This is a genomic window from Kocuria dechangensis (assembly GCF_014636775.1).
Lineage (GTDB): Bacteria > Actinomycetota > Actinomycetes > Actinomycetales > Micrococcaceae > Kocuria > Kocuria dechangensis.
Map to the genome: position 1 here is coordinate 112,823 of NZ_BMEQ01000007.1, position 57,211 is coordinate 170,033.

Sequence of the window (57,211 nt, forward strand, 5' to 3'; positions counted from 1 at the left end):
GTGATGCCCGTGGACAGGCCCACCGTGGCGAAGGCGGAGACGGCCTCGAACAGCACCCGGTCCAGGCCCAGGTCCTCGTGCATCAGCATCAGCGCCATGGTGCCGGTGACGACGGCCCCCACGGCCAGCACGACCACGGTGATGGCCTGGCGCTGGACGGAGCGGGGCAGGCGCTTGCCCAGCACGTTCACCGCGGACCCGCCGGTGATCTCGGTGAAGGCGATGTAGCCCAGCACCGCGAAGGTGGTGACCTTCAGCCCGCCGGCCGTGCCGGCCGGGCCGCCGCCGATGAGCATGAGGATGTCCAGCCCCAGCCAGGACACGGGGTGCATGGCCGAGACGTCGATGCTGTTGAACCCGGCGGTGCGGGCGACGGTGGACTGGAAGAACCCCGCCAGCAGCTTCTCGCCCGTGCCCATCGGCCCCAGGGTGGTGGGGCTGGACCACTCCACCGCGCAGAGGAAGACGGTGCCGCCCAGCAGCAGGATCGGGCTCGCGAACAGCACCAGGCGGGTGTTCAGGGTCCAGCGCCGGGGCAGGCGCCACTCCTTGCGCAGCTGGTAGAGCACCGGGAAGCCGAGCCCGCCCAGGACCACGGCGACGATGAGGGGGAGGTTGATCCACGGATCGGCGGCGAAGTCCATGATCGACAGGGAGTACAGGGCGAAGCCGGCGTTGTTGAACGCCGAGACGGCGTGGAAGACCCCGTGCCACACCGCCCGGCCCACGCCGTAGTCGTAGCCGGCGTGGAACCGCAGGGCCAGCGCCGCGGCCACGGCCACCTCGATCACGGCCGTCGTGGCAAGGATCCGCAGCAGCACGCGGCGCATGTCCCCGTAGCCGGGGTGCTTCGTCTCCGCCGAGCTCAGGATCCGCGCCTTGAGCCCCAGCCGGCGGGCCAGCAGGATCCCCAGGACGGTGGTGAAGGACATCACCCCGAACCCGCCGATCTGGATCAGGGCCAGGATGACGGCCTGACCGAAGGGCGTCCAGTAGGTGGGGGTGTCCACCACGACCAGTCCGGTGACGCAGATCGCCGAGGTGGCGGTGAACACCGCTTCCAGCACCGTCGCCCCGCCCTCGCCGGTCCTCGCGCCCGGCAGCAGGAGGAGGACGGTGCCGGCCACCAGCGCCACCCCGAACGCGGTGATGATCAGCTGCGCGGTCCGCGCCGGCGTGACCTCCCGGGGATCGGTGCTGCGCCGGAACTGCCGGGGCAGGCGGCGGTTCGAGGGCCGGAGCCGGGAGCGTCGCGTCAGCCGACGGATCCGGGCGCGCAGCAGAGCCTCTTCCAGGGGCATGTGCCACAACATACACCTGTGGGAACCGGGCGCCGGTGACCGTGGGGATCGTCCGTGCCGCGGGGCATCGGTGGGATACTGTCAGCGGTCGCGGCCCCCGCCGCACCCGTCCGGGCCGGTGCCGGGACGGCCTGCCGGCCCGCTGAGGAGGGACCTTGAGCATTCCGCGGCGCAGTCCCTGGGTCACCAGCGAGGAGCGGGGCCGCTTCTGGTTCCTCGCGTCCCTGCGCGACCTCGTGGACCGCATCGCGGCGGGCTCCCCCGCACGGCTGGCGGTGTTCTCCTTCGCCGCGGTGGTGAGCCTGTTCTCGTTCCTGCTGTGGCTGCCCGTCTCCTCGGCGCCGGGGGTGCGCACGGCGCTCGAGGACGCCGTGTTCACGGCGACCTCGGCCGTCACCGTCACCGGCCTGACGACCGTCTCCACCGCGACCAACTGGTCGTTCTTCGGCCAGTTCGTGATCCTGGTGGCGATGCAGATCGGCGGGCTGGGCACCCTGACCATGACCTCGATCCTGGCCCTGGCCATCGGCCGGAAGCTCGGCCTGAAGTCCCGGCTGATCACCCAGGAGGCCCTCAACATCGGGCGCCTCGGCGAGGTCGGCTCCCTGCTGCAGATCATCGTGATCATGTCCGTCTCGATCGAGGCGGTCCTGGCCACGGTGCTGACGATCGGCTTCCTGGTCGCCGGCGAGCCCCTGCTGACGGCCCTGTGGCACGGCGTCTTCTACGCGGTCTCCGCGTACAACAACGGGGGCTTCACCCCGCACTCCGACGGCCTGGTGCCCTACACGGACGCGACGCTGATCCTCCTGCCCATCGCCCTGGGCGTGCTCCTGGGCTCCCTGGGCTTCCCCGTGGTCCTGGTGCTGCGGCAGACGGGCCTGCGCTTCTCCCGGTGGAACCTCAACACCAAGCTGGTGCTGGTCACCACCACCGTCCTGCTGTTCGTGGGGTGGGCCCTGTTCCTGGCCTTCGAGTGGTCCAACCCGGAGACGCTGCAGGACCGGCCCGTGGGCGAGAAGATCTTCGAGGGCTTCTTCCACTCGGTGATGGTCCGCTCGGGCGGGTTCAACCTCGTGGACATGAACAGCCTCGAGCCGGTCACCCTGCTCCTGACGGACGCGCTGATGTTCGCCGGCGGCGGCCCGGCGTCCGTGGCCGGGGGCATCAAGGTGACCACCCTCGCCGTCGTCTTCCTCGCGATCCTCGCGGAGGCCCGCGGGGACCGGGCCGTCATCGCGTTCTATCGCACCATCCCCGAGGACGCCCTGCGCATCGCGATCTCCGTGATCATGATGGGCGCGACGGTCGTGCTCGTCGGCTGCGGGATCCTCGTGTCGCTCTCCGGGGAGCCGCTGGACCGGGTCCTGTTCGAGGTGATCTCCGGCTACGCCACGTGCGGGCTCAGCGTGGGGCTCTCGGGCGAGCTGCCGCCGGCGGGCAAGTACGTCCTGTCCGCGATCATGCTCGTCGGCCGCATCGGCACCACCACCGTGGCCGCGGCCCTGGCCCTGCGCTCCCGCCGCCGCCTGTACAAGTACCCCGAGGAAAGGCCCATCATTGGCTGACCGCTCGTCCCACAGCATCCCGGTCCTCGTGATCGGTCTCGGCCGCTTCGGCACGGCCACCGCCCTCCAGCTCGTGCGGCAGGGCCGCGAGGTGCTGGGCGTGGAGCGGGACCCGCAGCTCGTGCAGAAGCTCTCGGGCCAGCTCACCCACGTGGTCGAGGCGGAGGCCACGGACATCGACGCGCTGCGCCAGCTCGGCGCCGCCGAGTTCACCTCCGCCGTGGTGGGCGTGGGCACGTCCATCGAGTCCAGCGTCCTGATCACGGCCAACCTCGTGGACCTCGGGGTGAGCCGGATCTGGGCCAAGGCGATCACCCCGGCCCACGGCAAGATCCTCTCCAGGATCGGCGCGCACCACGTGATCTTCCCGGAGGCCGACGCCGGGCGGCGCACCGCGCACCTGGTCTCCGGGCGGCTGCTGGACTACATCGAGTTCGACGACGACTTCGCGATCGTCAAGATGTACCCCCCGCGGGAGGTGCAGGGCTTCACGCTGGGCGAGTCCAACGTCCGGTCCAAGTACGGCGTGACCGTGGTGGGCGTGAAGTCCCCGGGCGAGGACTTCACCTACGCCCGCCCGGAGACGAAGGTGACCTCCCGGGACCTGCTCATCGTCTCCGGCCACGTGGACCTGCTCGAGCGCTTCGCGGCACGCCCCTGAGGCCACGGCCCCGCCGGGGCCCCGGCGGGACCCCTGACGCGGTGCCGGGACCCCGTCCGGGCCGGGCACCGGCGCGGCGGCTCAGTCGCCGCTGAGCTCCCGGGTCAACTCGGCGGAGCGGTCCGCGGAGGCCTGCGCGGCGGCCGCCACGAGGTCCTCGAAGCCGTTCTCCTGGAACGTGCGGATCGCCCGGTCGGTGGTGCCCTTGGGGCTCGTGACGGCCCGGCGCAGCGCGGCGGGGTCCGCGTCCTCGGGCCGCAGCAGCTCCCCGGCACCGGAGACGGTCTCGCGGGCCAGGACGCGGGCCACGTCGGCCGGCAGGCCCATCCGCTCCCCCGCCTGCTGGAGGGCCTCCGCCAGGAGGAACACGTAGGCGGGCCCGGATCCGGAGACGCCGGTGACGGCGTCCACGTGTTCTTCCGGGACCTCGACGACGGTGCCCACGGCCTCGAGCACGCGGCGCACGGCCGCGGTCTGCTCGGGGGTCGTGGCGGAGCCGGGCGTCACGGAGACGACGCCGCGCCGCACGCTGGAGGGGGTGTTCGGCATGGTGCGCACCACGGGCTGGCCCTCGGGCAGGGCGCGCTCCAGGGCGGCGATCGAGATCCCGGCCGCGACGGAGGCCACCACGGTGCCGGGGCGCAGGGCGGGGGCGATCTCGCGGGCGAGTTCCAGGACGCCCACGGGCTTGACGCCCAGGAGCACCACGTCGGCCTCGCGCGCGGCGCGGCGGTTGGCCTCGGGGTCCTCGCCGGTGACGTACGGGCGCACACCGGTCTGCTCCTCGAGGGGGCGGGCGCTCTCGGCGGAGCGGACCGTGGCCCGGACCCGGTCGACGGGCACGCCCGAGGCCAGCACCCCCCGCAGGATCGATCCGTTCATGGAGCCGCAGCCGAGGAAGGCGAGCACGGGGGTCATGGGGTCCTCTCGTCACAGGGTCGTCACAACAGGGGCGTCGTGACAGGGGTCGTCGCGGCGGGGCTCCGGGACGGTCCGGAGCGCGCGGGTCAGGGGGCGGGGTCGGGCAGGGTGGTGTGCCGGCGGGCGAACTCGAGGGACTCGGCGAGCCACGCCGTGCGCTCCTCCGGGCTGCTCGAGCGGCGGGTCGAGACCTCCACGCCGATCACGCCCTGCCACCGGGTGGCGGCGAGGTGCTGGAGGCACTCGGCGACCGGCTGCACGCCGTGGCCGGGCAGCAGGTGCTCGTCCGAGGTGGTCTCCCCCGAGCCGTCCGTGAGGTGCACGTGGCCCAGCCGGGGACCGAGCTCCTTGACGGCGGCCAGCGAGTCCATCCGGGCGGTCGCGGCGTGGGAGAAGTCCCACGTCACCCAGTCGTAGTCCTGCCCCAGCGGGCTGTAGTGCGGGGCGTAGACCACGGCGTCGCGCCCGCCGACGCGCCAGGGGTACATGTTCTCCACGGAGATCTTCACGCCCGTGGCCTCCGAGACCACGCGCACGCCCTCCACGAAGTTCGACGCGTACTTGCGCTGCCACCGGAACGGCGGGTGCACGACGACGACCTCCGCGCCCACCTGCTCGGTGAGGGCCGCGGCCATCTGGATCTTGGTCCAGGACTTGCCCCACACCTGCTGGGTCAGCAGCAGCGTGGGGGCGTGGATCGTGGAGATGGGCAGCTGGTGGCGCTGCACGAGCTCCTGCAGCTCGTGGGTCAGCTGGCTCATCCGCTGGTGGGTGACCAGCACCTCGACGCTGTCGTAGCCCAGCTCCACGGCCGCCTCGAAGGTCTCGGGGACCCCCAGGGGGTAGAGGGAGCTCGTGGACAGGGCCACGTGCGGCCGGTACGGCCCGGCGGTGCGGTCCTCGCCGGCGGCGTTCTCGTGGGCAGTGTTCTCGGGTGAGGTGTTCCCGGGTGCGGTGTTCTCGGGCGTGCCCGGCTGCTCGCTCATGCGGTGCCCACCAGGTGCTTGGGGTTGACGGTGCGGACGTCGTTGTTGCTGTTGAGCTGGTCGAGGCGGCGCAGGATGAGCCCCTCGCGCAGCGCCCACGGGCAGATGTGCAGCGACTCGATGCCGTAGGCGTCCATGGCGGCCTCGGCCACCACCGCGCCGGCCAGGATCTGGGCGGCGCGGGTGGGCGAGACGCCGGGCAGCTCCGCGCGCTCGGCCACGGTCATCGCCTCCATCCGCCGGCCCCACAGCCGCAGGTCCTCGACGTGCAGGGTCCGCCGGACGTACGGGCCCATGTCGTAGGGGGCCGCCCCGCAGATCCGCGCCAGGGAGCGGAAGGTCTTGGACGTCCCCGCCACGAAGGTGGGCTCCCCCGCCGCCTGCACCTTCTCGACGGCCGGCCTGAGCGCGCCGCGCACGTGCTTGCGCAGCGCCTTCATCTCCCGGGGCGTGGCGACGTCCCCGGCGACGAACGCCCGGGTCAGCCGGCCCGCGCCCAGCGGCACGGACGTGGCCACCGTGGGCAGGGCGTTGGTGCCCAGGGCCATCTCGAAGGAGCCGCCGCCGATGTCGAGGTCCAGGATGGCGCCCGCTCCCCAGCCGAACCAGCGGCGCACCGCGAAGAACGTGATGGCGGCCTCTTGGTCCCCCGCGAGCTCCGTGAGGGTGACCCCGGAGCGGGACTGGACGTGGTCGAGCACGTCCTCGCCGTTGCCGGCCTCCCGGATCGCGGAGGTCGCGAACGCGAGGAGGTCCTCGGCGCCGGCGTCCGCCGCGAAGTCCCGGGCCTCGATCACGAAGTCGGTCAGGGCGTCCCGGCCGGCGTCGGTGATGTCGCCCGCCGCGTCCTGGTGCTGGACCAGCTGCAGGGGCATCTTGTGGGACGCGTACGGTTCCGGGCGCGAGCCCGGGTAGACGTCCAGGAGGAGGAGGTGGACGGTGTTCGATCCGACGTCGAGGACTCCGAGCCGCATGCTGTGTGCTCCTTCGATACCGTGGCCCTGCCGCGCGGGTGCGGGAGGCTCAGCCCTTGGTCCCGGCCCCGGCCGGCTTCTTGGCCGTCGGCTTCTTCGCCGGCGCCTTCTTCGCCGGTGCCTTCTTCGCGGAGGACCTGGCCCCGGCCGGCCTGGCCGCCGCGCGCGTCGTCTTCTGGGGCGCGGGGCCCTTGGCGCGCTTCTCGGCGAGCAGCTGGCTGGCCCGCTCCGGGGTGATCTGCTCGATGCTCTCCGAGCGCGGGACCGTCACGTTGGTCTCCCCGTCGGTCACGTACGGGCCGAAGCGGCCGTCCTTGATCACCATGGGCCGCTCCGTGATGGGGTCCGTGCCGAGGTCCGCGAGCGGCGGCTTGGCCGTGCCGCGGCCGCGCTGCTTGGGCTGGGCGTAGATCTTCAGCGCCTCGTCCAGGGTGATCGTGAACAGCTGCTCCTCGGACTGCAGGGAGCGGGAGTCGGAGCCCTTCTTGAGGTAGGGGCCGAAGCGCCCGTTCTGCACGGTGATCTCCTCCCCCTCGGCGTCGGTGCCCAGGACCCGCGGCAGGGACAGGATCTTGAGGGCGTCCTCGAGCGTCACGTCCTGCAGGGTCATGGAGGACAGCAGGGAGCCCGTGCGGGGCTTCTCCTTCACCGGCTTCTTCGGGGGCTTGGGCTTGCCGTTCTTGTAGTACTCGACCGGCAGGGCGGCCAGCTCCTCGGCCGTGGGCTCGGGGATCACCTCGGTGACGTAGGGGCCGTAGCGGCCGTCCTTCGCGATGATCGTCCGCCCGGTCGCGGGGTCGCGGCCGAGCTCGCGGCCGTCGGCCCGGCCCGTCTCGATGAGCTCCCGCGCCTTCTCGGGCGTCAGCTCGTCCGGGGCCAGGTCCTCCGGCACGTTGGCGCGCACCGGCTCGGTGATCTCCCCCGTCGCCGGGTCCACGGTCCCGGCGACCTCGAGGTACGGGCCGAACTTGCCCACCCGCAGGGTGATGTCCGGCGTCACGGGGATGGAGTTGATCGCGCGGGCGTCGATCTCGCCGAGGTCGTCGACGATGGGCTTGAGCCCGTTCTCGTGCCCCTTGGAGCCGAAGTAGAAGTCCTGGAGCCAGTCGGTGCTGTCCTCCTCGCCGCGGGCGATCCGGTCGAGCCCCTCCTCCATCTCCGCGGTGAAGTCGTAGTCCACGTAGTCGGAGAAGTGCTCCTCGAGCAGGCGCACCACGGAGAACGCCGTCCAGGACGGGATCAGCGCGGAGCCGCGGACCCGGACGTAGCCGCGGTCCATGATCGTGGAGATCACGGCGGCGTAGGTGGAGGGACGGCCGATGCCCAGCTCGTCGAGCGCCTTGACGAGGGACGCCTCGGTGTAGCGCGGGGGCGGGGACGTGCGGTGGCCGTCGGCCTGCACCTCGGCGGCGGTTAGGGCGTCGCCCTCGCCCATCCGCGGCAGGCGCTTGTCCCCGTCCTTGCCGTCCTTGCCCTCGGCGGGCTCCTCGTCCCGACCCTCTTCGTACGCGGCCAGGAAGCCGCGGAAGGTGATGACCGTGCCGGACGCGGAGAACTCGGCGTCCCGCCCGGAGGACGAGGTCGCGCCCAGCCGCACCGTGGCCGTCGAGCCCTTGGCGTCGGCCATCTGCGAGGCGACGGTCCGCTTCCAGATCAGCTCGTAGAGCTTGAACGCGTCCGCGGAGAGCTCGTTGCGGACCTGCGCCGGGGTGCGGAAGGAGTCCCCCGCGGGGCGCACGGCCTCGTGGGCCTCCTGCGCGTTCTTCGACTTGGAGCTGTAGACGCGCGGGGCGCCGGGGACGAACTCCGTGCCGTAGAGCTCCGAGGCCTGCCGCCGGGCGGCCTTGACCGCCTGGTCGGACAGCGCCACGGAGTCGGTCCGCATATAGGTGATGTAGCCGTTCTCGTACAGCTTCTGCGCCACCTGCATGGTGGTGCGGGAGGTGAAGCGCAGCTTGCGCGCGGCCTCCTGCTGCAGCGTGGAGGTCGTGAACGGTGCCGCGGGGCGGCGGGTGTAGGGCTTGGTCTCGAGCGAGCGGACGGCGAACGCGGCCTGCTCCAGCCCGGCGGCCAGCTCCCGGGCGGCCTGCTCGTCGAGGTGGGCGAGCTTGGCGGGGTCGCTCTTGAGCACGCCGTCGTCGCCGAAGTCGCGGCCGCCGGCCACCCGCTTGCCGTCCACGGAGGAGAGCCGGGCGCTGAAGGACACCCCGGCGTCCTCGCCCTCGGTGCGGGCGAACTCGCCGCTGAGGTCCCAGTAGTCGGCGGGCACGAACGCCATGCGCTGGCGCTCCCGCTCGACGACGAGGCGGGTGGCGACGGACTGCACGCGGCCCGCGGACAGGCCGGAGGCGATCTTGCGCCACAGCACCGGGGAGATCTCGTAGCCGTAGAGCCGGTCGAGGATGCGGCGGGTCTCCTGCGCGTCGACGAGGTCCTGGTCGAGCTCGCGCAGCTCGCCGAACGCGCGCTCGATGGCCTCGCGGGTGATCTCGGGGAAGGTCAGCCGGTAGACGGGGACCTTCGGCTTGAGCACCTCCAGCAGGTGCCACGCGATGGCCTCGCCCTCGCGGTCGCCGTCGGTGGCGAGGTAGAGGGCGTCGGCGTCCTTGAGCTTGCGCTTGAGCTCGGTGACCTTCTTCTTCTTGTCCGGGTTGACCACGTAGTACGGCTCGAAGCCGTGCTCGACGTCCACCGCGAACTTGCCGTAGGGGCCCTTCTTGAGCTCTGCGGGCAGCTCGGAGGGCTGGGGGAGGTCGCGGATGTGCCCCATCGAGGACTCGACCTCGTAGGCGTCGCCGAGGTACCCCGCGATGGTCTTGACCTTGGAGGGGGACTCCACGATGAGCAGGCTCTTGCCCGTTCCCGGGCTCCTGGTGGCCTTCGTTGGCACGGTACTCCTTGCTGCGGTCCGCGGGCCGCGGCGCTGCTGGGCGTCGGTCGGACGGTCGGGCGTCGTCGCACCCGCCGTTGCGCTCCACCATAACGCGTCACCGCCGTGGTCCACCGCGCCGGAACGGACACGGTGGACCACGGCGGTCGCGGACCCGGGCTCTGCGCCGGCGCCGGGGACCGGGCCGGCGGGCTCACGGCTCGGGCGCGCTGCTCAGACCGGGAAGCGCTCGGGCTCCTCGCCGATCGTGAACTCGCGGCCGGTGGCGTTCTCCACGTCGATCACCACGTAGTTGTACTTGAGCGTGGGCGCCCACGGCTTGAGCGGCAGCTCCTCGGCGGCGTCGATCTCCGCGCGGGTCTCGAGCCGGCGGGCCTTGCCGTGGACCACCACGGAGCGCACGACGTGGTCCTCGGAGACCTCGTCGATCTCGAAGGCGACCTGGTCGTTGACGATGAGGCTCGAGAGCTTGGTCCCCTGGGCGGTGCGGAAGTACAGCTTGTGCTGGTGCACCACGTAGTTCACCGGGAAGATGTCCACGAGGCCGGCGGCCTCCACCGCCAGGCGGCCGTACGGGTGCTTCTCCAGGAGCTGCCAGACGGTCTCCCGGTCGAGGTTCTTGATGGGGTTGAGGTTCTCACCGATGCTCATGCCCCCAGTCTTCCACTCCGGCCCCGGCGACACCCGCCTCCTACGTCCGCGTAACCTCTGTTACGCCGCGGGTCCGGGCTCGGGGACCAGGAAGCCGTCGACGACGAGCCGGCGCACCTCGGCCTCCAGGCGCGGGGCCTCGTCGCCCTCCCACCCGAGGAGGGCGGCGAGGGCGCCGAGGATCTGGCGGGCGCTCAGCTCGCCGTCGCACGCGCCCGCGAACCCGGCCGCCTCGCTGCTCAGGACCACGGTGCGGCGCAGGCCGGCGCCCTGGCGGAGCAGGATCACCCCGGGGTGCTCGGCGCCCGGGCGCTGGTGGCGCTCCTCGGTGACGTCCTCGGCCGCCACGAGGTGGGCGTCCAGCCAGTCCCCGGGGTGCTCCGCCAGCCAGTCGGCGCGCGCCCACGCGGCGGCGAGCGCGGGAGCCAGCGGCTGCTGGACCGGGTGCGGGACGTGCTCGAACCGGCGCAGCGCGCCGTCGCCGGAGCGCTGCGCCGCGGGCCGGCGCAGCCGGATCATCCCGAAGCCGACGGCCTCGACCCGCCGGGCGGCGAAGTCGTCGAGGTAGGCGCGGTAGGCCTGCTCGTAGTGCTCCCGGTCCCGCTGCTCGGCGGCGTCCCGCAGCCAGGTCTCGGCGTACTCCTCCGGGGAGACGAGCTCGCGCTGGATCCACCACGTGTCGATCCCCTCCGGCACCCACTCGCCGGGGCGGCGCATCCACCGGCCGGCCGCGGGCACGGGCTCGCCGTCGGCGTGCTCCGGGCCGAGCACCTCCCAGTTGCCGAGCAGGTGGGCGGTCGCCCCGGGGGCCATGACCCCGGGCAGCCCGCGGACCAGCGTGGACACGATCCGGTCCCCCGGCAGGCCGCCGTCCCGGTAGGTGAAGCGGTCCTCCGGGCTCTCCCCCGCCGGGCGCGGGGTGATGACGAACGGCGGGTTGGAGACCACCAGGTCGAACTCCTCGCCGCGCACCGGCTCGAGCAGGGAGCCCAGCCGCAGGTCCACCCGGTCCTCCGGCCGCTCCGGGTCGATGCCGAGGGCCGCCGCGTTGAGCAGGAGGTTGAACCGCGTGAAGCCGAGCGCCCGGTCCGAGACGTCGGTGGCGGTGACGCGGCGCGCGTGGGCGAGCAGGTGGAAGGTCTGGATCCCGCAGCCCGTGCCGAGGTCCAGGGCGCGGCCGACGGGTCGGCGGTCGGTGGTCTGGGCGAGGGTCAGGGAGGCCTGGCCGATGCCCAGCACGTGGTCCCGGCGCAGCACGCCCGGCCGCTGGGCCGCGCCGGGGTCGCTGGCCACGTACAGCTCCGTGCCGTCGTCGGCGGCGTACGGGCGCAGGTCCACGACGGCGCTCAGGCCCCCGGCCGTCTCCTCGACGAGCCCCAGCCGGACCAGCTGCCCGGGCGTCACGGGGGCGAGGGCGTCCGCGAGGACCTCCCCGTGGACGGGGCGGCCCAGCAGGAACAGGACGACGACGCCGGCCAGGCCTCGGCCCTCCCCCGGCGTCTCCAGCAGGGGCTCGAGCACGCGCAGGGCCGGCACGGCCTGGTCCCGCTCGAGCGCCGCCGTCGCGGCGGGCCCGAGCAGCTGCGCCACGCCGTCGTGGGTGAAGCCCGTGCGGCGCAGGCCCGCGTGCAGGGCGGCCAGCAGGGCAGGGTCGTCGGAGACCGGGGTCCCGGGGACCCGGGAGAACCCGGGGGCGTCCGTGGTCATCTGCTGCTCCTCGTCCGCCGCGCGTCGTGCTGCGGGTCGTGCTGGGGGTCGTGGTGGAGGTCGTGCTGGACCTCGTCGTCGGGGGCGGTGCCGCACCCGGTGGGGCAGGTGAGGTCCGGGTGCTCGTCGAGGCACCCCGGGCACGCGAGGACCAGCGCGCGGCAGGTCCGGTCCGCGCAGTTGACGAAGCTGTTGGCGGGGGCCCCGCAGCGCTCGCAGCTCCCGATCGTGACGGCCTCGGGGGAGAACTCCACGTGCATGCGGCGGTCGAAGACGTAGAGGGAGCCCTCCCACAGGCCCCGGTCCCCGCGCTCGCGGCCGTACTCGGCGATGCCGCCGTCGAGCTGGTAGACCTCCTCGAAGCCTCGGCGGCGCATCAGGGCGGAGAGCACCTCGCAGCGGATCCCGCCGGTGCAGTAGGTGACGACCGGCCGGGACTTGAGGTGGTCGTACTTGCCGGAGTCCAGCTCGGCCACGAAGTCCCGGGTGTGGGCGACGTCCGGGACCACGGCGCCGCGGAAGCGGCCGATCCGCGCCTCGTGGGCGTTGCGGCCGTCGAAGAACACCACCTCCTCGCCGCGGCGGGCCACCAGCTCGTCGACCTCCGCCGGGCGCAGCCGGGTGCCGCCCCCGACCACGCCGTGCTCGTCGACCTCCAGCTCGCCGGGCGCGCCGAAGGAGACGAGCTCGTCGCGGACCTTGACCGACAGCCGCGGGAAGTCCTCCGCGGAGCCGTCCGACCACTTGAACACCATGTCGCGCAGGCCGGGGTGGGAGCGGGTCGTGCGCACGTACTGCTTGACCGCGCCGACCTCACCGCCCACGGTGCCGTTGAGGCCGTGCGGGGAGACGATGATCCGTCCCCGCAGCCCCAGCCCCTCGCACAGGGCGCGCTGCCAGAGCACGACCGCTTCGGGGTCGGGGAGGGGTGTGAAGACGTAGTGCAGGACGATCCGGTGCTGGGCCACCGACCCAGGCTACAAGCCGCGGGCCGGCCCCGGTCACCGCGCGGGGTCAGTGGCCGAGGTGGAACAGCCGGCCGGTGACCTTGACGGGGGTGACCTCGACGTACTCGAGCTTGGTGGTCTCGAGCCAGGGCCGCAGGGGCAGCTCGTCCACGCGGCGGGTCTCCTCGGGGTCGGTGAGCAGGCGGGCGGTGCCGCGCACGATCACGGACCACGCCTCCCCGCCCTGGGCGTGGTCGACCTGGACGGCCACGTGCTCGTTGAGGATCAGGTGCAGCAGCTTGGTGCCCTGGGCGGTGCGGAAGTAGATCTTCTCGTCGTCGGCCACGAGGTTGATCGGGGTGATCTCGATCTCGTCCCCGTCCATGGTGGCGATCCGGCCGAAGCGGGCGCTGTAGAGGTGCTCCCAGCACTGCTCGGCGGTGAGCTCCGTGACCGGAGGCCGGTGCATCTGCGCCTCCTTCTCGGGGTTGTGCCCGGAGATGTTCATGGGGTTGCTCATGGCGCCATTCTGGCACGCGGTCCCTCCGGAGGTGACGCGTGTCTCCTCCGTGACCACCGCGAGGACCCGCCCCCTCCGGGAACAGGCTCGACCGCTGCACGACCGCGTGCCACGGGGCTCGCTGGAGGAGACCGTCGGAACCATGGGCCGGGCGGGCCCCTCCTGAGCTCCTCCCGCATAGGCTGGGGCTCCGGCATCACCCGAGGAGCAGTCAGATGAGCACCAGCCCCCAGCAGCACGACCTCTCCGGCCGGCCGGCCGGGCACCGGGCCGGCGGCGGAGCCGGACGGGCCCCGGCGTGGTGGTCCGACGCCGTCGTCTACCAGATCTACCCCCGGTCCTTCGCCGACTCCGACGGTGACGGGATCGGCGACCTCGGCGGGATCATCGCCCACCTCGACCACCTGCAGGCCCTGGGCGTGGACGTCGTGTGGCTCTCGCCCGTCTACCGGTCCCCGCAGGACGACAACGGCTACGACATCAGCGACTACCAGGACATCGACCCCGTCTTCGGGACCCTCCAGCAGTTCGACGAGCTGCTGGCGGCGGTGCACGACCGGGGCATGAAGCTGGTGATGGACCTGGTGGTCAACCACACCTCCGACGAGCACCCCTGGTTCGTCGAGTCCCGCTCGTCCCCGGACTCGCCCAAGCGCGACTGGTACTGGTGGCGGAAGCCCCGGCCGGGCATGGCGGCCGGCGCCCCCGGTGCGGAGCCGACGAACTGGCACAGCTTCTTCTCCGGCTCCGCGTGGGAACTCGACGAGGACAGCGGCGAGTACTACCTGCACCTGTTCTCCCGCAAGCAGCCGGACCTCAACTGGGAGAACCCCGAGGTCCGCCGGGCGGTCTACGCCATGATGGGCTGGTGGCTGGACCGCGGGGTCGACGGCTTCCGGATGGACGTGATCAACATGATCAGCAAGGACGTCACCGCCGACGGGCACCTGCACGACGGCCGTCCCGTGCCCGGCTCGCCATACGGCGACGGGTCGGACTCCTACATCTGCGGGCCCCGCATCCACGAGTTCCTCCAGGAGATGCACCGGGAGGTCTTCGCGCACCGGAGCGCCGAGCTCATCACCGTGGGCGAGATGCCCGGTGTCACCGTGGAGGAGGCTCGGCTGTTCACCGACCCGGCCCGCGCGGAGGTCGACATGGTCTTCCAGTTCGAGCACGTCGGCCTCGACCACGGCCCCGGCGGCAAGTTCGATCCCCGCCCGCTGCGCCTGACGGATCTGAAGGCCTCGCTGGGGCGCTGGCAGGAGGGCCTGGAGGAGGTGGGCTGGAACAGCCTGTACTGGAACAACCACGACCAGCCCCGCGTGGTCTCCCGCTTCGGCGACGACGGTCCCGCCCACCGGGTCGCCTCGGCGACCTGCCTGGCGACGCTGCTGCACCTGCACCGGGGCACCCCCTACGTGTACCAGGGCGAGGAGCTGGGCATGACCAACGCCCCGTTCACCGCCATCGAGGACTTCCGCGACATCGAGTCGATCAACCACTACCGCCACGCCGTGGCCGCCGGGACCGATCCGGCGGCGGTGCTGGCGGGCCTGCGCTGGACGGGACGGGACAACGCCCGCACCCCCGTGCAGTGGACCGCCGGGGAGAACGCAGGGTTCACCACCGGGACCCCGTGGATCCCGGTCCACCCGAACCACGACGTCGTCAACGCCGAGACGGAGCACGCGGACCCGGACTCGGTCTTCCACCACTACCGGCGCCTGATCGGGCTGCGGCACACCGAGCCCGTGGTCGTCCACGGCGACTTCACGATGCTGGTCCCGGACCACGAGCAGGTCTACGCCTTCACCCGGCGCCTGGGAGAGGTGGAGCTGCTGGTGGTCGCCAACGTCTCGGGGCGGGAGGTCCGCCCGGACCTCCCGGACGCCGACGCGTGGGCCGGGACCGAGGTGCTGCTGACCAATCTCCCCGCCGACGGCTCCGCGCGGGACCCGTTCCTCCTGCGCCCCTGGGAGGCCCGCGTGCACCGCCGGACCAGCGGCGCAGCGCTGACGGGGCCCACCCGGGCGCGGAGCTCCTGACCGCCCTCCAGGGCCTCCGCCCCGGAGCCCGCCGCCCCGGACCCCGCGGGCGGGGCCTCCCGGGCGGCGGTGGCACAATGAACCGGTGCTGTCCTCCGACCACGCCTCCCTGATCCCCCTGCTCGGCCGCGGCGACGCGCCGGAGCAGGTGCGGCACGTCCGGGAGATCCCGGACCGGGACGCGGTCACCGCGCCGTGGCCGGAGCACCTGCACCCGGACGTCGTGGGCGCGTACGAGCGGCTCGGGGTGCACCGGCCCTACCTCCACCAGGTCCAGGCGATGCTCGCGCCCCGCCACGTGGTGGTCGCGACCGGGACCGCGTCCGGGAAGTCCCTCGCGTACCAGGCGCCCGTGGCCGACGCCGTGCACCGCGGCCGGCTCGCGGCGCTGGCGAACCCCGGCATGATCCACCACCCCGACGAGGCGACCGCTCTCTACCTCTCCCCCACCAAGGCCCTGGCCGTGGACCAGCTCGGGGGGCTGGAGGCCCTCGGCCTGCCCACCCTGCGCGCCGCGACCTACGACGGGGACACGGACCCGGCCGAGCGCCGGTGGGTGCGCGACCACGCGGACGTGGTGCTGTGCAACCCGGACATGCTGCACTACGGGGTGCTGCCCAACCACGCGCGGTGGTCCCGGTTCTTCCGCCGGCTGAAGTACGTGGTGGTCGACGAGGCGCACTCCTACCGTGGGGTCTTCGGCTCCCACGTGGCCAACCTCATGCGGCGGCTGCGCCGGATCTGCCGGAGGTACGGGGCCGACCCGGTGTTCGTCGGGGCGTCCGCGACGTCCTCCGCACCGCACGCCTCCTTCGCCCGGCTCATCGGCGCCCCGGAGGCCGAGGTGACGCCGGTGACGACGGACTTCTCCCCGCACGGGCCCGTGACCGTGGTGCTGTGGGAGCCCGAGCCGACGGGCGGGGTCGGCGAGAACGACGCCCCCGTGCGCCGCACCGCCGTGGCCGAGGCGGCCGACATGCTCACGGACCTCGTGCTGCACCAGGTCCGCACCATCGCGTTCATCAAGTCCAGGCGCGGGGCGGAGACCATCGCCCAGATCGCCCACCGCCAGCTCGAGGAGGTCGACGCCTCGCTCGCCCACCGGGTGGCCGCGTACCGCTCCGGCTTCCTGCCCGAGGAGCGGCGGGCCCTCGAGGAGGCGCTGCGGGACGGCCGCCTGCTCGGCATCGCCAGCACGTCCGCGCTCGAGCTGGGGATCGACGTGGCGGGCCTGGACGCGGTGGTCGTGGCCGGGTGGCCCGGCACGAGGGCGTCGTTCTTCCAGCAGATCGGCCGCGCCGGCAGGGCGGGGCAGGAGGCGCTGGCCGCGTTCGTGGCCGGCGACGACCCCCTCGACACCTACCTCGTGAACCACCCGGAGGCGATCTTCGACGTGGACGTCGAGGCGACCGTGTTCGACCCCTCCAACCCGTACGTCCTGGCCCCGCACCTGTGCGCGGCGGCGGCCGAGCAGCCGTTGCGGGCGGAGGAGGTCGCCGCCTTCGGGCCCACGGCGGCCGAGGTCCTCGAGTCCCTGGCGCGCGCCGGGCACCTGCGCCGCCGACCGACCGGATGGTTCTGGACCCGTGCGGAGTCCGCGGCGGGCATGGTCTCCCTCCGGTCCGACGGCGGAGGGCCGATCCGCATCATCGAGACGGGCACCGGCCTGGTGCTCGGCACGATGGACTCCCCACAGTCCCACTACCAGGCCCATCCCGGGGCGGTGTACGTGCACCAGGGCCGCACCTACATCGTGGACGAGCTCAACGAGGCCGACCACTACGCCGCCGTGACCCGCGCGCACCCCGACTTCTACACCACCGCCCGGGACGTCACCCAGGTCAGCGTCGTGGCCGAGGAGCGCGCGGAATGCTGGGGGCCCGTCACGGTGCACTTCGGGCAGGTCCAGGTGACGACGAAGGTCGTGTCCTTCCAGCGCAAGGCCGTGATCTCCAACGAGGTGCTGGGCGAGGAGCCGCTGGAGCTGGAGGCCCGGGACCTGTTCACGAAGTCCGTGTGGTTCACCGTGCCGCAGCCGGTGATGGCCGGCGCGGGGATCGAGGAGCCCGACGTGCCCGGCTCGCTGCACGCCGCGGAGCACGCGGCGATCGGCCTGCTGCCCCTCGTGGCGTCGTGCGACCGGTGGGACGTGGGCGGGCTGTCCACGGCGCTGCACGCCGACACGGAGCTGCCCACCGTGTTCGTCTACGACGGGCACCCCGGCGGCGCGGGCTTCGCGGAGCGCGGCTACGGCACCGCCGTGGGCTGGCTGCGCGCCACCCGGGACGCGATCACCTCCTGCGAGTGCGAGCACGGGTGCCCCTCGTGCGTGCAGTCCCCCAAGTGCGGCAACCGCAACAACCCCCTGGACAAGCAGGGCGCCGTGAAGCTGATCGACGCGCTGCTGCGGGACGCGCCGGGAGGCTGAGCGCTCACGGGGCATCGGCGGCCTCCGGCGGGCCGGCCCGGGAGACCCCGGTGGCCGGGCCGAGCCGGGCCAGGGGGCCGGCGAGGTCGACGGCGGTGCGCACGTCCACCACCACGCGCTCCGGCTCCACCAGGCGGCACACGACCAGCTCGGCTCCATTGTCCCGGGCCACGCGCGCGGCCGTCCCGCACGGATCGCCCGCCACGAGACCGCGGGCCGTGTCCGCGGCGGCCAGCGCGGCGAGGTCGGCGGCCTTGCCCGCCCGGTGCGCCGCGACCCCCGCCTGGGCCAGCATCAGCACGGCGAGCAGCAGTGCGCCCAGGACCATGGCGAGGGTCAGCGCGTGCACGCTGCCGCTGCCCGTGTCCCCGTCCCTGTCCCCACCCCTCTCCCTGCCTCGCCCCCGCGGCCCCGGTTCCGCCGAGGGCCGGCCGGGACCGGCGGGCTCAGCCACCGGCCCCGGCCGAGGAGTCGGCCCCCTCGGTCGAGGCGGAGGCCTCGGCGCGGAGCTCCCAGCCGCCCCACGTGCCGAGGATCCCCGGCGCCGGGCCGGAGACGGTCACCGTGACCGTCCCGCGGTCCTGCCCCAGGCGCACGGCGGCGCTGTCCCCGGCGACACGGGCGGCGGTGGCACGGACGACCGCGGAGGCCTCGCCGCGCGCCGCGGCCCGGGCGGAGGCCCGCGCCGCCTCCTCGTAGCGGATCAGGGTCATGCCGGAGGCCCCGGCCGCGAGCAGGGCGGCCAGCAGCAGGACGAGCGCGGGCAGCAGGACAGCGGTCTCGGCGGTGACGACGCCGTCGTCGGCCGGGAGCGGACACGGGGAAGGGACGCTCCGGTGCCGGCCGGGCGGGACGCCGCCGGGCACGGGGCGGAAGGGGACGGCTGTCATGACGGGCTCCTCAGGATCGGGGGCGGACCCGGACGGATCGGGACGGGATCAGGACGGATCGGAACGGATCGCGGCCGGGCGGGCCGGAACAGGGCAGCAGCGGGCAGGGCGGGGCCGGGACGGCGCCGAGCCGGCGGGGCCCGCGACGACGGTTCGCGCCACGGGCTCCGCCCGCTCAGGCGCTCAGCCGCTCAGGCGCTCAGCCGCTCAGACGGAGAGCGCCTTGGTGATGAGCCCCATGAGGAGCTCCTGGACCTGGCCGGACGCGAGCACGGCGGCCATGACGCCGCCGAAGGCCGCGGCGGCGAGGACGACGATCGCGTACTCGACGGTGGTCGCGCCGAGATCGGCCGATCCTCCGGAGAGCGGCCGGGCGGCCGCCGCGGGGCTCACGGCATCGACAGCGGGGGCGGCGGCTCTGGCGGCGTCGGCGGCGGGCGCCGGCGCCACGGGCTGGACGGGATTCTGGTGCGGGGACATGACGGGTCCTTTCGGTGCGAGTCCCGGCGCAGGAGCGCTGCGGGACGACGGTGCGGAACGTGCGGTGCAGAACCGCTGTGCGGAACTGCTGTACGAAACGTGCGGAGTGGCAGAGCGGGACGAGGCGTGTCCCGGTGGGCACGGGCGGACGAGGCGGGGAGGACGAGAACGGGAGCGGGAGCGGCTCGGAGGAGCGCGGCTCCGGCAGCCGGCGGCGCGGCGGGCGGCGGCGCGGCGGGCGGCGGCGCGGCCGGTCATGCGAAGACCTCCGGCACGAGGCCCATGACGACCGGCAGCACGCCCCAGCAGACGAAGGCCGGCAGGGAGCACAGCCCGAGCGGCAGGACCAGCTGCACGGACAGGGCCTCGGCGGCGCGCTCGGCGCGGCGGTAGGCGGCCCGGCGCACCTGGGCCGCCTGACTGCGCAGGCTGCGGGCGGACGGCGCCCCGGAGGTCGCGGTGAACGCCAGCGCCCGGCGGTAGTCCTCCAGGTGCGGGGGAAGGTCTCCGGCGGAGGCCCAGGCCGTCTCCCACGGCAGGCCGAGGCGCAGGCCGGCGCCCACACCGCCCAGGACGGTCCCGGCGGCGTCCCTGTGGTGGCTGCCCAGGACGGCGACGGCCTCCGCGAGCGGCAGGCCGGCGTCGAGCATCGACGCGGTCAGCTCCACGAGCACCCCGGCGGACACCGCGGGCTCCGTCGGGTGGGGGCGGTCCCCGCACCGGGACCCGCGACGGCGTCCTGCCCCGGTCCCCGTCCTCGTCCCGATCCCCGTCCCCGGCCCCGGCCGGCGGACGGGCCCCAGGAGGCGGGACCTCGGCGGGAGGAGTGCCGCGGCGGCCGCGGCGAGCAGGAGCGCCGTCAGGACCGGCGCCACCAGGACCGGTGCGGTGACGACTGGTGCCGCCAAGGCCGGTGCTACCAGGACCGGTGCGGTGAAGGCCGGTGCCGCGACGACGTGCGCCGGAGCGACCAGCAGGACGAGCCCGCTCACCGTGCCCCCGCCGCCTCGGCGCGGGCGATGAGCGCCCGGGTCCAGACCCGGCCCGCAGCCGTCAGCACGGCCCCGGCGGCGAGCGCCGCCAGGCCCCACGGCGTGGTCAGCAGCGTGCCGAGGGGGTCGACGCCCATGAGCATCCCCAACCCGATGCCGAGCACCGGCAGCCAGGACAGGACCCGGACGGTGGACCGGGGACCGGCCAGGGCGCTGCTGCGCGCGGCGTCGGCGTCCAGCTCCGCCTCCAGGGCGTCGGCGAGGCCCTCGAGCAGACCGGCGAGAGGCGCGCCGGTGCGCTCCGAGACCTCCCAGCACAGCGCGAGCTCGGCGGTCGTCGCCACGGCCCGCCGCTCCAGCCCGCGGTGGCCCAGCGCCGGTGCCGGGACGGCCGTGAGCGCGGCGGAGGTGCCCAGGCCCAGGCGGGAGGCCGCGGCCACGGAGGCGCACAGCAGGCGGAGGTGCCGTCCGGTGGCGGTGCCGGGGCCGCGCCGGTCGGGCGGGGCGGCGCCCTCGAAGGCGGCGGCCGGGGACCGCCCGGCCTGCAGCAGCGCCGCGATCCGGCGCAGCAGGACCACCCACTCGGCGGCCTCGGCGGCCGCGTCGCGGGAGAACCGCCGCCGCAGCCGGGCGAAGGGACCCGGCGCGGGGCCGGGCGCGGGGCGCGCCAGGGCGCGGACCCTGGGGGCCGGGCCGCCGGCGAGCGCGGTGGCGCAGCCTGCCAGGCACAGGCCGAGGACGAGGACGGCGGTCACGACGCCCCCTCCGGGCGGCCCGGGGAGGTCCTGCCCCGGGCCGGGGTGAGAGGGCGGTCCAGCAGGGCGCACAGTGCGTCCCAGCCGGGACCGGGCTGCACCCCGCTCCCCGAGCGGACGGCCGCGGGCCGCGCGACGAGTGCGCCGTCCCGCTCCTCCAGCAGGGACAGGGTCCGCACCTCCCGCGGGCCGGCGTCGCGCGCGACGTGGACGAGGAGGTCCAGGGCGCTCGCGGCCTGCAGCACCACGGCCTCCCGGCTCATCCCGGCCAGGGCGCCCAGCGCCGCGAGCCGGGCGGGCACGGCGGCCGCGGAGTTGGCGTGGACGGTCCCGGCCCCGGCGTGGCCGGTGTTGAGGGCGGTGAGCAGCTCCCGGACCTCCGCGCCGCGGCACTCCCCCACCACGATCCGGTCGGGGCGCATGCGCAGGGCCTGGCGGACGAGCTCGGCGAGGTCGATCCGCCCCGCGCCCTCGGCGTTGGCGTGCCGCGCCTGGAGGCCGACCACGTGGGGGTGCGCCGGGCGCAGCTCCGCGGCGTCCTCGATCAGCACGAGCCGCTCGTGGGCCGGGGCGCAGGAGAGCAGGGCGTTGAGCAGAGTGGTCTTCCCGGCGCCGGTGGCCCCGCTGACCAGGAAGTTCGTGCCGGACCGCACGGCCGCGGCGAGCAGCCGCGCCAGCTCGGGGTGGACGGCCCCCGCGGCCACCAGGTCGTCGAGCGACAGCGCGGCGGGGGCGCGGAACCGGACGGACAGCAGCGTCCCGCCCGTGGAGACCGGCGGGAGCACGGCGTGCACGCGGTAGCCGGCCGCGGTCTGGACGTCCGCGCAGGGGTGGGCCGCGTCGAGCCGGCGCCCGGCGGCGGTGACCAGGCGGACGGCCAGGGCACGGACCTCGGCGTCGGAGCCGAAGGGGGACTCGACGCGACGCACTCCGTCCTGGGTCTCGACCCACACCTGGTCGGGGCCGTTGACGTAGACGTCGGTGAGGCCCTGGCGGGGCAGGAGCGGCTCGAGCGGGCCGAGCCCGGTGAGCTCGGCGCGGACCGCCTGGACGGCGTGGAGGGTCCCCGCGGCGCCCAGCACCCGGCCGCTCGCGCGCACGGCCTCGGCGATGTCCGCGTCCGTGACGGGGCCGGGGGCCAAGAGCAGCCGGTCCCGGACGTCGTCGAGCAGGGCGGCGTCCGCCGGGCGGGACCCCTGCCGCGGGACCGTGCCGTTCACCGCGCCGGCCCCACGGCGTCGAGGAGCCGGGCCACGTCCCTGGCGGCGCGCCGGGAGCGCCCGGCCTCCAGCAGCCGGCCGGTCTCGGCGGCCTCGGGCACGGAGCCGTCGAAGCGCACCTGCCCCGCGACGGGGAGCCCGGTGGTGGTCTCGGCGAGGGCGTCGTCGAGGTCGGCGACGTTGAGCCCCGCCGGCACGAGCCGGGCGGGGACGCCGGCCAGGAGCTCGGCGGCCCGGCGGGCGGCCAGCACCCCGTGCACGGTGCGCGGGGCGACGACGAGCACCTCGTCGCACAGGGCCGCGGTCTCCGGCGTCGCCGGTCCGGCGCGGCCCAGGTCCACGACGACGACGGCCGCGGCCCGGCGCAGGGCGTCGAGCACGGGAGCGTAGGGGGCGGGGGCCTCGTCCGGCCGGGACCGGCCCCAGGAGAGCCAGCGCAGCTGCCCCGTGCGGGCGAGGGCGGGCCACAGCTGCTCGGCGTGCACGGTCCCTGCGATCCGCAGCAGGTCCGGCCAGCGCAGGGCGTCCCGGTCCTCGAGGCCGAGCAGGACGTCGATCCCGCAGCCCTCGCGGTCGCCGTCCACGAGCACCGCGGGACGGCCGTCGCCCGCGGCGCGGTCGGCGAGCCAGCACGCGAGCGTGGACGTGCCCGTTCCGCCGACGGCGCCGAGGACGCCGAGGACCCGTCCGCGCCGCCCGGTGCCGGGCGGGCCGCCGGGCACCGCGGCGAGGCGGTCGGCCAGCCACCCGGCGGCGTCCGGGAGCACGGCCACGGGGCAGCCGCCGAGCTCGGCGGCGCGGTCCCAGAGCCCGGTGTCCTCGGGGCGGCCCAGGAGGACGGTGCCCGGGGCCACGCGGCCGGTCCCCGCGCGGCGGACGTCCAGCAGCTCGGCGTCCGCGGCGGGGCCGGGCGCCGCGCCGGAGAACGGGACGGGGAACGGGACGGGGACCAGCTCCGCGCCCGCGGAGGCGCAGACGCGCTCCACCGTGGCGCGCAGGGCGTCGTCGTCGGTGACGAGCCGCACCGTGCGGGCCCGCGCCGCCGGAAGGACGGCGGGGAGGTCCGCGGGGGCCGGGAAGGGGGTCGCGGGGCGCGGGGCGGCGGTGCTCATGGCCCCACTCTCGGCGCACGGTCCCGGACGACGGGCGGCAGCTCCCGGCGCTGTGGACGGGCCGGCGCGGCCACGGGATCCGGCCGTCGCGTGTGCAGTCCGGGCCCCGGCCGTAGGATGACGGATCCGTGCAGGACAATGAGCGGGTGCACATCGTGGTGGGAACGTCGACGGAGGGCCCGGGCGGGCACCGGGTCCAGCCCCTCACGGGCTCCGGCGACCCGGACGGGGCCGAGATCGTCGTGCCCCCGGGCGAGCTCGCGGCGTTCGTGGCCGAGCGGGAGGAGGCCGCCCGGCGCGCCGGTGCCACGCCGCCGCGCTGGACCTGGGAGCGCACCGCGGCCGTCTACCCCGAGCTGCTGGCGGCGGGGGTGCGCGTCGACCGGTGCCACGACCTGCGGCTGTGCCAGGCGATCCTCGCCACCGCCGCGACCGCCCACGGCTCGGGGGCCGACGGCCCCCTCCCCTACCGGCCCGTCCTCGAGCCCCTGCGCCCGGACGAGGCCCCCGGTCTGCTCCCGCCCCCGCGGCCCGCCCAGGACCAGACGAGCCTGTTCGACCTGCCGCGCGCCGGCGGACCGGCCGTCACGGCGCTCGCCGGCGAGCTGCGCGCCCAGCTGGCCGCCGTGGCCGGCGCCGCGGACCCGCGGCGGCTGAGCCTGCTGCTGGCCGCCGAGTCGCAGGGCGCGCTCGTCGCGGCGGAGATGCAGCACGCCGGGGTGCCCTGGCGGGAGGACGTCCACCGCGCCCTGCTGGAGGACGCGCTGGGCCCCGAACCCCCGCCCGGCGAGCGCCCGGAGAAGATGGAGGCCACCGTCCGGCGGCTGCGGCAGGTGCTGCGGGCGCCCGGGCTGAACCCGGACTCCCCGCAGGAGCTGCTCAAGGCCCTGCGCGCGGCGGGGATCGACGTCGCGAGCACCCGGCAGTGGGAGCTCGTCGAGTGGGCGCGGGCCGTGCCGGGCCTGGCCGCGCAGCGGCAGGAGCTGATCGCGCCGGTCCTGGAGCACAAGAAGCAGGCCCGGCTGCTCAGCGCCAACGGCTGGCACTGGCTGGACACCTGGGTGCGGGCCGGCCGGTTCCACCCGGAGTACGTGGTGGGCGGCGTGGTCACGGGCCGGTGGGCGGCCCGCGGCGGCGGGGCCCTCCAGATCCCCCACGTGGTGCGGGACGCGGTGCGCGCGGACCCGGGCCGCGTCCTCGTCGTCGCCGACGCCGCCCAGCTCGAGCCGCGCGTCCTGGCCGCCCTGGCCCACGACGACGCCCTGGCCGCGGCCTCCCGCGGGCGCGACCTCTACCAGTCGATCGCGGACCTCGGCGAGGAGCGCGGCTCGGAGCTCACCGAGCGCCCGCAGGCCAAGGTGGCGATGCTGGGTGCCATGTACGGGGCCACCACCGGCCAGTCCGGCCGGCTGATGCCCCACCTCGCCCGGATGTTCCCGCGAGCCGTGGACTACGTGGAGCGCGCGGCCCGGGTGGGCGAGTCCGGCGGGCAGGTCCGCACGCACCTGGGCCGGTGGTCACCGCCGCCCGGGCCCGCCTGGGACGCCGCCCAGCGGGATCTCTCGACCGCGGAGGCGGAACGGCGCGCCGGGGCCATGGCCCGCGCCCAGGGCCGGTTCACCCGCAACTTCGTGGTGCAGGGCACCGCGGCGGAGTGGGCGATGTGCTGGATGGGGAGCATCCGCTCCGCCCTGGCGCGGGAGGCCCTGGACGCGGAGCTCGTGTTCTTCCTGCACGACGAGATCGTGCTGCACTGCGCGCGGGCCGACGCCGCGCGGGCCGGCGAGCTGGTCCGGGAGTGCGCAGCGCAGGCGGCCCGGATCGTGTTCGGGCGGATCCCGGTGGAGTTCCCGGTGACCGTGGCCGTGGTCGAGTCCTACGCGGACGCCAAGTGAGCACCCCGCGGGGCGGGCCTCAGCACAGCCCGCGGTAGTCCGCGCCGGGCACGTGCCGGTCCCACTCCTCCTGCGTGACCGGGTCCCCGCGCTGCGCGCACACGTGCGCGGCGGCGGCGTCGACGTCGACCAGCCAGCTGCGCACGACCCCGTCGTCGCCCGTCGCGATCAGGCGGTCACCGACGAAGTCGACGTCGTTCATCCGGTCGCCGGAGGCGGACAGGGCCCCGACGACCTCGATCCGGCCGTCCTCCACCCGCCACATCCACACGAACTTGTCCCCCGAGGCCCCCGCCAGGGTGTCCCCCTCCGGGGAGAACTGCAGCCCCTTCACCGAGGACAGCGCGTCGGAGGTCCCGGCGACGCGCCGGGGCTCGGCCGGGTCGGAGACGTCCCACAGGAGGACCTGCCCGCTCTCCGTGCCCACGGCCATGAGGTCCGCGGCCGGGGAGAAGGTCAGCGAGGTGGCCACGGCCTCGAGGTCGAGGGTGGCCTCCCGCCGCGGCGCCTCCGGGTCGGTGACGTCCCACAGCACGACGTGCGTCGCGTCGTCGGCGGTGGCCAGCAGGCCGCCCGAGGGGTGGAACCCCGCGGCCTCCGTGCCGGTCACCGGCAGCGCGGCGGACCGGCGGACCGAGCCGTCCCCCGCGCGGCGCAGGAGGGCGACCTCCGTGCCCACCTCGGACCACGCCGCCAGCGACGTGCCGTCCGCGCTGACGTCGACGCCGGTGATCCCGGCGTCGATGGCCCGGGTCTTCGTGGGCTCGCCGGGGCGGCCCTCCTCGAGCGGCCACACCAGCAGGTCGCCGTCCCGGGTGCCGCCCCCCACGAACGAGGCGTCGGGGGCGACCGTGCCGGCGAACCACAGCTCCTCGCCCCGCGGCGCCCGCGGGGCGGGGAGCTCACCGGGGTGCTCGGCGGTGAGGTCCAGGAGCGAGACGACGTCCTCGCCGATGCCCACGACGCTCATGACGGTGTTCTCCCGGTCGGTCGAGAGCTGGTAGACGGGCTCGTCGCGGCGCTCGACGACCGGTCCGTGGCGGTCCCACGCGCGAGTGGTCCCGTCCTGCGAGGCGGTCAGCACCCGTCCGCCCACGCTCAGCGCGCTGGTGACCCGCGCCGGGGTCGGGTAGACCTGGACCCGGGAGCCGTCGGAGACCCGGTGGACGTAGGCGTTCTGGTCGTAGCTGGCGGAGACGAGCCGCTCGCCGTCGGGCGAGAGGTCGACGTCGCTGACCCAGCTGTCGAAGCCCGCGATGCTCCCCGCCTCCTTGAGCTCCCGCCCGGCGACGTCGAACAGGCGGAGCTCGCGGGCCGCCAGGCCCGCGGCCAGCCGCGCGCCCTCCAGGTCCAGGGACAGGACCCGGCGACCGGTGGGGACGGGCTCGATCCGCTCCGCCGCGGGGCCCGGCGCCGAGAACCGGTCGATGCCGGTGGCGGACCCGCCCACGTAGACGGTGCCGTCGGAGGCGGCCGCGAGCGCGGTCACGTCGTCGTCCCCGGCGAGCTCCAGCGGCGGGAGCCGGCCGGGCGCGCCCGGGTCCGCGAGCGACCAGCGCAGCACCTCGCCCGTCCCGCCGGCCAGCAGCTGCCGCCCGTCCGGGGAGAACGCCACCGCGTTGACGGGCGTCTCCGTGCCGGCCGCGCCCTCGAGCTCTGCCAGCAGCTGTGCCGGCCGCTGCGTGACGTCCCAGAGGCTGACGTGCCCGAGCCCGCCCGTCGCCGCGAGGACGCGGCCGTCCCGGGTGACCAGGTCCACGTCCCGCAGGCCCGGGGCGCCGTCGACCACGGCGACGTCCTCCCGTCCCGTGGCGAGGCGCTCGGAGTCCCGCCACACGGAGAGCGTGCCGTCCCCGGCGGCGCGGGCCACGACCGAGCCGTCGTCCAGGGCCGCGAGCCGGGACGCGACCTGCGGGCCGAGCAGGCGCTCCGAGTTCGTGACCGCGGTGGCGTCGATCAGGGCGGAGACCCCCTCCCGGGTGGGCGCGAGCCGGTAGGCGGCCAGGCTCAGCTGCGCGGCGAGGTCGGGCGACTCCCCCCGGATCCGGGAGGCCTCCAGCGCCGTCTGGCGGGAGAGGGCATCGTCGCGGGCCGACTCGGCCTGCGCCTGGTAGTGCTCGGCGCGGTGCCCGAGGCCCGCCGCGACCACGGCGGCGACCACCGCGAGGGCGAGCAGCACGGAGGCCACCCTCCCGCGGCGCTTGATCTGGCGGGTGCGCCGGCGCTCGAGGGCCAGGACGTCGTCGTAGTGGCGCTCGCTCTCCTCGAGGTAGGCGCGCTCCGCGGGGCTCAGCAGCGCCTGCTGCCGGGGGTCCCCGGTCCAGTCGCGGAAGGACGCGAGCTGGCCCAGGGGGATGAGCGCGAGGGGGTCGCGGTCGTTGGCCAGCCACATCTGGGTGGCGCGCTGCAGCTGCTGGCGGACGAAGAGGTCGCGGCGGGCGTCCTCGATCCAGCGGCAGAGCCGGTCCCAGTGGTCGAGCAGGGACTCGTGGCTGAGCTGGATCTCGTCGCGGTCGATGGTCAGCAGCCGCGCCCGGGCGTAGTGCTCGACGACGGCGGCGGCGCCCTCCGGCAGCTCGTCCCGGGAGACCGGGGTGCGCACGACCGTCCCCGCGGAGCCGGTGCCGGCCACCCGGACCAGGCGCAGGAAGACGACCCGCGCCAGCTCCTGCTCGTGCGGCTCCAGCTCGGCCAGGACCTCCTCGGCGCGCCGGTCCACGGCCTCCGTGATGCCGCCGGCGGCGTGGTAGTCGGCCACGGTGAGCTCGCGCGTGCGGGCGTGCTCCCAGGTGCCCAGGAGGGCCTGGGAGAGCATGGGCAGCAGGCCCACGCCGACCTCCGTGCCGCGCGGCGCGACGTCGCGCAGGATCACGTCCACCAGGTCCGGGGAGACGCGGGCGCCCACGGCCTCGGCGGGGCCCACGACGATCTGCCGCAGCTGCTCGCGGGTCAGGGCGCCGAGGAGCACGGGCCGCTCCAGGGCGCGCCGCAGCTCCGGGTGCCGGCTGGCGGTGCCGAAGAAGTCGGCGCGCAGGCCCACCACGACCACGTGCTCCCGGCTCGCCTCCGCCAGCCGGTCGAGGAACCGTCCGGGCTGGTCGGGGTCGCGGGAGCCGGTCCACAGCTCCTCGAGCTGGTCCATCACGAGCAGGTCGGGGCCGGGGGCGAGGGCCCGGACCAGACGCTCCTCCGGCTCCCGGCCGGGGGTGGTGGCGACGGCGGACCACCCGTGCAGGGGCTGGCCCTCGGCGCGCAGCCGGCCGAGCAGGCCGGCGCCCAGCAGGGAGGACTTGCCGGCGCCCGAGGCCCCCACCACGGCGAGGATCCGGGGGCCGTCCGCGGCCGCGAGCGCCGCGACGCGGGCGCCGAGCTCGGCGACCTCCGCGGCCCGGCCGAAGAAGTGGCTCTCGTCCTCCGGCCGGTAGGAGCGCAGCCCCACGTAGGGGACGGCGGCGGGCTGGCCGGTCCCGCGGGCGCGGTTGACGTCCTCCCACCACTGCCGGGCGGGTTTCTCGCCGGTCAGCTCGAGGGCCTCCAGCAGGGTCGTGAACTCCCCGCGCAGGGCCGGGCCGGGCAGGTGCGCGCCGCTGAGCCAGCCCTGGATGGTGCTGGCGGGGAGGTTGCAGGCAGCGGCCAGCGCGCGCACGGAGAGGCCGCGGCGGCGGCGGGCGGCGCTGAGCTGCTCGGCGAGCCCGGGCCGGTGCGGGCGGGGGGTTGGCACCGGGGCCTCCTGGGGGCGTGTCGTGGAAGCGGGGGACCCAGGAATCGTATCGGTGGGTCCCTGCCGGGACCCCGAATGTTGCGGAGGACCGCAATGTTGCGGCGGGCCCGCGGCCCGCCGGCCGGATGTGCTAGAGGGGAGCCGGCAGCACCCTGGTGGTGTCCCACGGCACGGACCAGCCCAGCGCGGTGAGCACCCGGTCCAGCAGCACGCCGGTGAACCCCCACACCGTCACGGCGGGCGGTCCCGGGGCCGTCGAGGAGGCGCCGGCGGCGGGCGTCCCCCCGGGGACCGGCACGGTGAAGGCGGGCGAGCGGTAGGTCTGCCGGCCGCGGGTCACGCTCGCGTAGTGCCGGTTCGCCGGGTCGATCAGGTCCAGCACTGGGACGCGGAACACGAGCGAGGACTCGGCGTGGTCCACGACGTCGACCGGGGAGCTCTCCCGCCACCAGCTCAGGACGGGGGTGACGAGGTGGTTGGAGACCGGCAGGGGCACGGGGGCGAGGGCGCCGAGCACCTCCACGCCCGCGGGCTCGAGCCCGGTCTCCTCCTCGGCCTCGCGCAGGGCCGCGCGCACGTGGGCGGCGCTCACCGCCCCGCCGGGCACGCTCAGCAGCTCGTGCGGGTTCCCGTCCTCGGGGTCCAGGCGGCCGCCCGGGAAGGCGACCTGGCCCGGGTGGGAGCGCAGCGTCGCGGCCCGCTGCACGAGCAGGACGTCGAGGTCGCGGCCCACCCCGTGCGCGTGCTCGGCCGTGACCTCGGCGGAGTGGGACGGGAGGTCGTCGAGGGCCCCGAAGAGGATGAGCACGGCGGAGCGCCGGTAGTTGTCGTCGATCCGCCCGATCCGCCACGGCTCGCGGTCCTCCATCTGCAGCAGGTGGCCGTGGCGGGCCACCCGGAGCAGGTCGTCGTAGGCCTGGCCGCGCGCGCTCACGGGCTCAGCGCCCATCCGTCGTCCTGCAGCTGCGCGCGGGTGCGGCCGGCCATGAACGCGTCGAGGAGCTCCTCGCGGCCCGGGGCGAACTCGTACTTCAGCAGCTGCGCGGCCTCCGCGGCGTCCGTGGGCCCGCTGCCGTAGGAGGGGCACAGGTCCGCGACGGGGCACACCCCGCAGGCGGGGCGCTGGGAGTGGCAGATCCTCCGCCCGTGGTAGACGAGGCGCTGGGACAGGTCCGTCCAGTCCTTGGGCTCGAACAGCTCCGCGACGTCGCGCTCGACCTTGACCGGGTCCTCCTCCTCGCTCCAGCCGAACCGGCGGGCGAGCCGGCCGAAGTGCGTGTCCACCGTGAGGCCGGGGACGCCGAAGGCGTTGCCCAGGACCACGTTCGCGGTCTTGCGGCCCACGCCGGGCAGGGTGACGAGGTCCTCGAGCCGGCCGGGCACCTCGCCGTCGAAGTCGTCGACGATCTTCTGGGCCAGCATCTGGACGGCCCGGGTCTTGGCCCGGTAGAAGCCGAGCGGGCGGACGATCTCCTGGACCTCCGCCTCGTCCGCCTCGGCCAGGGAGCGCGGGTCCGGGTACGCCGCGAACAGGCGCGGGGTCACCGAGTTCACGCGCACGTCCGTGGTCTGGGCGGAGAGCACGGTGGCCACCAGCAGCTGGTAGGGGGACGCGAAGTCGAGCTCGGCCACCGCGTAGGGGTACGCCTCGGCGAGGACCGCGTTGATCCGGCGGGCCCGCCGCTTGCGCGCGAGCGGGGACTCCGCCCTGCCGGTCCGGCGGCGCCGCGCGGCGCCGGCCCGGGCCTTCGCGGGGTCCACGACGCGCAGGTGGGCGGGTGGGCGGGGCACGGCGGGTGGGAGCATGCCCCGATTCTAGGCCGCGCCCCGGCGGCGGTTCCGTGACCCCGCACGGCGTGGGCATTGTGGATCGGGATGTGCCGATCGTCTAGGGTGAAAACGACACTATGTGAGCTGCGACACGGACGTCCGGTGCCATCGGGGGTCCGTGTCCGGCGCGCCACGAGAAGGGAAGACCACATGGCTTCGGACACCACTCCTGTCGAGACCAAGACCTTTGCCCCCAGCCCCGAGTTCGCCGCCCAGGCCAACGCCACCGCGGAGCTGTACCGGCAGGCCGAGGAGGAGGGCACCGACTTCTGGGCCCGCCAGGCGCGCGAGCTGCTGACCTGGAAGAAGGAGTTCACCGAGGTCCTCGACTGGTCGAACCCGCCGTTCGCCAAGTGGTTCCAGGACGGCACCCTCAACGCCTGCTACAACGCCGTGGACCGCCACGTCGAGGCCGGCAACGGCGAGCGCGTCGCCATCCACTTCGAGGGCGAGCCCGGCGACAGCCGCACCTACACCTACGCGCAACTCAAGGACGAGGTCTCCAAGGCCGCCAACGCGATGGAGTCCCTGGGGGTCACCAAGGGCGACCGCGTGGCCCTGTACCTGCCGATGATCGCCGAGGCCGTCATCGCGATGCTGGCCTGCGCCCGCATCGGCGCGATCCACTCCGTGGTCTTCGGCGGCTTCTCCGCCGACGCCCTGCTCTCCCGCGTGGAGGACGGCCAGGCCAAGCTCGTGGTCACCGCCGACGGCTCCTTCCGCCGCGGCAAGCCGTCCATGCTCAAGCCGGCCGTGGACGACGCCCTGTCCCGCGGCGGGCAGAGCGTCCAGCACGTGCTGGTGGTCCGGCGCAACGAGGCCGAGGTCGAGATGGCCGAGGGCCGCGACGTGTGGTGGCACGAGGCCCTCGGCTCCGCCTCCACGGAGCACACCCCGTCCGAGCAGAACGCGGAGGACCCGCTGTTCGTCCTCTACACCTCCGGCACCACGGGCAAGCCCAAGGGCATCGTCCACACCACCGGCGGCTACCTGACGCAGGGAGCGTTCACCCACAAGAACGTGTTCGACCTCAAGCCCGAGACCGACGTCTACTGGTGCACCGCCGACGTCGGGTGGGTCACCGGCCACTCCTACGTCACCTACGCGCCCCTGGTCAACGGCTCCACCCAGGTGATCTACGAGGGCACCCCGGACTCCCCGCACCGCGGCCGGTTCTGGGAGATCGTCCAGAAGTACGGCGTGACGATCATGTACACCTCCCCCACCGCGATCCGCACCATGATGAAGTGGGGCGAGGAGATCCCCGCCGAGTACGACCTCTCCTCCCTGCGCGTGCTGGGCACCGTGGGCGAGGCCATCAACCCGGAGGCCTGGACCTGGTTCCACCGCGTCATCGGCGGCGGCCGCTGCCCGATCGTGGACACCTGGTGGCAGACCGAGACCGGCGCGATCATGATCTCCCAGCTGCCCGGCGTCACCGTGGCCAAGCCCGGCTCGGCACAGGTCCCGCTCCCCGGCATCAAGGTGGACGTCGTGGACGACACCGGCCAGACCCTGGAGAACGAGGTCGCCGGCTTCCTGGTGGTCCGCGAGCCGTGGCCGGCCATGCTGCGCACCATCTGGGGCGACGACGACCGCTACGTGGACACCTACTGGTCCCGCTTCGGCGACATGTACTTCGCCGGGGACGGCGCCAAGCGCGACGCCGACGGCGACGTCTGGATCCTGGGCCGCGTGGACGACGTCATGAACGTCTCCGGCCACCGCCTCTCCACCCCGGAGATCGAGTCCGCGCTCGTGTCCCACCCGTCGGTCGCCGAGGCCGCCGTCGTGGGCGCCGCCGACGAGACCACCGGCCAGGCCGTCATCGCGTTCGTGATCCTCTCCGACCAGGCCGAGGCCCAGGGCCGGGACAAGGCCGAGCTCGCCGAGGAGATGCGCGCCCACGTGGGCAAGGAGATCTCCCCGATCGCCAAGCCCAAGAAGGTCCTCATCGTCCCGGAGCTGCCCAAGACCCGCTCCGGGAAGATCATGCGCCGCCTGCTCAAGGACGTCGCCGAGGACCGCCCGGTCGGCGACGTCACCACCCTCGCGGACCAGACCGTGATGCAGCAGATCGTGGAGTCGCTCGCCAAGTAGGCGGGCGCCCGCAGCGCCCCCCTCGCGCCGTGCGCGAGGGGGGCGTTCGCCCTCCTGGGCCCACCCGCGACCGCGGCAGGGGACAGGACGGGGGACAATGTGTGCCATGCGCAAACCGATCTACGTCCTCAACGGCCCCAACCTGAACCTGCTCGGGACCCGCAAGCCCGAGGTGTACGGCACCACGACGCTCGCCGACATCGAGGCCGCCGTCCGCACCCGCGCCGCCGCCGGCGGCTGGGAGGTCTCCTTCCACCAGTCCAACCACGAGGGGGACGTGGTGGACCGGATCCAGGAGGCGCGCGCCGAGGGCGCGGCGATCGTGATCAACCCGGCGGCGTTCACCCACTACTCCATCGCGATCCACGACGCCCTCGAGGCCGCCGACGTGCCGATCGTCGAGGTGCACATCTCCAACGTGCACCGGCGGGAGGAGTTCCGGCACACGTCCTTCGTCTCGCTCCAGGCCGACGCCGTCATCGCCGGCGCGGGCGCGTTCGGCTACGAGATGGCGGTCGACTGGCTGCTGCGCACGCTGGAGGGCTGAGCCTCAGGCGGCGCAGGCGCCCGGGACCACGGCCCCGGGACTGACCGCCGCGGCGCCGAGCGCCGCGCGCAGCTCCTCGAGGGTGAGGGCGTAGCCGACCTCGCCCTCGAGGGCCTTCGCGAACACGACGCCCACCACGGACCCGTCCTCGGCGACCAGCGGCCCCCCGGAGTTGCCCTGCTGGACGTTCCCGGCCAGCTGGATGATCTCCGTGGTCGCGGCCGCGCCGCCGTCCACGCCCTGCATGGGCGCGCGCGCCGAGCCCTGGACGGTGGCGGGCTCGGCGGTGAACGGACCGCCCAGCGGATAGCCCATGAACGCCACGAGGTCCCCGGCGCCGGGGTCCTGCCCCAGCGGCAGGGCGGGCAGCGGCAGGGTGGGCGAGGAGAGCACGGCGAGGTCCGCGGCCGGGTCGTAGTGCACCACCGCGGCGGTGTGCACCCGGCCGTCCCGGGTCTGCACCACGGGCTGGTCCACGCCGGCGACCACGTGGGCGTTCGTGACCACCTGGCCGGGCGCGGTGACGAAGCCGGAACCGGTCTGCTGCTGGCTGCACTGGACCGCCGTGCCGTAGACCTTCACCACGGACTCGCCGGCCCGGGCGAACGCGGGCGTGTCCACGCTCTCGGCGGGCGCCTCCTGGGCCGGGAACAGCAGCGCGTCCAGCTCGCGGATGCCGGTGGCGCCGTCGACGGCCTCCCTGGCCTGGGTCACGGCGGAGCGCACGGACTCGGGGGTGCGCTCGTCGATGGTGCGCAGCACCGCCGAGGACGCGACCTGCTGGGAGATCACGGGGATGCCGAGCTGGCCCACGAGCGAGGCGAGCAGCGAGAGGACGAACGCCGCCACGGCCACCTCGAGGACCGCTCCCCCGACCCTGTTGAGGGGACCGAGCCGCATCCGGTCGGTGACCGCGGACAGGGCCCGGCCGACGGCCCCGCCGAGCAGCTGGCCCACGACGAGCAGGAGCAGGACGGTCACCAGGACCGCGCCCAGCCGGTGCTCGGGCTGCACCTGGGCGCTGACGGCGGGAGCGGCCCACAGGGCGGCGGCCGCCCCGGCCACGAAGCCGGCCAGGGAGAACAGGGAGTTGAAGAAGCCTCGGCGGAACCCGTGGAGCAGGTAGCCCAGCAGCAGGACCCCCAGCAGGAGGTCGAGCACGTTGAAGGACAGGGGCATCGGCTTCCTCTGGGGGCGGGGCGGGGCGGGCGGCGAGCCACCAGCATAGGAAGCGCTGCTGGGAGAACTGTGGACCGCGCCCGCCGCCGCGCCGGAAGGGGCGGGGCCCGGCGGGCCCTTCCTTGGGAAACGCGCGTCCGAGACACTACAGTGAACGTCAGGTACGTTAGGCCGCTCACACACGGGTGCGAGCGGCTCCCGCTGACATCGCCCGCCACCGTCGTCGCTCGCAGCGCCGGTGGCGCGACCCCGAGGAGAACCATGGATATCGACGTCCTCCGCCGCGCCCCCCTGTTCGCGTCCCTGGACGACCAGGCGTTCGCCGCCCTGACCGAGGAGCTCACCGAGGTGGAGCTCTCCCGCGGCTCGTCCCTCTTCCACGAGGGCGACCCGGGCGACCAGCTCTACTTCATCGTCTCCGGCAAGATCAAGCTCGGCCGCACCGCTCCCGACGGCCGCGAGAGCCTCGTGGCGATCATGGGCCCGGGCGAGCTGTTCGGCGAGATGGCGCTGTTCGACCCCAGCCCCCGGTCCACCTCCGCGACCGCCGTGTCCGAGACCCGCCTGGCCGGGCTCAAGCACGAGAACCTCAAGAAGGTCATCGAGCGCTCCCCGGACGTCTCCGCGCAGCTGCTGCAGGCGCTGGCCCGGCGCCTGCGCCGGACCAACGAGAGCCTGGCGGACCTCGTGTTCTCCGACGTCCCCGGCCGCGTGGCCAAGGCCCTCCTGGACCTGGCGGACCGCTTCGGCCGTCCTGCGACCGACGGCATCCTGGTGGCGCACGAGCTGACCCAGGAGGAGCTGGCCCAGCTCGTCGGCGCCTCCCGCGAGACCGTGAACAAGGCGCTGGCCGAGTTCGTCCAGCGCGGCTGGATCCGGCTCGAGGCCCGCGCCGTGGTGATCCTCGACCTGCAGCGGCTCAAGCAGCGCAGCCGCTGACCCCAGCACGCACGACGGCCCGGCACCCGTGGAGGGTGCCGGGCCGTCGTGCGTGCTGGCGCGGGGCGGGGCCCGCCGGTCAGGTCCAGTCCAGCCGCAGCACGGGCCGGCCGTCCCGCACCTCGAGCACCGGGTTGCGGGTGACGACGCTGCGTTTGCGGGCGAGGAAGGCGATGGCGGAGGAGCACTCGGCCACCGACTCCAGGACGCACTGCACGCCGGGGGACGAGAGGTCCGCGAGGGTGCGGCCCACGGTGTCCTCCTGCCCCACGAGGTCCCCGAGCCAGGTGCCCTCCGGGTCGGCGATCGCCTGCGAGGCGTCCACCCAGCGGCCCCACACGCCCTTGGACTCGAGCAGGGACTCGACCTGCCCGTCCGGGACCACCGCGGTGAAGTAGTGGATGTCGAAGCGGCGGTGGACGAAGTCCGAGGTGACCCAGTGCGCGAGCGGCCGGAGCAGGTCGGAGCGCAGCACGAGCCGGCGCCGCCGGAGCACCTCGGCGAGGGACACGTCGCCCAGCGCCAGGGCCTCCCGGGAGCGCATCCACTCGGCGCCCTCCACGGACTCCACCGTGCTCATGGGGTCGACGCCTGCCAGCAGCACGCCCACCTCCTCGAAGGCCTGGCGCGCGGCCGCGACGACGGCGCGGCGGGCGCGGCCGACGTCGTCGGTGCCGAGCCTGCGCGCCCACTCCGCGGGCGCGGGCCCGGCCCAGTCCATGGGCTCGTCGTCGTGGGCCTCCACGGGCCCGCCCGGGAAGCCGACCACCCCCAGCGGGGAGTTGCCGGGCCGGTACGTGAGGAACGTCTCGACCCCGCGCTCCCCGTCCCGCACGAAGACGACCGCGGACGCCGGCGTGGGCGTGCTGCCGGGCATCCCGGCCCCGCGCTCGAGCCACGTCCGGGCGGCCTCGCGGTGGCGCTCGGGGATGTCGAACCAGCGGACGACGGGCAGCCGGCCCGTCAGGGGCGCGCGGGAGTGGTGCTCAGCTGAACTCTGCAACCAGCTCCACCTCGACCGGCGAGTCGAGCGGGAGGACGGCGACGCCCACCGCGGAGCGCGCGTGCACGCCGGCGTCCCCGAAGATCCGGCCCAGCAGCTCGGACGCCCCGTTGATGACGCCGGGCTGGCCGGTGAAGGACGGGTCGGAGGACACGAAGCCCACCACCTTGACGATGCGGGTCACCCGGTCGAGGTCGCCGATCCGGTCCTTGACGGCGGCCACGGCGTTGAGCGCCGCCCGGGCGGCGAGCTCCTTCGCGGCCTCCGGGGAGACGGTGCCGTCCGCGCCGGAGGAGGAGACCTTGCCGGTGGCGGGCAGCGCGCCGTCCACGAAGGGGAGCTGGCCCGAGGTGTGCACCCAGGAGCCGCTGACCACGGCGGGGACGTAGGCGGCCACGGGGGCCGCCACGGGCGGGAGCTCGAGGCCGAGCTCGGCGAGACGGGATTCGACGGTGGAGCTGGTGCTCATGGAGTCCTCCGGACGCGCGCTGCGGCGGTCAGTTCTTGGGGCGCTTGAAGTAGGCGATGGGGTTGGTCTGCACGGGCGCGTTCACGTTCCCGGCGGGGACGTCGGCCTGCACGGAGCCGGGCAGGACGGTGACGAGCTCCCAGCCGTCCTCCCCCCAGTTGTCGAGGATCTGCTTGGTGGCATGGATCATGAGCGGCACGGTGGCGTATTCCCAGGTTGTCATGGGCCCAGCGTAGCCACGAACGGCGGGACGCGCGGCACCCGTGACCAGCCCCACACCAGGGGACACCATGGTTGCGCTTGTAGACTGGCGCAATGCCTTCCCGCAAGAACTCTGCCACCCAGGCACCGTCGGCCCTCGGCAACGTCGTGGCGTTCATCGCCACGAGCATCGTCGCCGGCGTCGTCGCCGCCGGTCTCCTGGTGCCCCCCGCAGCTGCGACAGGCCTCGCCGCCAACGCCTCGATCGGGTGGTTCAAGGACCTCCCCGCCACGATGGAGACCGGGCCGATGTCCCGCGCCTCCACCGTCGTGGCGCGCGACGGCACCGAGATCGCCACCTTCTACGCGCAGAACCGCACCCCCGTCTCGCTGGACCAGATCTCCCCGCACATGGTCGACGCCCTGCTCTCGATCGAGGACCGGGAGTTCTACGAGCACGGCGGGGTGAACCTCAAGGGCATCGTCCGCGCGATGGGCAACAACATCATCCGGCCCGACGCCCGCCAGGGCGCCTCGACGATCACCCAGCAGTACGTGAACAACCTCATCATCGACGCCCAGGACCGGGCGGGCGAGGAGGCGTCCACGCTGGGTGCGAACAAGGGCTACATGGACAAGATCAAGGAGATCAAGCTCGCCCTGTCCATGGAGGAGGAGCTGTCCAAGGAGCAGATCCTCGAGGGGTACCTGAACATGGTGCTCTTCGGCGGCCAGAACTACGGCGTGGAGGCCGCGGCCCAGTACTACTGGGGCATCCCCGCCTCCGAGCTGAGCATCTCCCAGTCGGCGATCCTGGCCGGCATGGTGCAGTCCCCCAACTACTACGACCCCGCGGCCAACCCCGAGGCCTCCACGGAGCGGCGCAACCTGGTGCTGGACACCATGCTCCTCACCGGGTCGATCACCCAGGCGGAGCACGACGCCGCGGTGGCCGAGCCGGTCGTGGTGGACCTGCACCCCACCAACTCCGGGTGCTCGGCCGCTGAGACGGCGCCGTATTTCTGCGACTACGTCGAGAACGCCATCCTCCAGGACTCCGCCTTCGGCGAGACCCCCGAGGAGCGGCTCACCACGCTGCAGCGCGGCGGGCTCACCATCACGACCACCCTCGACGCCGACGCCCAGCGCAAGGCCGAGGAGGAGGTCAACCGGACCCAGCCGCGGGACGACAACCCGGACAAGGTCTCGACCGCCCTCGTGTCCCTCGAGCCCTCCAACGGCAACATCGTGGCGATGGCGCAGAACACGTACTACTCCACGGCGGAGGGCAACTCCAACACCACCTACAACTTCAACGTGGACTCGTGGATGGGCGGCGCCGGCGGCTTCCAGGTCGGCTCGACCTACAAGCCGCTGACCCTGGCCGCGTGGATCGACAGCGGCAAGGGCGTCAAGGACGTCGTCGACGCCTCCCAGACCAAGTGGCCGGCGGACCACCGGTGGAAGGCCTCCTGCCTGGAGGGCGGGTACAAGATCGAGCCCGGCGAGAACTCCCAGGGCTTCGAGATCCAGAACGCCGAGTCCGGGTACGCCCGCTCCATGCCGGTGGAGTACGGCCTCTACAACTCCATCAACACCGCGATCTACGCGATGGCGGAGGAGATGGACCTGTGCGAGATCGGCGAGATCTCCGAGGCCCTCGGCATCATCGACGGCAAGACGGGCGACCCCGTGGACACCACCGTGCTCTCGGCGCTGCTGGGCGGCTCCGTGGACATCTCCCCCATGACGATGGCGCAGGCGTACGCCGCGTTCGCCAACCGCGGCCAGCTGTGCGAGCCCCGCGCCCTGTCCAAGGTGGTCGACTACACCGGCAAGGAGTACAAGATCCCGGAGACCTCCTGCGAGCAGGTCATCAGCAAGGACGTGGCGGACGGCGTGAACTACGTCCTCGAGCAGGTGCTCGTGCGCGGCTCCGGCTACAAGCGCGGCATCGACCTGCCCGAGGCGTCCGCCGCGAAGACCGGCACCACCGACAACTCCACCCAGACGTGGATGGTCGGCTACACCCGGGGCCTGGCCACCGCCTCCTGGGTGGGCAACTACGAGTTCGGCTCCCGCTCCCTGAACGATCTGTCCATCGGCGGCCAGCGGGGCGGCTCGGACACCGACTGGGTGGACGGGTCGACCTACGCCGGCGCCCAGTGGCAGCGCTTCATGCAGGACGTCGCGGAGGACTACAGCACGGGCAAGTTCACCAAGCCCTCCAAGAAGGTCCTCGAGGGCAAAAACGGCTCCACCCGGATCGGCTGACCGGGCTCCCGTGAAGCACCACGAGCACGACGACGCGGCCGCCCGCCTCCTGCGGGCGGCCGCCGCCGTGACCGGGACCGGCGCCGCGGCGGCGGCGGGCCTCGGGGCGTGGGGCGTCGTCGTCGAGCGCCGCCGCTACCGGCTGCGGACGGAGCGCCTGCGCCTGCTGCCCCCGGGCAGCCGCCCCCTGCGGATCCTGCACATCTCGGACCTGCACGTGTGGCCGGGCCAGCGGAAGGTCCAGGAGTTCGTGCGCTCCCTCGCCGAGCTCGAGCCGGACCTGGTGGTGGACACCGGGGACAACCTCTCCCACCCGGACGCGCTGCCCTGGCTGCTGGAGACCCTCCGGCCGCTGTTCCGCTTCCCCGGCGCCTACGTGCCCGGTTCCAACTGCTACTTCGCGCCGCGGCCGAAGAACCCCTTCCGCTACCTGTGGCGGGACACCTCCCGCGAGGGGCGGGACGAGGCGCCCCTCCTGCCCACCCAGGACATGCACGACGCCTTCGACGCCGCGGGCTGGACGCCCCTGATCAACCGCGCGGCCCGCGTGCGGGTCGCCGGGCTGGAGCTCGCCCTGTCCGGCGTGGACGACCCGCACCTGGGCTACGACCGGCACCCCGGCTTCCTCGACCCGGCGAGCGCGGACCTGCGGCTCGGGGTGGCGCACGCCCCCTACCTGCGGACGCTGGACCGGTTCGCCGAGGACGGCGCGCAGCTGGTGCTCGCGGGCCACACCCACGGCGGTCAGGTGTGCCTGCCGGGCGGCCGGGCCCTGGTGAGCAACTGCGACCTCGAGCCCGAGCGGTGCAAGGGGCTGATCTCCCAGCAGGGCGTCCCGGTGAACATCTCGGCGGGACTGGGCACCTCCCGCTTCGCGCCGATCCGGCTGTTCTGCCCGCCCGAGGCCGTGCTGCTGACGCTCACCGACTGAGCGCCCCTCCGCGGCCCTCCCCCGCGCCAGCGCCGGACCTCCCCGCGCGAGCGGACCGTGCTGCCGGGCCCGGAGGGCCTCAGGCGCCGCCGCGCGGAACGAGGGCCTCCAGCACCGCGGGCAGGCGGGTCACCCCGTCCGCGGCGCAGAAGTGCCCGGCGCCGGGGACGACCCGCAGCGGCGCACCGAGGCGCCGCGCGAGCTCCTCGGTGGCCGCGGCGGGCACGGTGGGGTCGTCGTCGGAGCGCAGCACCAGGCGGCGGAGCGCGCCGGCCCGCACCGCGGTGAGGTCCACGTCCTCGGCGAGGAACTCGTCGAGGACCGGCTCCGACTCCAGCCGGCCGGTGAACCCCGCCACGAGCACGATCCCGCCGAGGGTCCAGGGCTGCGGCAGGCCGGCCAGGTGGCGCAGCAGGGTGATGCAGCCCAGGCTGTGGCCCACCAGGTGGGTGTGCTCGTCCACCTCGCCGACGGCCCGCGCCACCGCCTCCGACCACGCCCCCGCCTCCGGCCGTGACGGCTCGGGCAGCTCCGCGAGCACCGTCCGGACGCCCTCGGCGGCGAGGCGCTCGCGCAGCCAGGGGAACCAGTGGCTGTCCGGCGCGGCGTCGTAGCCGTGCACGACGACGACCCGGCGCACCGCGGGCGCCGCGGGCAGGCCGGGTCCGGTCATCCGCTGATCTCGGGGACCGCCACGATGACCCGGTGGTTGGTCTTGTCGCACAGGTACATCTCAACGGTCCCCTCGGGCACGGGGCCGCCCTCGGGCCACTGGTCCTCGGGGATCTGCCGCAGCGGCCCGCCGCAGGACGGGCAGATGGGGTCCATGGTCGTCTCCTCCGTCGGGGCGGGCCCTCCGGGTGGTCGGGGCCCGTGGCCCGAGCATCCCCCAGATCGCGGCGGGCCACAATCCCCGCACGCGTCTCGCGTCACGCACCCCTGTGGTCTTACCATAGGCGGTGACGCGCGCCACATCCGGTCGGCGCCCACCGCGGAGGACCCATGACTTCAGCTGCCCAGCACCCCGGCCACCGTCCCGCGCACGACGCCCTCGTCGAGGACCTGCGGACCTGGTGCGGTCCGGGGTCCGTGGTCGACTCGGAGCTCGAGCACCGGGCGCTGGCCCACGACGCCTCGCACTACCTGCTGCAGCCCGAGGCCGTGGTGCGCCCGCGCTCGGCCGCGGACATGGGCAACCTCTTCCGCGCCGTCTCCCGGCACGGGCTGGGCCTGACGTTCCGCTCGGGCGGCACCTCGCTGTCCGGGCAGGGGGTCACCGACCAGGTGCTCGTGGACGTCCGCCGGAACTTCCGGGACGTCGAGGTACTGGACGGCGGCCGCCGGGTGCGGGTCCAGCCGGGGGCGACGGTCCGCCAGGTCAACGCCCGCCTGGCCCCCTACGGGCACAAGCTGGGCCCGGACCCGGCCAGCGAGTCGGCGTGCACGATCGGCGGCGTGGTGGCCAACAACTCCTCGGGCATGGCGTGCGGGACCGAGGCGAACACGTACCGGACACTGGAGTCCATGGTGTTCGTCCTGCCCTCCGGGACCACCGTGGACACCGCGGCGCCCGACGCCGACCGGCGGCTGCGGGAGCTGGAGCCGGAGCTGCACGAGGGCCTGCTGCGGCTGCGCGACCGGGTGCGCGACGACCCCGCGTCAGTGCGCACGATCGAGCAGCAGTTCTCGATGAAGAACACCATGGGCTACGGCCTGAACTCCTTCCTGGACCACGACGAGCCGGTGCGGATCCTGGAGCACCTGATGATCGGCAGCGAGGGGACCTTGGGCTTCGTGGCGCAGGCGGTCTTCCGCACCGTGGAGATCCTGCCGTTCGTCTCGACGGGCCTGCTCGTGTTCCCGGACCTGGCCGCGGCCACCAGGACGGTCCCGGCGCTGGTGGCGGCCCGCTCGGCCACGGTGGAGCTGCTGGACGCCACGTCCCTGAAGGTCTCCCAGCGCACGGGCCTGGCCCCGGCGCAGATCATGGACGTGGACGTCCACGACCACGCGGCGCTGCTCGTGGAGTACCAGGCCGGCACCGCCGAGGAGGAGCGGGAGCTCTCCGCCGCCGCGGCCGCCCTCTTCCGCACCCTGGACCTCGCGGCGCCGGCCGCCCTGACCGACGACCCCGCATCCCGGGCCGCGCTGTGGACGGTGCGCAAGGGCCTGTACACCACCGTGGCGGGCAACCGGCCGAGCGGGTCCAACGCGCTGCTGGAGGACGTCGTGGTCCCCGTGCCGGAGCTGGGCGAGACCTGCGAGCAGCTCACGGGGCTCTTCGACGCCCACGGCTACCGGGACTCGGTGATCTTCGGCCACGCCAAGGACGGCAACGTCCACTTCATGCTCAACGAGCAGTTCGACCGCCCGGACCTGCTGGCCCGCTACGAGCGCTTCACCGAGGACATGGTCGCCCTGGTCCTGGACCACCGCGGCTCGCTCAAGGCCGAGCACGGCACCGGCCGGAACATGGCGCCGTTCGTGCGGCGGCAGTACGGGGACGAGCTCTACGACGTCATGGTCCGGCTCAAGCGGCTCGTCGACCCGGGCGCGCTGCTCAACCCGGGTGTGATCCTCAACGAGGACCCCACGGTCTACGTGCGGGACCTCAAGACCGCGCCCACGGTCGAGGAGGAGGTGGACCGGTGCGTGGAGTGCGGCTACTGCGAGCCGGTGTGCCCCTCCAAGGACCTCACCCTCACCCCGCGGCAGCGGATCGTGGGACGCCGGGAGATCGTGGCGGCCGAGGAGCGCGGGGACGCGGAGCTGGCGGCCCGGCTGCGCGCCGAGTACGACTACGAGGGCCTGCAGACGTGCGCGGTGGACGGGATGTGCGTGACGGCGTGCCCGGTGCTCATCAACACCGGGGACCTCGTGCGCCGACTGCGGGCCGAGAACCACAGCCGGGTCGCGGACGCCGGGTGGGGCGTCGCGGCGAGGGCGTGGGGAGCGACGACGACGGGCGCGGGCCTGGGCCTGACGGTCGCGGACAGGCTGCCCCCGGCGCTGCCGAGGGCCGCGACCACCGCGGCCCGCGCCGTCCTCGGCGCGGAGCACGTGCCGCAGTACAAGGACGAGCTGCCCGCCGGCGGGCCCGCGCGCCCGCGCCGGCGGGACGAGCAGGCCGAGGCCGTGTTCTTCCCGGCCTGCATCAACTCCATGTTCGGCACCCCGGACGGCGAGGGCCTGACCGCGTCCCAGGCGTTCCTGGCGCTGTGCGACCGGGCGGGGGTGCACGTCACCGTCCCGGAGGGCATCGGGAACCTCTGCTGCGGGACGCCGTGGAAGTCCAAGGGCCTGCCCACCGGGTACGCCACGATGTCCGAGCGGACGCTGGCGGCCCTGTGGGTGGCGTCCCGGCAGGGCGAGCTGCCCGTGGTCTGCGACGCCGCGTCCTGCACCGAGGGGCTGGAGACGATGGCCGAGCTGGCGGCGGCCTCCAGCGAGTACCACGCGCTGCGGTTCCAGGACTCGGTGGAGTTCGCGGCCGACCGGCTGCTGGGGCGGCTGACCGTGAGCCGGCCGATCGGGTCGATGGCGCTGCACCCCACGTGCTCGAGCGTGCACCTGGGCGTCACCGGCGCCTTCGAGGCGATCGCCCGGGCCATCAGCGACGACGTGGTGGTGCCCAAGGCCTGGGGCTGCTGCGCCTACGCCGGGGACCGCGGCATGCTGCACCCGGAATTCACGGCGTCCGCCACGGCCGCCGAGGCGCGGGAGGTCGACGAGCGCCGCTTCGAGGCCTACGCGTCCCTGAACCGGACGTGCGAGCAGGGCATGACGGAGGCCACCGGCCACGACTACCGCCACGTGCTCGAGTTCCTGGAGGCGGCGACCCGCTGACCCGGCGCTCGGGGGCCTCTCTTCCAGTTGTGCACAATTGAATTGCGTGCAATAGTACGGGCATGGACGCAGACCTCCGGCTCGACGCACAGCTGTGCTTCGCCCTGTACGCGGCCTCCCGGGCCACCACCGCGGCCTACCGCGCGCCCCTGGCGGAGCTGGGGCTGACCTATCCGCAGTACCTGGCCCTGCTGGCCCTCTGGGAGGAGGACGGGCAGACCGTCTCCGCCCTGGGCGCGCGCCTGCGCCTGGACAGCGGCACGCTCTCCCCCCTGCTCAAGCGCATGGAGGGCTGCGGCCTGCTCGAGCGGCACCGGGACCCGGCGGACGAGCGGCGGGTCACCGTCCACCTCACGGACGCCGGCTCGCGGCTGCGCGAGCGCGCCCCCGAGGTCCAGCGCCGCGTCCTGGAGGCCTCCGGGCTCACGGTCGAGGAGATGGCCACCCTCCGCCGCCTCGCACGGAGGATCGGCGCCCCCGAGGACGCCACCAGCGCCAAGAACGACAACAACGACAACGACAACGAGGAGTAAACCCATGGAGACCGTCTACACCGCAGAAGCGCTCGCCACCGGCGCCGGCCGCAACGGCCGCGCCCGCACCACCGACGGGCGGGTCGACCTCGCCCTGGCCGTCCCGAAGGAGATGGGCGGCTCCGGCGACGGCGCCAACCCCGAGCAGCTGTTCGCCGCGGGCTACGCCGCGTGCTTCCACTCCGCGATGCAGGCCGTCGCCCGCCAGGAGAAGGTCAAGCTCGGCGACTCCAGCGTGGGGGCCCGCGTGGGCATCGGCGGCAACGGCCAGGGCGGATTCGCCCTGGAGGTCACCCTGGAGGTCGTGGTCCCGGGGCTGGACCAGGACGCGGCGCAGGACCTGGTCGAGAAGGCGCACCAGGTGTGCCCGTACTCGAACGCCACCCGCGGCAACATCGAGGTCACCCTCAGCGTCGTGGATGACTGATCCCCGTCCCCCTCGCCCCTTCGACAGACCTGGAGAACAGATGACCCAGCCCACCCGCAGCCGACAGATCGTCCTCGCCTCCCGCCCGAGCGGGGCCCCCACCGCCGAGAACTTCCGGCTCGAGGAGGTCGACCTGCCCCGCCCCGGCGCCGGACAGGTCGTGGTGGCCAACCGCGTCATGTCCGTGGACCCCTACATGCGCGGCCGGATGAACGACGTCCGCTCCTACGTCCCCCCGTTCCAGCTGGACGCCCCGCTCGACGGCGGGGCCGTGGGCGAGGTCGTCGCGTCGGAGAGCCCCGAGGTGCCGGTCGGGACCACGGTCCTGCACGGCGCCGGCTGGCGTGAGCACGCGGTGCTCGACGCCGGCGCCGTCTCCGCCGTGGACCCCGCCCTGGCGCCGAAGTCCGCGTACCTGGGCGTGCTGGGGATGCCCGGCCTCACCGCCTACGCCGGGCTCATGGCCGCCGCCCGGTTCCAGCCCGGGGACACGGTGTTCGTCTCGGGAGCCGCGGGGGCCGTCGGCTCCATGGTGGGCCAGATCGCCCGGCTCAGCGGCGCCGCGCGGGTCGTCGGCAGCGCCGGGTCGCCCGCGAAGGTCGCCCGCCTGCGGGAGCTCGGCTTCGACGCGGCCTTCGACTACCACGACGGCCCGGTGCTGGAGCAGCTGCGGCAGACGGCTCCGGAGGGCATCGACGTCTACTTCGACAACGTGGGCGGCGAGCACCTCGAGGCCGCCATCGCGACCCTCAACACCCGTGGCCGCGTCTGCCTGTGCGGGGCGATCTCGCAGTACAACGCCACTGAGCCCCCGGCCGCGCCCCGGAACCTCGCGCTGGCCATCGGCAAGCTGCTGTCCCTGCAGGGCTTCCTCGTGGGCGCCCACCAGGGCATGGCCCCCGAGTTCCGGGAGAAGATGGCCGGCTGGCTGGCCGCAGGCGAGATCAGCTGGGACGAGACCGTGCGCGAAGGCCTCGAGAACGCCCCGCAGGCCTTCATCGACCTGCTCGCCGGGGCGAACACCGGCAAGATGGTCGTCAGTCTCTGAGCCCGGGCGCGCCGCCGGTCAGACGGTCCAGCAGCTGCGGCACCCCCGACACGCGGAGGTCGGGGGTGCGCGCGTACACGGGCCAGGGTGCGCCGTGGCGGTCGATCCACGCGGTGCGCATCCCCGCCCGGGCCGCGCCGTGGAGGTCCCACGGGTGCACGGCGACCATGACCGTCCGCTCGAGGGGCACGTCCCAGACGCCGCCGGCCCACGAGTACGCCTCCGAGGACGGCTTCCAGCACGGCGCGTTCTCCACGGAGAGCACGTGCTCGAAGTGCTGCCCCACTCCCCCGCGCTCGAGCAGGCCCTCCGCCGTGGCCGCGGAGCCGTTGGTCAGGGCCGTGAGCCGGTAGCCGGCCGCGACGAGCGCCTCGATGCCGGGCGGGACGTCGGCGTGGACCGGCAGCGCCTGCACCCCGTCGAGGACGCGCTGCACGGCCGCGTCGACGTCCCCGTCCGGCCGGTGGAGGGCGAACAGCCCGCGGGCCGTCTCCCGCCCCAGCTCGGCGAACGGCCGGGCCTCGCCGTTGACGGCGAGCGCGAAGCCCTCCCGGAGCACCGCCGCGAACCACGTCTCGGCGAGCAGCCCGGGCACGCCGAGCTCCTCGAAGACGCCCCGCAGGGGGCGCATGTCGGACAGCGTCTCGTTGACGTCGAAGACGAGGAGGGGGCGTGGGGCGTCGGTGGGCACAGGGCTCTCCTGGGGGTCAGTCGCCGGCGAGGAGCCGGGCGAGCGGGCTGTGGTCGAAGTCGTCGAGCAGCGCCTGCGGGTCGGCGTACACGGCCACGGCGCCGGCCTCCCGCAGCTCGCCCTCGCTGATCCCTCCGCTGGTGAGGCCGACGGTGTCGAGGCCGAGCTCGCGGGCGGAGACGACGTCCCACCGGGCGTCGCCCACGACGATCGCGTCCTCAGCGCGCAGCCCGCCGGCCTCGAGGGCCGCGGCGAAGATGTCCGGGGCGGGCTTGCTGCGCTCGGCGTCCGTGGCGGTGGTGACGGCGGTGAGGACGTCGTCCGTGCCGAGCGCCTGACGCATGGCCGCCACCTCCGTCGCGTTCGACGACGACGCCAGGACCACGACCAGGCCGGCGTCGGCGCACCGGCGCACCAGCTCCGCGGCGCCCCGGGTGGGCTTGAGCCCGGCCCAGTGGACGGAGAACAGCGAGCCGTGGGCGTCGCCGATGGACTCGTCCTGGTCCCGGTCCCGGTCGGCGGGCAGCAACTCGTCGATCAGCTGCTCGGAGCCCATGCCGATGAGCCGGTGGATCCGGGCCATGGGGACGTCCCAGCCCTTCTGGTTGAAGGCGTGCCACCAGGCGACGGTGTGCAGGTAGCTGGAGTCGATGAGGGTGCCGTCGACGTCGAAGAGGACGCCCCGAGGGGAACCGGTGCGGGTCATGCCGTCCAGCATCGCACTGATCAGCCTGCTGATCCATCGTGGCGCGGCCACCGGGCCCGGCTGTCAGCCGGCCGGGCCGCGCCTTCTCCGCCGCACCACCAGCAGGGTCGTGAGACCCACCGCCCCCACCGCGAGAACGCCCAGGAGGGCCGCCAGCGGGCCGTCGGCCCCGGGCCCGGCGAAGGGCGGAGCCGGGTCCACGCCGCCGTCGGCGGACGCCGCGTAGCGCAGGACCACGGCGGCCGCGGCGTCGCTCATCTCCTCGAGGCCCTGGAGGTCGATGTTGGTGATGTCGTCGCAGGCCCGGTGGTAGCACGGGTCGTAGGGCTCGCCGGCCCGGCCGTCGAAGCGCCTCGCCTCCCGGCCGCTCATCGTCTCGTCGGCGCCCGTGTACAGACCCCCGACCGGGATGCCGGCCTGGAGGAACGCGACGTAGTCGCTCTCCCCGTCGAGCTCGGTCTCTCCCGACGTCAGGCCCACGGCGTCGAAGTACTCGTGGAAGGCTTCCTCGATCGCGCCGGACCCGGCCGGGGCATCGAGGGAGTCGTGGTCCCCGTATCGGGAGCCGTCGCCGTCGTAGACGAAGCGGCCGGGATTCGCCGACCCGATCATGTCGAGGTTCAGGTACGCCGCGACGCTCTCGAGCGCGGCCGGGTCGCCGGCGGCGAGATCCGCGACGTAGTGGCGGGATCCCAGGAGGTCGATCTCCTCGCCGCCCCACCAGGCGAACCGGACGGTGTTCTCGACCTCCGTGTCCGCCAGCACCTCCGCGACCGCGAGGACGGCCGCGGAGCCGGAGCCATTGTCGTTGATCCCGGGGCTCTCCGGGTCGCCGTCGAGGTGGGCGCCGAGCAGCACGGTGTTCCCGGGGTCGCCCGCGGCCGTCTCGGCGATCACGTTGTAGGTCTCGCGCATCTCGGAGACGGTCTCGGCGGTCACGGACACCTCCTGCGCGTCCAGCAGCTCGACCCCGGCCTGGTGGCTCAGCCCGATCACCGGCACGGTGACGGCGCCCGGTTCCTCCAGGGAGCCCCTGACGGGCCGGTCGTGGCGCCGCTCCCCGGAGCCGAAGACGAGCACGGCGGAGGCGCCGGCCGCCTCCGCGTTGGCGGCCTTCCGCGCCGAGGAGCACTCGCCCTGCTGGACGAGGGCGACGCTGCCCGGGTCGAAGTCCTCGAAGTCCCCCGACTCGCAGCCGCTGGTGCTGTCCCCGGGGGAGCCGTCCGTGTCCACGGCCTGCAGCCGGCCGGTCACCTCGCCGGAGACGGAGTAGGCCAGCACCGCGACCTCCCGGGAGGGCAGGCGGGTGCGCGCGCCGTCGCCGGCGACGGTCGCGACCGTCGCCGGGGCGACCACCTCGAAGTACGGCACGCGGAACGTCTGGAGCCGCGGGTCGTAGCCGGCCTCTCGCAGCGCGCCCACCACGTGGTCGACGCTCGCCCGGTAGCCGCTCGTGCCGGAGGCACGGTTGCCGTCGTGGGCCTTCGCGATGTCGTCGAACGCCTGCAGGTGGGCCCGCAGCCGGTCGGCGGAGACGGCCTCCGTGATCCGGCGCGTGGCGTCGTCGAGCTGCGCGTGGGCGGGAAGCGCTGTGCCGGCGGTGACGGCGATCGAGAGCGCCGCCGCGAGCGCGGCGGACCGCCACCAGGGACTGTGCCTGCTGCGGACCATGTCTTCCTCGGGGTCGGAGGCCGGGAGGGCCGTGACCGGTGCGCCGCCGCCGGGCCGGCGACCGTGTTCGCACAGGCAAGCACGTGGTCCAGGACCCGTCAACACCCTGCGCTCAGATGTCCCCGGCACCGGTCGTGGCACCCGCGCTCAGTCGTGGCGGACGGACTGCCACACGGCCGTGCCGATCACCGCGGCGGCGATGACGGCGACGACCAGGGCGCCGCCGATGACGAGGCTCAGCAGGCTCCGGGCGCTCCCGTTCGTGAGTGCGGCCAGGGGCACCACGTGCACCCGGCCGTCGTGCCCGCCGGCCAGGACGGCGTTGTCGACGACCACGGGACCGGCCGGGGCGAGCGGCTGCTGCGAGACCTGCTGGGCGCCCAGCGGCCGCCCGGTCCCGGCCTCGAGAGCGCCCAGCTCCCCCGTGGTGGTCGTGTAGACCACCGTGCCGTCGACGACGGCGGGCGCCGCCTTGACGGGCCCGGAGTCGGTGGACCACAGCTCCTCGCCGGTGCGCAGGTCCAGCGCGTGGAGCCGCTGCGTGGTGGGGCTGCCCACGTGGACGACGCCGTCGGCGACCACCGGGGCTCCCGCCTTGCTGTCGGCCACGAACGGCCCGTCCCCGAGCAGCACCTCCCAGAGGGGTTCGCCCGTGGCGGCGTCGACACCGTGCGCCCAGTGCTCGAGGCGCTCGGCCGGGACGACGTCCCGGTGCGAGGTCGTGACCACCACTCCCCCGGACACGGCGGGCGGCACGTCGTCGAGCCCGGAGTCGGCCTGCGGCAGCGGCGTCTCCCACGCCATGGCGCGCGCCTCCATGTCGTAGGCGACGAGCTTCGGCTCGGGGCGCAGCCCGGCGGTGTAGAGCACGCCGTCGGCGGCGGCGGGGGCGGCCTTGCTCATGAGCGAGCCGACGTGGACCTGCTCGATCCCCTCCCCCGTCGCCGCGTCGATCACGTGCAGGCGGCGGTCGCCCGCGGCGGCGTGGATCCGCCCGTCGTGCAGGACGGGCGTCGGCATGACGTGCCCGTCCACCTCGTACTGCCACTGCTGCTCACCGGTCGCGGCGTCCAGCGCCAGCACCCCGCCGGGGCCGTCACCGCGGCGGCCGTCCTGCCGCTCCTCGCCCCGGTCCCCGTAGCCCACCCAGACGGTGCCGCCCGAGACGATCATCTCGGAGTGGATCCGGTGGGGGGCCTCCGCCCGCCACAGCTGCTCGCCGGTGGCGAGGTCGAAGGCGTGCAGGGTGCCGCGGGTGCCCGCGTACAGCCGGTCGCCGAGCACCACGGGGGTGGAGCGGACCTCGTCCGGCAGGGCGAAGCCGTCCTCGGTCGGGTCGACCGAGCCGTCGGTGGCGATCACGGGGTTCTTCTCGGGGGTCAGCCGGTACTGGACCCACTCCCGCGGGGACGGCACGGGGGCCTCGGCCGGCGCCGCGGCGGCGCCGGCCGCAGGGAGCCCCGTGGCCGCGGCGGGGCCCGCACCGAGCAGCAGCGCGGCGGCGAGGAGGAGGGAACGGCGGGGTCGACCGGTCATGATCTCCCATTGTGACGCGCAGGGACGTCGTCGTCGCCGGTTCCCGCCTCGGAAGTCCCCCGGAGGGCGACGGTCCCGTCCTCAGCCCTGGGGCTGGTCCCCGGCGTGGTGGTCCAGGCCCTGTCCCTGGTCCTGGCCGCCCGGCTGACCCGTCGCTCCCGGGTCCTGCGGTGCTGCGGGCTCGCCCTTCCCGTTGACGTCGTGCGTGGACGTCGCGAAGCGCACGACGACGGCGGCGGCCGCGTCGGCCATCTCGTCCAGGCCCTGGCTGTTGACGTTGCTGATGTCGTCGCACGCCTGGTGGTAGCAGAGGTCGTAGGGGATGCCGGCCCGCCCGCCGAACAGCGCGGCCTGCTCCACGGTCTTGCGGCCCTCGGCGCCCGTGAAGAGGCCGCCGGCGGGGATGCCCTCCGCGATGAACGGGCCGTAGTCGCTGCGGCCGCTGAACTGGGTCTCGCCCGAGGCCAGCCCCACGGAGCCGAAGTACTGGTGGAAGGCGGCCTCGATCGCGCCCGAGCCGGCCGGGGCCGTCACGGTGGTCTCGGGGGTCCCCGGGGTCGTGGGGGTCGCCGGGGTCGCCGGGACCTTGACGGGGGCGAACGCGGAGTGGTCGCCGTCGTAGACGAAGCGGCCGTAGTTCGGGGAGCCGATCATGTCGAAGTTCAGGTACAGCGCGACGTCCTCCAGCGCGGCGGGGCTGGTGGTCTTCAGGTCCGCGACGTAGTGCTTGGAGCCGAGCAGGCCCGACTCCTCGGCGCCCCACCAGGTGAACCGCACCTTGTTCGCGGTCGTCGTCCCGGCCATGGCCTCGGCGATGGTCAGGATGCCGGCCGAGCCGGAGCCGTTGTCGTTGATCCCCGGGCCCTCCAGCACGCTGTCGAGGTGGGCGCCGACCACCACGGTGTTCCCGGCGTCGCCCGAGGCGGTCTCGGCGATCACGTTGTAGGTCTCGCGGTTCTCGGAGATCACCTGCGTGGTGACGGTCACCGTGCCGCCGGCCAGCAGCGCGGTGCCCGCGGCGTAGCTGAGGCCCACCACCGGCAGCGTCGTCGCCTCCGGGGTGACGAGGCTGCCGTTGACGACGCCCTCGTTGCCCTCCGTGCCGGAGTTGAAGATCAGGACCGCGGACGCGCCGGCCGCCTCGGCGTTGTCGACCTTCTGCGCGAAGGGGCAGGTGCCGCGCTGCAGGAGGGCCACGCTGCCCGCCGTGAAGCCGGCGAAGTCCTCCGCCTCGCACCCGCTGGTGCTGGGTTCCCGCGACCCGGTCGTGTCCACCGCCTGCACCGGCGCGGTCACGCTGCCGGAGCCGGAGTACTCCATGATCAGGGCCTCAGCAGGGGTCAGCGTCCTGGGAGCGCCCTCCGGGCCCGGGACCACGACCTTCGTGGGGGCGGCCTCCTGGAAGTACGGGAACGTGAACTTCTGGACCCGCGGGGCGTAGCCGGCGGCGCGCAGCCGGCCGACCACGTAGTCGGCACTGGCCCGGTAGCCGGGGGTGCCCGAGGCCCGGTTGCCCTGGTTGGCCGTCGCGATGCCCTGGAAGACCTCAAGGTGGGACATCACCCGCTCGGCGGAGACCGCCTCGGTGATCGCCGCGGCGTCGGCGGCGGCCGGTGCGGGGCCTGCTGCCGGGCTCGTGACGGGCGCGGCCACCGCGCTGGGCACGGTGAGCGTCAGGGCGCCGGCCAGCGCGGCGACGGCGGTCAGGCGGCGCTGATGGTGGTGCCGCTGTTGGCGGTGGTGCTGGTGCTGGGACACGGGTCCTCCCGGGGCAGGGGCCGATCGGGGGCTCGACCGTGGTCGATTGGTGTTTCCAGCCCTGCTGTTTCCCGCTCTGGTGCTTCTGGCTCTGACCAGGCGATACGCACAGGGTTCCAGCTCACCGCCGCGGGATCAATGATTCGGCACCTTTTGGGAAAGGGAACGGCCCCGCCGGGGCGCGTGCGCGCCCCGGCGGGGCCGTTCCGTGGTGCCGCTGCCGGTCAGGCGGTCGCCTGCTCGGCCCGGTGCTCGTGCGGGCCGTGGCCGCGGTCCTTGCCCTTGGGATGGCCCGTGACGCCCTTGCCCTTCTGCCGGTAGGGCTCGCCCTCGCCGTTGACGTCGTGGGTGGACATCGCGTAGCGCAGGACGACGGCGGCCGCCGCGTCGGACATCTCGCCCAGGCCCTGGACGCTGACGTTGCCGATGCTGTCGCAGGCCGTGTGGTAGCAGGAGTCGTAGGCCTGGCCGGCCTCGCCGCCGAACAGCGCCGCCTGCTCCTCGGTCTTCACGCCCTCGGCGCCGGTGAAGAGACCGCCGGCCGGGATGCCGACCTCGATGAACGGCCCGTAGTCGCTGCGGCCGCTGAATTCGGTCTCGCCCGAGGCCAGGCCCACGGAGCCGAAGTACTCGTGGAACGCCGCCTCGATCGCCCCGGAGCCCTCCGGCGCCTCCGCGGAGACGTCCGGGCCGAAGGCCGAGCCGTCGCCGTCGTAGACGAAGCGGCCGTAGTTCGGGGAGCCGATCATGTCGAAGTTGAGGTACAGCGCGATGTCCTCGAGCGCGGCGGGGTCGTTCTCCGCGAGGTCGTAGACGTAGTGCTCGGCGCCCAGCAGGCCGAGCTCCTCCGCGCCCCACCAGGCGAAGCGCACGTTGTTCTCGGTCTTCGTCTTGGCCATGGCCTCCGCGATGGCGAGGATGCCCGCGGAGCCGGTGCCGTTGTCGTTGATCCCCGGGCCCTCCGGCGCGCCGTCGAGGTGGGCGCCCACCATGACGGTGTTCGCGGGGTCGCCCGTGCCGGTCTCGGCGAGGACGTTGTAGGTCGTGCGGGTCTCGGAGACGGTCTCCGCGGTCACGGACACCTCCTGCGCGTCCAGCAGTTCGACGCCGGCCCGGTAGCTCAGCCCGACCACCGGCAGGGTGGTGACGCCGGGCTCGCCCAGGGTGCCGTTGACGACGCCCTCGCTGCCGTCCAGGCCCGTGTTGAAGATCAGCACGGCCGACGCACCGGCGGCCTCGGCGTTCGCGGCCTTCTGCGCGAAGGAGCAGGTGCCGCGCTGCAGGAGGGCCACGCTGCCCGCCGTGAAGCCGGCGAAGTCCTCCGCCTCGCAGCCGCTGGTGCTGACCACGCGGGCACCGGTGGTGTCCACGGCCTGGACCGGGGCCGCGACGTTGCCGGAGCCGGAGTAGGACATGATCGCGACGTCCTCGGTGGCCAGGGTCGTGCCGTCCGCCGTGACGGTGGTGGGGACGACCTCCTGGAAGAACGGGAAGCTGAACTCCTGGACCTCCGGGGTGTAGCCGGCGGCCTGCAGCTTGCCGACCACGTAGTCGACGCTGGCCTGGTAGCCGGGAGTGCCCGAGGCACGGGTGCCGTCGTTGGAGTCCGCGATCCCCTGGAGCGCCGTCAGGTGGGAGAGCAGCTTCTCCTCGGTGACGGCCTGGGTGATCTTGAAGGTGGTGTTGTTGTTGCTGCTGTCGCGCGTGGGGGCGGCGACCGCGCTCGACGCGGTGAGCGTCAGGGCGCCGGCGAGTGCTGCCGACGTGATCCAGCGGCTGGGCTTGCGAGCGGACATGGGACCTCCTGGTGAGCGACGGCCGGGGTGTCCGGCCGTGACGCGTTTCACAGTCATCGTGCCGATGACAAGGATTTGCATATGCTCACAGGCAGGTTACTGGTCGGTCAATAACTTTTGTCCATGTTTTTGGGGACGTGCCACCGACTCCAACACGCCCGCGAGGATCCGATTTCGCACCCGCGCAGGGGGATGGCTATGATGGAGCAGTTGTTTCCGGCAGGACGCCGGATGCTTCACGGGATGTGGCGCAGCTTGGTAGCGCGCGTCGTTCGGGACGACGAGGTCGCAGGTTCAAATCCTGTCATCCCGACCAACAGCAGAAGGCCCCGGACCGATCGGTCCGGGGCCTTCTGCATATCCGGGGTCTCTCCCGCACGACGGGCTCCGCTGAGTGCCGGGCTCGGCTCAGTTCAGCCGGCCGCCGGAGTGCTCCAGGTAGCAGGCGGCGCACATCGACTCGTAGGTGACCTCCACGCCGTCGATCGCGACCTGGTCCCCCTCGAAGACGAACTCCCCGTCGATCAGCCGGGCGTTGAACATCGCCTTGGAGCCGCAGCGGCAGATCGTGCGCAGCTCCTCCACCGTGTGGGCGATGCTGAGCAGCCGCGCGGAGCCGGGGAAGACCTCGGTGCGGAAGTCGGTGCGCAGTCCGTAGGCGAGCACCGGGACGCCGTCGAGCACGGCGATCCGCAGCAGGTCGTCGACCTGGGCCGGGGTCAGGAACTGGGCCTCGTCCACCAGGAGGCAGTGCACCGGGCCGTGCTCCTCGACGGCTGCCCGGAAGAGGTCGCGGGCGGGATCGCCGGCGTCCAGCAGGAGGTCGACCTTCCGGGACTCCCCCAGCCGCGAGACGACGGTGTCCGCGCCCTTGGAGTCGATCGCCGGCTTGGCGACGAGCACCTTCTGGTCGCGCTCCTCGTAGTTGTGCGCGGCCTGGATCAGGATGGTGGACTTGCCCGAGTTCATGGCGCCGTGGCGGAAGTAGAGCTTACCCATCAGGCGGTCCCGGGGCGCCGTGACGAGGGCATGGGGGTGGTCATGGTGGTTCTCCTGGAGGGGTCGTGCCGAGCGCCCGGGGCACGGGGATGGTGCCGGAGGCTTCGAGAAGACCTTACGCTCGCGCGGCGTTGTCCCAGGACCATGGTCCTCGTTTCACTTGGAGAGCATCTGGCCACAGCAAGATTTCAGTGCCTGAGTCCTGCGGCAGTGGCTCCGATGGATGTCCTTGGCCCCGCTTGTCGTGAGCCTTTCGCCGTCAGGGACGAACAAGGCTCATGCCTCCGCGCTGATCAGAAAAGTTCCATGGCTCCCAGAACCACAGGACCCATGATGGCGATGAGGAGCACGGGCAGGATGAGCAGCATGAGGGGCATGACGATCTTGACAGGGATCTTCATCGCTTGTTCCTCGGCTCGCATCCGCCGCTTGAGGCGCATCTCGTTGGCCTGGGTTCGCAGCACGGTACTGATGGAAATGCCGTAGACGTCCGCCTGGATGACCGATCGGGTGAAGGCTCGCAGATCCGGAACATTGGTGCGCTCCTCCAGGGCCAGGTAGGCCTCCTTGCGAGGCATCCCCACGCGCATGTCCTGGAGCGTCCGGAGGATTTCCTCGGCCAGAGGACCCTTGCCGTTCTCCCCGGCTCGCGACATGGCTGATTCGAAACCCAGGCCGGCCTCGACGGCGATCATCATCTGGTCGAGGGTGTCGGGCAGCTCCAGTCCGATGGCCTTCTGCCGTTCGATTCCTCGGCTGTAGAGCAAGAGGTCCGGAACGAAGTACGCCACCCCGGTGAGGACGATGACAAGTGCCAGCATCCGCCCGCCAGGGCTCACACTGAGGAGGAACAGCCCGAAGAGGAGACCTGCCCCTGCCAGGAGGGGCTTGAGTGCAAGAAGCCGGGAAAGCGGCCACGCGGCGGGACGACCCGCGAGCGAGTGCAGCCGGTCGAGACGCGCCACGCCCTTGGGGGTGGTCAGGCGCCGGGCAAAGCCCAGTCCGGAACCTCCACGGCCGTTCTCCACGACGACGTCCGCGGTCAGGCCTCGGCCCAGGTTGTCGCGGATCTGACGGGTCGAGGATCCGGCGGTGGTCAGCACTGCCCACATGGCGAGGACCAGTGCGGCGGCGAGGGCGCCGCTGGCAAGAGTGAGGGGCGACAAGACAGTTCTCCTGGGTCAAATTCGGAAGTGGTCGGGCATCAGAACTTGAAGCTGACGATCTTGCGCATCCACAGTCCGCCGGCGGTCAGCATGAGCAGTCCGAGAATGAGCAGCCCATAGCCGTAGATGCTGTCGAAGAACGGCTCGATGAACGGAGGATTCATGATGGTGATGACGGTGGGCACGATGAACGGCAGGGCCATGAGAATGTACGCGGACATCTTGCCCTCCGCACTGAGCGCCTTGACCTGTCGTCGGATCTGATTTCGCTCACGAATCGTCTGGCCCACCTGATCCAGAACCTCAGCCAGGTCGCCACCCACCTCGCGGTGGATGCCGATGGCCTGCGCGACCCAGCTGAAGTCCTGGTTGTCCATCCGCTGCGCGGTCTGCTCAAGCGCGTCGTTGAGATCTCGACCGAGTCGGTTCTGGTTCACGACCCGAGCCAGCTCATCCGTGGTGGGAGCCTGCGCCTCCTTGGAGACGGCGTCGATGGCACGAAGCAGACTGTGACCCGCCCGGAGACTGCCTGCCAACAGCTGCAGGGTGTCGTCGAGCTGGTCAGCGAAGGCCCTCTGCCGTGCACCCAGCTTGATCGTCAGGAAAATCTTGGCCCCGAGGGGTGCCAGCAACAGCATGACCGCGCCAAGCAGCGGTCCGCCGAGAAGAACCCCGAAGAGCGAAGCAATGACTGCGGCGCCCGCGACCAGGACGAGAAAATCCGCAGGCGCGGCCCGGACCCCCGCACGGTCCAGCGTGTCCGCGATCGATCGCGTCCACCCGTACCGGTTGAGGGTGTCCGTGATCGCATGAGTGGTGATTCCCGTGACCCGGCTCAGCACCGACGGTGGAGCATCGTCACTCCGAGGCAGTCGGCGCCTGTCGACGGGAAGC

At 73.9% G+C, this 57,211-nt stretch carries 48 protein-coding genes and 1 tRNA gene (2 of these 49 cut by a window edge); 15 read left to right on the forward strand and 34 right to left on the reverse strand.

Translation table 11 applies throughout. The features are described 5' to 3' along the window. Positions 1-1,301 carry the 5' portion of a TrkH family potassium uptake protein gene (locus IEW07_RS08855; RefSeq protein WP_188536350.1) on the reverse strand. 148 nt of this gene lie to the left of the window's left edge, so only the first 1,301 of its 1,449 coding nucleotides appear in the window; it begins with the start codon at positions 1,299-1,301; its stop codon lies beyond the left edge, outside the window. A 155-nt stretch (positions 1,302-1,456) separates the two neighbouring features. Here IEW07_RS08855 and IEW07_RS08860 point away from each other — a divergent pair, with 155 nt between their 5' ends. Further along, positions 1,457-2,869 carry a TrkH family potassium uptake protein gene (locus tag IEW07_RS08860; RefSeq protein WP_188536352.1) on the forward strand — a complete coding sequence of 471 codons (1,413 nt, stop codon included), beginning with the start codon at positions 1,457-1,459 and terminating at the stop codon, positions 2,867-2,869. Beyond that, positions 2,862-3,530, forward strand: coding sequence for a potassium channel family protein (locus IEW07_RS08865; RefSeq protein WP_188536354.1), 669 nt, complete (start codon positions 2,862-2,864; stop codon positions 3,528-3,530). Before IEW07_RS08860 ends, IEW07_RS08865 begins: the two co-directional genes overlap by 8 nt. Before the next feature lie 81 nt (positions 3,531-3,611). Here the strand turns inward: IEW07_RS08865 and proC are convergent, their stop codons facing one another. From proC to IEW07_RS08905, 8 genes are all read right to left on the reverse strand, one after another. After that, entirely contained in the window at positions 3,612-4,448 is an 837-nt protein-coding gene (proC, locus tag IEW07_RS08870; RefSeq protein WP_188536356.1) for a pyrroline-5-carboxylate reductase, read from the reverse strand. An 89-nt stretch (positions 4,449-4,537) separates the two neighbouring features. Further along, a complete protein-coding gene (locus IEW07_RS08875; RefSeq protein ID WP_188536358.1) occupies positions 4,538-5,437 on the reverse strand; it encodes a sugar phosphate isomerase/epimerase family protein in 900 nt (299 codons plus the stop codon). After that, positions 5,434-6,411, reverse strand: a complete 978-nt coding sequence (locus tag IEW07_RS08880; protein WP_188536360.1) for a Ppx/GppA family phosphatase — start codon at positions 6,409-6,411, stop codon at positions 5,434-5,436. The genes IEW07_RS08875 and IEW07_RS08880 overlap by 4 nt, the downstream gene beginning before the upstream one ends. A gap of 49 nt (positions 6,412-6,460) precedes the next feature. Further along, entirely contained in the window at positions 6,461-9,301 is a 2,841-nt protein-coding gene (gene topA / locus IEW07_RS08885) for a type I DNA topoisomerase (protein ID WP_188536362.1), read from the reverse strand. 213 nt (positions 9,302-9,514) lie between these two features. Beyond that, the gene (locus IEW07_RS08890) at positions 9,515-9,952 is read right to left on the reverse strand and encodes a pyridoxamine 5'-phosphate oxidase family protein (RefSeq protein ID WP_188536364.1); all 438 of its coding nucleotides are present in this window, start codon (positions 9,950-9,952) and stop codon (positions 9,515-9,517) included. 60 nt (positions 9,953-10,012) lie between these two features. Further along, the gene (locus IEW07_RS08895; RefSeq protein WP_188536366.1) at positions 10,013-11,659 is read right to left on the reverse strand and encodes a DUF7059 domain-containing protein; all 1,647 of its coding nucleotides are present in this window, start codon (positions 11,657-11,659) and stop codon (positions 10,013-10,015) included. Continuing rightward, positions 11,656-12,627 (reverse strand): oxygen-dependent tRNA uridine(34) hydroxylase TrhO, encoded by a 972-nt coding sequence (trhO, locus tag IEW07_RS08900; RefSeq protein ID WP_229741679.1) that lies wholly within the window; start codon positions 12,625-12,627, stop codon positions 11,656-11,658. Before trhO ends, IEW07_RS08895 begins: the two co-directional genes overlap by 4 nt. Positions 12,628-12,673: 46 nt before the next feature. Beyond that, positions 12,674-13,126, reverse strand: a complete 453-nt coding sequence (locus IEW07_RS08905) for a pyridoxamine 5'-phosphate oxidase family protein (protein WP_229741681.1) — start codon at positions 13,124-13,126, stop codon at positions 12,674-12,676. Between the two features lie 215 nt (positions 13,127-13,341). Here IEW07_RS08905 and IEW07_RS08910 point away from each other — a divergent pair, with 215 nt between their 5' ends. Both IEW07_RS08910 and IEW07_RS08915 read left to right on the forward strand, forming a co-directional pair. After that, positions 13,342-15,174, forward strand: coding sequence for a glycoside hydrolase family 13 protein (locus tag IEW07_RS08910; RefSeq protein ID WP_188536367.1), 1,833 nt, complete (start codon positions 13,342-13,344; stop codon positions 15,172-15,174). Positions 15,175-15,259: 85 nt separating this feature from the next. Continuing rightward, on the forward strand, positions 15,260-17,602 hold the full coding sequence (locus IEW07_RS08915) for a DEAD/DEAH box helicase (RefSeq protein ID WP_188536369.1): 2,343 nt from the start codon (positions 15,260-15,262) through the stop codon (positions 17,600-17,602). Between the two features lie 4 nt (positions 17,603-17,606). On the opposite strand, the gene IEW07_RS08920 is transcribed toward IEW07_RS08915, so the two are convergent. The 7 genes from IEW07_RS08920 to ssd form a co-directional block, all read right to left on the reverse strand. Beyond that, complete coding sequence (locus IEW07_RS08920) at positions 17,607-17,951, reverse strand: Rv3654c family TadE-like protein (protein ID WP_371870221.1); 345 nt, start codon at positions 17,949-17,951, stop codon at positions 17,607-17,609. Positions 17,952-18,048: 97 nt separating this feature from the next. Continuing rightward, complete coding sequence (locus tag IEW07_RS08925; RefSeq protein ID WP_229741682.1) at positions 18,049-18,492, reverse strand: TadE family type IV pilus minor pilin; 444 nt, start codon at positions 18,490-18,492, stop codon at positions 18,049-18,051. Between the two features lie 207 nt (positions 18,493-18,699). Further along, the gene (locus IEW07_RS08930) at positions 18,700-18,972 is read right to left on the reverse strand and encodes a DUF4244 domain-containing protein (protein ID WP_188536371.1); all 273 of its coding nucleotides are present in this window, start codon (positions 18,970-18,972) and stop codon (positions 18,700-18,702) included. Positions 18,973-19,226: 254 nt separating this feature from the next. Next, on the reverse strand, positions 19,227-19,964 hold the full coding sequence (locus IEW07_RS08935; protein ID WP_229741683.1) for a type II secretion system F family protein: 738 nt from the start codon (positions 19,962-19,964) through the stop codon (positions 19,227-19,229). After that, the gene (locus tag IEW07_RS08940) at positions 19,961-20,719 is read right to left on the reverse strand and encodes a type II secretion system F family protein (RefSeq protein WP_188536373.1); all 759 of its coding nucleotides are present in this window, start codon (positions 20,717-20,719) and stop codon (positions 19,961-19,963) included. Before IEW07_RS08940 ends, IEW07_RS08935 begins: the two co-directional genes overlap by 4 nt. Next, entirely contained in the window at positions 20,716-21,939 is a 1,224-nt protein-coding gene (locus IEW07_RS08945; RefSeq protein ID WP_229741685.1) for a TadA family conjugal transfer-associated ATPase, read from the reverse strand. The genes IEW07_RS08940 and IEW07_RS08945 overlap by 4 nt, the downstream gene beginning before the upstream one ends. After that, on the reverse strand, positions 21,936-23,051 hold the full coding sequence (ssd, locus tag IEW07_RS08950; protein ID WP_188536375.1) for a septum site-determining protein Ssd: 1,116 nt from the start codon (positions 23,049-23,051) through the stop codon (positions 21,936-21,938). Before ssd ends, IEW07_RS08945 begins: the two co-directional genes overlap by 4 nt. Before the next feature lie 128 nt (positions 23,052-23,179). Here ssd and IEW07_RS08955 point away from each other — a divergent pair, with 128 nt between their 5' ends. Further along, positions 23,180-24,946 carry a bifunctional 3'-5' exonuclease/DNA polymerase gene (locus tag IEW07_RS08955; RefSeq protein WP_229741686.1) on the forward strand — a complete coding sequence of 589 codons (1,767 nt, stop codon included), beginning with the start codon at positions 23,180-23,182 and terminating at the stop codon, positions 24,944-24,946. Between the two features lie 19 nt (positions 24,947-24,965). On the opposite strand, the gene IEW07_RS08960 is transcribed toward IEW07_RS08955, so the two are convergent. The 3 genes from IEW07_RS08960 to nth form a co-directional block, all read right to left on the reverse strand. Beyond that, entirely contained in the window at positions 24,966-28,667 is a 3,702-nt protein-coding gene (locus IEW07_RS08960; RefSeq protein WP_188536376.1) for an nSTAND1 domain-containing NTPase, read from the reverse strand. A gap of 130 nt (positions 28,668-28,797) precedes the next feature. After that, on the reverse strand, positions 28,798-29,616 hold the full coding sequence (locus IEW07_RS08965) for an NUDIX hydrolase (protein WP_188536378.1): 819 nt from the start codon (positions 29,614-29,616) through the stop codon (positions 28,798-28,800). Continuing rightward, entirely contained in the window at positions 29,598-30,473 is an 876-nt protein-coding gene (gene nth, locus IEW07_RS08970) for an endonuclease III (protein WP_188536380.1), read from the reverse strand. Before nth ends, IEW07_RS08965 begins: the two co-directional genes overlap by 19 nt. A 174-nt stretch (positions 30,474-30,647) precedes the next feature. Here nth and acs point away from each other — a divergent pair, with 174 nt between their 5' ends. Further along, positions 30,648-32,597, forward strand: a complete 1,950-nt coding sequence (gene acs / locus IEW07_RS08975) for an acetate--CoA ligase (protein WP_188536382.1) — start codon at positions 30,648-30,650, stop codon at positions 32,595-32,597. 106 nt (positions 32,598-32,703) lie between these two features. Continuing rightward, positions 32,704-33,144, forward strand: coding sequence for a type II 3-dehydroquinate dehydratase (gene aroQ / locus IEW07_RS08980; protein WP_188536384.1), 441 nt, complete (start codon positions 32,704-32,706; stop codon positions 33,142-33,144). 3 nt (positions 33,145-33,147) lie between these two features. On the opposite strand, the gene IEW07_RS08985 is transcribed toward aroQ, so the two are convergent. Further along, on the reverse strand, positions 33,148-34,323 hold the full coding sequence (locus tag IEW07_RS08985; RefSeq protein WP_188536386.1) for a MarP family serine protease: 1,176 nt from the start codon (positions 34,321-34,323) through the stop codon (positions 33,148-33,150). A gap of 261 nt (positions 34,324-34,584) precedes the next feature. Between IEW07_RS08985 and IEW07_RS08990 the strand changes: the two genes are divergently transcribed. Next, positions 34,585-35,262 (forward strand): Crp/Fnr family transcriptional regulator, encoded by a 678-nt coding sequence (locus IEW07_RS08990; RefSeq protein WP_188536388.1) that lies wholly within the window; start codon positions 34,585-34,587, stop codon positions 35,260-35,262. Positions 35,263-35,341: 79 nt separating this feature from the next. Here IEW07_RS08990 and IEW07_RS08995 read toward each other — a convergent pair whose 3' ends face one another. The 3 genes from IEW07_RS08995 to IEW07_RS09005 are packed head-to-tail and all read right to left on the reverse strand — an operon-like array spanning position 35,342 to position 36,957. Continuing rightward, a complete protein-coding gene (locus tag IEW07_RS08995; RefSeq protein ID WP_229741688.1) occupies positions 35,342-36,265 on the reverse strand; it encodes an NUDIX hydrolase in 924 nt (307 codons plus the stop codon). Continuing rightward, positions 36,249-36,734 carry a RidA family protein gene (locus tag IEW07_RS09000; RefSeq protein WP_188536390.1) on the reverse strand — a complete coding sequence of 162 codons (486 nt, stop codon included), beginning with the start codon at positions 36,732-36,734 and terminating at the stop codon, positions 36,249-36,251. Before IEW07_RS09000 ends, IEW07_RS08995 begins: the two co-directional genes overlap by 17 nt. A gap of 28 nt (positions 36,735-36,762) precedes the next feature. Beyond that, the gene (locus IEW07_RS09005) at positions 36,763-36,957 is read right to left on the reverse strand and encodes a DUF4177 domain-containing protein (RefSeq protein WP_188536391.1); all 195 of its coding nucleotides are present in this window, start codon (positions 36,955-36,957) and stop codon (positions 36,763-36,765) included. Positions 36,958-37,049: 92 nt separating this feature from the next. Between IEW07_RS09005 and IEW07_RS09010 the strand changes: the two genes are divergently transcribed. Together IEW07_RS09010 and IEW07_RS09015 are read left to right on the forward strand one after the other, a co-directional pair. Next, positions 37,050-39,209, forward strand: coding sequence for a transglycosylase domain-containing protein (locus IEW07_RS09010; protein ID WP_188536394.1), 2,160 nt, complete (start codon positions 37,050-37,052; stop codon positions 39,207-39,209). Between the two features lie 10 nt (positions 39,210-39,219). Further along, positions 39,220-40,140, forward strand: a complete 921-nt coding sequence (locus IEW07_RS09015; RefSeq protein ID WP_229741689.1) for a metallophosphoesterase — start codon at positions 39,220-39,222, stop codon at positions 40,138-40,140. Between the two features lie 79 nt (positions 40,141-40,219). On the opposite strand, the gene IEW07_RS09020 is transcribed toward IEW07_RS09015, so the two are convergent. Together IEW07_RS09020 and IEW07_RS09025 are read right to left on the reverse strand one after the other, a co-directional pair. Next, on the reverse strand, positions 40,220-40,813 hold the full coding sequence (locus IEW07_RS09020) for an RBBP9/YdeN family alpha/beta hydrolase (protein WP_188536395.1): 594 nt from the start codon (positions 40,811-40,813) through the stop codon (positions 40,220-40,222). Continuing rightward, positions 40,810-40,968, reverse strand: a complete 159-nt coding sequence (locus tag IEW07_RS09025) for a hypothetical protein (protein WP_188536397.1) — start codon at positions 40,966-40,968, stop codon at positions 40,810-40,812. Before IEW07_RS09025 ends, IEW07_RS09020 begins: the two co-directional genes overlap by 4 nt. Before the next feature lie 174 nt (positions 40,969-41,142). Here IEW07_RS09025 and IEW07_RS09030 point away from each other — a divergent pair, with 174 nt between their 5' ends. The 4 genes from IEW07_RS09030 (at position 41,143) to IEW07_RS09045 (ending at position 45,994) form a co-directional block, all read left to right on the forward strand. Continuing rightward, entirely contained in the window at positions 41,143-43,986 is a 2,844-nt protein-coding gene (locus IEW07_RS09030; protein WP_188536399.1) for an FAD-binding and (Fe-S)-binding domain-containing protein, read from the forward strand. Between the two features lie 62 nt (positions 43,987-44,048). Continuing rightward, positions 44,049-44,519 (forward strand): MarR family winged helix-turn-helix transcriptional regulator, encoded by a 471-nt coding sequence (locus tag IEW07_RS09035; RefSeq protein ID WP_188536401.1) that lies wholly within the window; start codon positions 44,049-44,051, stop codon positions 44,517-44,519. A gap of 4 nt (positions 44,520-44,523) precedes the next feature. Continuing rightward, positions 44,524-44,946: an organic hydroperoxide resistance protein gene (locus IEW07_RS09040; RefSeq protein ID WP_188536403.1), complete on the forward strand. Its 423-nt coding sequence runs from the start codon at positions 44,524-44,526 to the stop codon at positions 44,944-44,946. Positions 44,947-44,986: 40 nt separating this feature from the next. Beyond that, positions 44,987-45,994 (forward strand): NADP-dependent oxidoreductase, encoded by a 1,008-nt coding sequence (locus tag IEW07_RS09045; protein ID WP_188536405.1) that lies wholly within the window; start codon positions 44,987-44,989, stop codon positions 45,992-45,994. Here the strand turns inward: IEW07_RS09045 and IEW07_RS09050 are convergent. The 6 genes from IEW07_RS09050 to IEW07_RS09075 form a co-directional block, all read right to left on the reverse strand. Then, complete coding sequence (locus IEW07_RS09050) at positions 45,984-46,685, reverse strand: haloacid dehalogenase type II (RefSeq protein ID WP_229741691.1); 702 nt, start codon at positions 46,683-46,685, stop codon at positions 45,984-45,986. The genes IEW07_RS09045 and IEW07_RS09050 overlap by 11 nt on opposite strands. Positions 46,686-46,701: 16 nt before the next feature. Continuing rightward, on the reverse strand, positions 46,702-47,391 hold the full coding sequence (locus IEW07_RS09055; RefSeq protein WP_229741692.1) for an HAD family hydrolase: 690 nt from the start codon (positions 47,389-47,391) through the stop codon (positions 46,702-46,704). 63 nt (positions 47,392-47,454) lie between these two features. Further along, positions 47,455-49,062, reverse strand: a complete 1,608-nt coding sequence (locus IEW07_RS09060) for a M28 family peptidase (RefSeq protein ID WP_188536407.1) — start codon at positions 49,060-49,062, stop codon at positions 47,455-47,457. Between the two features lie 147 nt (positions 49,063-49,209). Next, positions 49,210-50,598, reverse strand: a complete 1,389-nt coding sequence (locus IEW07_RS09065) for an outer membrane protein assembly factor BamB family protein (protein WP_188536409.1) — start codon at positions 50,596-50,598, stop codon at positions 49,210-49,212. Positions 50,599-50,679: 81 nt separating this feature from the next. Next, positions 50,680-52,356: a M28 family peptidase gene (locus IEW07_RS09070; protein ID WP_229741694.1), complete on the reverse strand. Its 1,677-nt coding sequence runs from the start codon at positions 52,354-52,356 to the stop codon at positions 50,680-50,682. Between the two features lie 224 nt (positions 52,357-52,580). Then, complete coding sequence (locus tag IEW07_RS09075) at positions 52,581-54,152, reverse strand: M28 family metallopeptidase (protein ID WP_188536411.1); 1,572 nt, start codon at positions 54,150-54,152, stop codon at positions 52,581-52,583. A gap of 239 nt (positions 54,153-54,391) precedes the next feature. On the opposite strand from IEW07_RS09075, the gene IEW07_RS09080 reads away from it, so the two are divergent. Continuing rightward, positions 54,392-54,468 (forward strand) — tRNA-Pro (locus IEW07_RS09080). A 92-nt stretch (positions 54,469-54,560) separates the two neighbouring features. Here IEW07_RS09080 and IEW07_RS09085 read toward each other — a convergent pair. From IEW07_RS09085 to IEW07_RS09095, 3 genes are all read right to left on the reverse strand, one after another. Then, positions 54,561-55,151, reverse strand: coding sequence for a thymidine kinase (locus IEW07_RS09085; RefSeq protein ID WP_188536413.1), 591 nt, complete (start codon positions 55,149-55,151; stop codon positions 54,561-54,563). Between the two features lie 293 nt (positions 55,152-55,444). Beyond that, positions 55,445-56,317 (reverse strand): type II secretion system F family protein, encoded by an 873-nt coding sequence (locus IEW07_RS09090; RefSeq protein ID WP_229741696.1) that lies wholly within the window; start codon positions 56,315-56,317, stop codon positions 55,445-55,447. Between the two features lie 38 nt (positions 56,318-56,355). After that, positions 56,356-57,211, reverse strand: partial view of a type II secretion system F family protein gene (locus IEW07_RS09095; RefSeq protein ID WP_188536415.1) — the 3' portion only. It continues 80 nt past the right edge of the window; only the last 856 of its 936 coding nucleotides appear in the window; its start codon lies off the right edge, out of view — the gene reads right to left on this strand; it ends in the stop codon at positions 56,356-56,358.

What these genes read in the sequence shown, in the direction of transcription:
- IEW07_RS09010 (WP_188536394.1), top strand. Translation starts at nt 37,050, where the DNA reads ATGCCTTCCCGCAAGAACTCTGCCACCCAGGCACCGTCGGCCCTCGGC.
- IEW07_RS09040 (WP_188536403.1), top strand. Translation starts at nt 44,524, where the DNA reads ATGGAGACCGTCTACACCGCAGAAGCGCTCGCCACCGGCGCCGGCCGC.
- IEW07_RS08925 (WP_229741682.1), bottom strand. Translation starts at nt 18,492, where the DNA reads ATGACAGCCGTCCCCTTCCGCCCCGTGCCCGGCGGCGTCCCGCCCGGC.
- IEW07_RS09020 (WP_188536395.1), bottom strand. Translation starts at nt 40,813, where the DNA reads ATGACCGGACCCGGCCTGCCCGCGGCGCCCGCGGTGCGCCGGGTCGTC.
- IEW07_RS08875 (WP_188536358.1), bottom strand. Translation starts at nt 5,437, where the DNA reads ATGAGCGAGCAGCCGGGCACGCCCGAGAACACCGCACCCGGGAACACC.
- IEW07_RS09035 (WP_188536401.1), top strand. Translation starts at nt 44,049, where the DNA reads ATGGACGCAGACCTCCGGCTCGACGCACAGCTGTGCTTCGCCCTGTAC.
- IEW07_RS08895 (WP_188536366.1), bottom strand. Translation starts at nt 11,659, where the DNA reads ATGACCACGGACGCCCCCGGGTTCTCCCGGGTCCCCGGGACCCCGGTC.
- aroQ (WP_188536384.1), top strand. Translation starts at nt 32,704, where the DNA reads ATGCGCAAACCGATCTACGTCCTCAACGGCCCCAACCTGAACCTGCTC.
- IEW07_RS09030 (WP_188536399.1), top strand. Translation starts at nt 41,143, where the DNA reads ATGACTTCAGCTGCCCAGCACCCCGGCCACCGTCCCGCGCACGACGCC.
- proC (WP_188536356.1), bottom strand. Translation starts at nt 4,448, where the DNA reads ATGACCCCCGTGCTCGCCTTCCTCGGCTGCGGCTCCATGAACGGATCG.
- IEW07_RS08965 (WP_188536378.1), bottom strand. Translation starts at nt 29,616, where the DNA reads ATGGGCGCTGAGCCCGTGAGCGCGCGCGGCCAGGCCTACGACGACCTG.
- IEW07_RS09065 (WP_188536409.1), bottom strand. Translation starts at nt 50,598, where the DNA reads ATGACCGGTCGACCCCGCCGTTCCCTCCTCCTCGCCGCCGCGCTGCTG.
- IEW07_RS09005 (WP_188536391.1), bottom strand. Translation starts at nt 36,957, where the DNA reads ATGACAACCTGGGAATACGCCACCGTGCCGCTCATGATCCATGCCACC.
- IEW07_RS09055 (WP_229741692.1), bottom strand. Translation starts at nt 47,391, where the DNA reads ATGACCCGCACCGGTTCCCCTCGGGGCGTCCTCTTCGACGTCGACGGC.
- IEW07_RS09060 (WP_188536407.1), bottom strand. Translation starts at nt 49,062, where the DNA reads ATGGTCCGCAGCAGGCACAGTCCCTGGTGGCGGTCCGCCGCGCTCGCG.
- ssd (WP_188536375.1), bottom strand. Translation starts at nt 23,051, where the DNA reads ATGAGCACCGCCGCCCCGCGCCCCGCGACCCCCTTCCCGGCCCCCGCG.
- IEW07_RS09075 (WP_188536411.1), bottom strand. Translation starts at nt 54,152, where the DNA reads ATGTCCGCTCGCAAGCCCAGCCGCTGGATCACGTCGGCAGCACTCGCC.
- IEW07_RS08910 (WP_188536367.1), top strand. Translation starts at nt 13,342, where the DNA reads ATGAGCACCAGCCCCCAGCAGCACGACCTCTCCGGCCGGCCGGCCGGG.
- IEW07_RS09085 (WP_188536413.1), bottom strand. Translation starts at nt 55,151, where the DNA reads ATGGGTAAGCTCTACTTCCGCCACGGCGCCATGAACTCGGGCAAGTCC.
- IEW07_RS08990 (WP_188536388.1), top strand. Translation starts at nt 34,585, where the DNA reads ATGGATATCGACGTCCTCCGCCGCGCCCCCCTGTTCGCGTCCCTGGAC.
- IEW07_RS08985 (WP_188536386.1), bottom strand. Translation starts at nt 34,323, where the DNA reads ATGCCCCTGTCCTTCAACGTGCTCGACCTCCTGCTGGGGGTCCTGCTG.
- IEW07_RS08880 (WP_188536360.1), bottom strand. Translation starts at nt 6,411, where the DNA reads ATGCGGCTCGGAGTCCTCGACGTCGGATCGAACACCGTCCACCTCCTC.
- IEW07_RS09045 (WP_188536405.1), top strand. Translation starts at nt 44,987, where the DNA reads ATGACCCAGCCCACCCGCAGCCGACAGATCGTCCTCGCCTCCCGCCCG.
- nth (WP_188536380.1), bottom strand. Translation starts at nt 30,473, where the DNA reads ATGCTCCCACCCGCCGTGCCCCGCCCACCCGCCCACCTGCGCGTCGTG.
- acs (WP_188536382.1), top strand. Translation starts at nt 30,648, where the DNA reads ATGGCTTCGGACACCACTCCTGTCGAGACCAAGACCTTTGCCCCCAGC.
- IEW07_RS08930 (WP_188536371.1), bottom strand. Translation starts at nt 18,972, where the DNA reads ATGTCCCCGCACCAGAATCCCGTCCAGCCCGTGGCGCCGGCGCCCGCC.
- IEW07_RS08890 (WP_188536364.1), bottom strand. Translation starts at nt 9,952, where the DNA reads ATGAGCATCGGTGAGAACCTCAACCCCATCAAGAACCTCGACCGGGAG.
- IEW07_RS09025 (WP_188536397.1), bottom strand. Translation starts at nt 40,968, where the DNA reads ATGGACCCCATCTGCCCGTCCTGCGGCGGGCCGCTGCGGCAGATCCCC.
- IEW07_RS08905 (WP_229741681.1), bottom strand. Translation starts at nt 13,126, where the DNA reads ATGAGCAACCCCATGAACATCTCCGGGCACAACCCCGAGAAGGAGGCG.
- IEW07_RS09000 (WP_188536390.1), bottom strand. Translation starts at nt 36,734, where the DNA reads ATGAGCACCAGCTCCACCGTCGAATCCCGTCTCGCCGAGCTCGGCCTC.